This window comes from Rathayibacter sp. AY1A3 (assembly GCF_002930975.1).
Lineage (GTDB): Bacteria > Actinomycetota > Actinomycetes > Actinomycetales > Microbacteriaceae > Rathayibacter.
Genome location: NZ_PSTO01000017.1, coordinates 1 through 55,778, shown reverse-complemented (window position 1 = coordinate 55,778; position 55,778 = coordinate 1). Strand labels below are relative to the sequence as shown.

The following is a 55,778-nucleotide window of genomic DNA, read 5'->3' as shown; positions in this document are numbered from 1 at the left end:
GCTGGCCCGGGCGCAGGTTGCCGGTCGTCGTGCGCTCGATCCGCTCGCGGTTCACGGTGATGAGCCGCTTCGCGAGCGCGATGGTGCGCACGAGGTCGCCGCTCCCGCCGACCGGGCGCGTGGGCAGCACGCCGCGCAGGAAGCACAGCTCGGCGCGGTAGACGTTGCCGAGTCCGGCCATGATCCGCTGGTCGAGCAGCGCGAGCCCGATCGGCCGCTCCGGATCGGCGGACAGGCGTCGCAGCGCCTCGTCCGCGTCCCAGTCGGCGCCGAGCAGATCGGGGCCGAGATAGCCGACCACGTCCTCCTCGGCCGAGCGCGGGACGATCTCGAGGAGCCCGAGCTCGAAGCCGACCGCCTGCCAGTCCTCGGTCTCGAGGACGATCCGGGCCTGGAACGCCGGCCGGTGCCACTTCGGCCGCTCGCCCTCGCCGCGGGCGTAGAGGTGCCAGCTCCCCTCCATCTTGAGGTGGGAGTGGATCAGCGCGTCGCCGACCCGCATCAGCAGGTGCTTGCCGCGGGGGACGACCTCGTCGATCGTCTCGCCGGTGAGGTCGACCGTCGCGTACTTCGGCACGCGGACGTCGCACCGGGTCAGGACCTCGCCGTCCAGCGCCTCGGCGAGGTTGTGGGCGGATCGGTAGACGGTGTCACCCTCGGGCACGCGGGCTCCCTCCGGCGCTCACGAGCGCATCCTCAGGCCGCGCGGATTCGCGACGAAGCCGGCGGCGACGAGGGCGTCGCCGAAGGGCGTGCCGAGCGCGAAGACGCCGTCGATCTTCTCGACGGTCAGCTTCTCGACCCCGCGGGAGCGGACGAGCTGCGAGAGGGCGCCGGCCGCGTCGGCGAGGGCCGCCTCGTCGGCGGTGAAGGTGAGGGCGGTCTTGCCGCCGCGCTCCAGGTAGACCGCGAGCGCTCCGTCGACGACGGCGACCAGCGCGCCGGCCTTCCGACCGGGGCGGTGCCCCTCGCCCTGCGGCCACGGCAGAGCGGCGCCGAACGGATTGGCGGGGTCGGTCGCCGCCAGCGCGAGCACCGGTCGTGAGCGCTCCTGCGCCTCGTCCTGCGGGGCGAACGTGCGGAGCCGGTCGACGCTGCCGGCTGTGCCGAACTGCGCTGCTCCCAGCTTCTCGATGAAGTAGCCCCTCCGGGCGCGGCCCTGCTGCTCGAAGCCGCTCAGCACCTTGTAGGCGAGGGCGAAGCCGCCCAGGACGCCCTCGGCCTGCACGGAGCCGCGGGTGACGATCCCGTACCGCTCGAGCAGCGTCTCGCCGAGCGCGTGCCCGCGGATCGTCGCGTCCGACTCCGCGAGCGGCACGATCGACCAGCGGCCGCCGGCGGTCGGCGGCCCCACGCGGGTGGCCATCGTGGGGCGGGCGGTCATCCGGCCCCGGGGCGCGCGGGCGCGGGCGGGGGCGCGCGGCTGGCGGTGGGCGCCGCCGGTCGAGCCGACGAGGGTGCGCAGCGGCGCCAGGGTGTCGTTCGTGACGAGCCCGGCCCAGACCAGCTCCCACAGGGCCTCGACGAGGCCCGCGTCGTCGGTGGAGCCGACCGCGTCGGAGAGCTGGCGGAAGAAGTAGCCGCCGCCCGATCCGAGCACGCCGACGATCTCCTGCTGGAGCTCGGTCAGGGTCACGGACTCGGCGGCGGGGACGGGGAGGGTCAGCCCTGCCGTGTCGGCGAGATGGAGGCTCACCCAACCGTCGTTGCCGGGGAGGGTGCCCGCGCCGGCCCAGAGGACCTCGCCGGTCGCGGTGAGCTCGTCGAGCATCGCGGGGGAGTAGTCGCGCACCCGGGCGGGCAGGATCAGCGACTCCCACGCGGACGCGGGGATGGGCGCGCCGGCCAGCTGGTCGATCACGGAGGCCACGCCGTCGATACCGCGGAGCGAGCCGCCGACGTGCTGCCAGGCGGGGAGGAAGCGGGCGTACGCGGCCGCGTCCACCGGCTCCACCTCCTTGCGGAGCGCGGCGAGAGAGCGGCTGCGCAGGCGGCGCAGCACCTCGGCATCGCACCACTCGGTGCCGGTGCCGGTGGGGCGGAACTCGCCCTCCGAGACGCGGCGCTCGCCCGCGAGGCGGCGCAGGGTGTCGGTGACGACCGCGACTCCGAGGCCCAGGCGGGTGGCGACGGCGGCGGCGGTGAAGGGGCCGTGGGTGCGCGCGTAGCGGGCGACGAGGTCGCCGAGCGGATCGCGGACCGGGTCGATGAAGGCGACGGGGACGCCGATCGGCAGGGGCACGCCGAGAGCGTCGCGGAGCCGGGAGGCGTCCTCCATCGCGGCGTACCGCTGCTCATCGCCGAGGCCCACGGGCAGGACGCGCTTGGCCTTCACGAGCGCGGCCACGTCGGCCTCGAGCACCGCGCGCTCGATCGCGGGCGCCTTCGCGACGTCCGCCGAGGCGACCGATTCGTCGACCAGGCGCTCCCCGAGCTCGTCGAGCGTCAGCGGGCCGAGCAGCCGGAGCAGGTCGGCGGCGCCCTCGAGCCCGCGGAGGCGGCGCTCGGGCTCGACGCGCTGCAGCTCGCGCTCGATCTGCGCGAGGACGGCCGGGTCGAGCAGCTCGCGCAGCTCCGCCCGGCCGAGCAGCTCGCCGAGGAGCGTCGCGTCGACCGAGAGCGCCGCGGCACGGCGCTCGGCGAGCGGGCTGTCGCCCTCGTACATGAAGGCCGCGACGTAGCCGAAGAGCATGGACCGCGCGAACGGACTGGCGGTCGGCGTCTCGACCTCGAGGATCCGCAGCTCGCGCCCGTCCAGCCGCGCGGCGAGCCGGAGCAGCGCGGGCAGGTCGTAGACGTCCTGGAGGCACTCGCGGACGGTCTCGAGGATGATCGGGAAGGTCGGGTAGGTGCGGGCGACGTCGAGCAGCTGCGCCGCCCGCTGCCGCTGCTGCCAGAGCGGGGAGCGCTTGCCCGGGTTGTACCTCGGGAGCAGGAGCGCCCGCGCCGCGCACTCGCGGAACCGGGCGGCGAAGAGGGCGGAGCCGCCGACCTCGCTCGTGACCAGCTGCTCCAGCTCCTCGCGCTCGAACAGGAACAGCTCGGAGCCCGGCGGCTCCGACTCCGTGTCGGGGATCCGCACGACGATGCCGTCGTCCCCGGCCATGGCCGCTCCGTCGACGCCGTGCCGCTCGCGGACGCGGGCGCCGATGGCGAGCGCCCACGGCGAGTGCACCTGCATCCCGTACGGGGAGTGCAGCACCAGCCGCCAGTCGCCCAGCTCGTCGCGGAAGCGCTCGAGCACGAGGGTGCGGTCGTCCGGGATCTGCCCGGTGGCCAGGCGCTGCTCGTCGAGGAAGGAGAGGAGGTTGTTGGTCGCGTACTCGTCGAGCCCGGCCGCCGTGCAGCGCTCGCGGGCCGTCTCGGGGGCGGCGGCGCCCACCTCGCGGGTGAACGCCCCGATCGCCTCGCCGAGCTCGGCGGGGCGCCCCTGCGAGTCGCCCTTCCAGAACGGGAGGCGCCCGGGCTCACCGAACGCCGGCGTCACGATCACGCGGTCGTAGGTGATCTCCTGGATGCGCCAGCTGGTGGCTCCGAGCGCGAAGACGTCGCCGACGCGGGACTCGTAGACCATCTCCTCGTCGAGCTCGCCGACGCGGTTGCCGGTCGAGCCCGGCTCGCCGACCATGAACACGCCGAAGAGCCCGCGGTCGGGGATGGTGCCGCCGCTGGTGACGGCGAGGCGCTGGGCGCCGGGCCGGCCGGTGAGCGTGTTCGCGTCGCGGTCCCAGACGAGGCGCGGCCGCAGCTCCGCGAACTGGTCGGAGGGGTAGCGGCCCGAGAGCAGGTCGAGGGTCGCCTCGTAGGCGGAGCGGGGCAGGGACACGAACGGGGCGCTGCGGCGGACGGTGTCGAACCAGTCGTCCACGTCGAGGCTCTCGAGGGCGGTCGCGGCGACGGTCTGCTGCGCGAGGATGTCGAGCGGGTTCGCGGGGACGGCGATCGCCTCGATCAGGCCCGAGCGCATCCGCTCCGTCGTCACGGCGGAGTGGAGAAGGTCGGCCCGGTGCTTGGGGTAGAAGGACCCGCGCGAGACCTCGCCGACCTGGTGGCCGGCTCGACCCACGCGCTGCAGGGCGCTCGCGACCGAGGGCGGCGTCTCGACCTGGACGACGAGGTCGACCGCGCCCATGTCGATCCCCAGCTCGAGGCTCGAGGTCGCGACCACGCAGCGCAGGCGGCCGGACTTCAGGTCGTCCTCGATGATCGCGCGCTGCTCCTTGCTCACCGAGCCGTGGTGGGCGCGGGCGAGCAGCGGCTCCTCGTCGGGCGCGGACTGCCCGATGCCGCTCGTGCCCCCGGCCGCTCCCATCGCCTCGGCCGGAGAGCGGCGGATGGAGGAGGAGGCCGCCTCGGCGAGCAGGGCCCCGACGGCGACGGGCTCGCCCGCCTCGCGCGCCCGCTCCGCGGCGAGCTCGCGGCGCTCGGCGTAGATCTCGTTGAGCCGGGCGGTCAGCCGCTCGGCGAGGCGGCGGGAGTTCGCGAAGACGATGGAGGAGGTGTGCGCGAGGACCCGATCGACGATCGACTCCTCGACGTGCGGCCAGATCGACCCGCTCTGCGGACCGGTGGCCCCCATCGTCGATCCGTCCTGCGGAGCCGCCGTCCCCAGCTCGGACATGTCCTCGACCGGGACGACGACGCTGAGGTCCCACTGCTTCTCGGACGCCGGAGCCACGATCGCGACCGGGGAGCGGCCGGCGAGGAACCGGGCCACCTCCTCGCGCGGACGCACCGTCGCCGAGAGGCCGATGCGCTGCACCGGCTTCGGGAGCAGGGCGTCGAGCCGCTCGAGGGAGACGGCGAGGTGCGCCCCGCGCTTGGTCGACGCGACCGCGTGGACCTCGTCGACGATGACCGTCTCGACGCCGCGGAGCGACTCGCGCGCCGCCGAGGTGAGCATGAGGTAGAGCGACTCGGGGGTCGTGATCAGGATGTCCGGCGGCGTCTTCTGCAGCACGCGCCGCTCGGCGGCGGGCGTGTCTCCCGACCGCACCCCGACGGTGACCGTGGCCGGCGCGCTGCCGATGCCCTCGGCGCTCAGCCGCAGCGCCGTCTGGGTGACGCCGACGAGCGGCGAGCGGAGGTTGCGCTCGACGTCGACGCCGAGAGCCTTCAGCGGCGAGACGTAGAGCACGCGCGTGCGGTGCTGCGGATCCTCCGGCGGCGGGCCCTGCACGAGCCGGTCGATCGCCCAGAGGAAGGCCGAGAGCGTCTTGCCGGAGCCGGTGGGAGCGACCACGAGGGCGTGCGCTCCACTCGAGATGGCCGACCAGGCGCCCTCCTGGGCGGCGGTCGGCGCCGGGAACGCGCCCTCGAACCACGCGCGCGTGGCGGGGGAGAAGCGCTCGAGGACGTCCGGCATGCACCCATCCTCCCTGCCACCTCCGACATTGCCGGGGCCGCGGCCCGGGGGCGAGCCCTTGACGCGGGGGAGTCCGCCCGTCAGGCGAAGCCGAGACGCACGAACGTGCCGATGTCGGCGAGCTCGGCCTGCCCGACTCCGTGGGCGACGCCCTCGTAGACCCGGGCGTCGAGCGCCGTGTGCTCCGGGAACCAGGCCGCCGCGTCCCGCACGAGCTCCTCCGGGATCACCGTGTCGAGCGTCCCGCGGCCCCAGAACACCGGCGGACGCTCGCGGGCGAGCCGCTCGTCCGCGTCGTCGCCCTCGGCGAGCGGGACCACGAACCCGGACAGGGCGACCGCGAAGGCGAAGCGGCCAGGCGCGCGCCGCAGCAGCTGCACCGCCAGCGCGGCGCCCTGGGAGAAGCCCAGCAGCCCCACCGGGCCCGGGTGCTCCAGACCGTCGAGCCACTCGATCACACCGGCCGCCGCCGCCTCGACGGCCTCGGGATCGGCCCGCGGCTCGTCCGGCACCAGCGGGACACGGAGGGGCCACCACGCGTTCGCCCCGCCGCCCAGGGCGAGAGGCGCCCGGAGGGACGCGAGGACCGGCTCCAGCGGCAGGTAGGCGCCGAGCGAGAACAGGTCCCCCTCGTGCGAGCCGTAGCCGTGCAGCAGCACCAGGAGGGGCCTGCCGACGCGGTCGCGCTCGGAGGAGGACCACAGCACCGCGTTCGCGTCGATTCCCATCGCACCATCATCCCCCTGAGTACGGGATCGCCGCCGCCGGTCGGAACACCAGCCGCGAAGGGTGAGAATGGCTGCATGAGCGTGCGCACCCCTGACCCGAACTCCGGGTGGCTGTCCGACGACGAACTCGCCGAGATCCGCCGGCGGCTCCCGCTGCTGTACGTGGAGGCCGTGCCCGTCCGGGTCGACGGGCTCGGGCAGGTCACCGAGGTCGGCGTGCTCCTGCGCGCGACCCCCTCCGGCCAGATCACCCGCACGATCGTCTCGGGCCGCGTGATGTACGGCGAGACGCTGCGCGACGCGCTGTTCCGCCACCTCGAGAAGGATCTCGGTCCCATGGCCTTCCCCCTCCTCCCGGCGAGCCCGCTCCCCTTCCACGTCGCCGAGTACTTCCCGATGCCCGGCATGGGACCGTTCACCGACGACCGCCAGCACGCGGTCTCCCTCGCCTACGTCGTCCCCGTCACCGGCACCTGCGACCCCCGCCAGGACGCCCTCGAGCTCACCTGGATGACCCCCGACGAGGCCTGCTCCGACGCGATCTCCGCCGAGATGGAGGGCGGGCGGGGCGCGCTGATCCGCGCCGCGCTCGCTTCCGTGGGCCGCCTGTCCTAGGGGCGCGGATCGGCCGCGGTGCTCCCTTCTGCGCACCGATAGCGGCGCGCCGCGGTCGGCTTGCAAGGATGGCGGGCAGGCTGGAGCGTCGGGCGTCCGCCTGGACCGATCCGCCGGCACGCGACCCGGCCGTTCGGCTCGTGGATCCGGCGTCCACGGGACCTCTGTGACCGGGCGAGGAGAGGCGGCGCCCCTGCCCGACGACGGCGCCGCAGGGAATCGCCTGATCAGGACGCGGTGAGGACTTCCGGAACTCCCCGCGCGGGACTCCGCTCGAAGAGGTGAGGCGTGAACGACGAAGGGCCGGGGCCCGCGACCAGTAGTCGCGGGCCCCGGCCCTTCGTGATGTCGGCGTCCTGATCAGGACGAGCGTTGACGTGCGATCACCGATCACCCAGCCCCCGGACCAGCCGCTCCCCGCGAGGCGAACGGTCGATCCGCGTGCGAGCGGACCGGCCTAGCCGGTCGCGACACGCTCTGCGCATCGCAACCGTGCTTGAAGCCGACCGCGGTGCGCCGCTCCGCGGCTGCCCGTGAGGCGAACGGTCGATCCGCGTGTGAGCGGATCGGACCTAGCCGGTCGCGACACGCTCTGCGTACCGCAACCGTGCTTGAAGCCGACCGCGGTGCGCCGCTCCGCGGCTGCCCGCGAGGCGAACGGTCGATCCGCGTGTGAGCGGATCGGACCTAGCCGGTCGCGACACGCTCTGCGCGCCGCGACCGTCCTTGAAGTCGACCGCGGTGCGCCGCTACGCGGCGCACAAAACGGTTCAGCCCTGCGCGCGCCGGCCGCCGCGGCGGGCGCCGCCGCCGGCGGACTCGCGGGCGGGAGCGGCCGAGGCTGCTCCGCCGGTCGCGGTGCTGTAGAACGAGCGCGATCCGCCCGAGGTCGAGGGGGCGCCGGCGGCCGAGCGGCTGCGGCCTCCGCGGGCGCCGCCGCGGGCGGGTCCCTCGGCGGCGGTGCGGTCGCGGCGGGGGCGGTCGCCTCCGCCGGTCGCGGCACCCGTCGAGCGTCCGCCGCGGGGTGCGGCGGTGCCCTCGGTGCGGGCCGCGCGCTTGCGCTGCGCGTTGGCGCCCTGCGAGCGTCCGCCCTGCGACTGGCCGCGGACGGGCTCGACGACGGCGCTGGGTGTGACGTACGGAGCGACGTCGCCGACGAGCTTCGCGACGGCGGCCGAGTCGGCCGTCACCTGCTGGGGCGCGACCTGGATCGCGGCCTTGCGGAGGAGGGTCTTCACGTCGCTGCGCTGCGTGGGCAGGACGACGGTGACGACGTCTCCCTCGCTGCCGGCGCGGGCGGTGCGGCCCGAGCGGTGCAGGTACGCCTTGTGCTCCATCGGCGGGTCGACGTGGATGACGAGCTCGACGTCGTCGACGTGCACACCGCGGGCGGCGACGTCGGTGGCGACGAGGACCTTGACGGTGCCGGCGCCGAACGCGGCGAGGTTGCGGTCGCGGGCGACCTGCGAGAGGTTGCCGTGCAGGTCGACCGCGGGGATGCCCTGGCCGGTGAGCTGCTTGGCGAGCTTCTTCGCGTGGTGCTTGGTGCGCATGAAGAGGATGCGGCGGCCGGTGCCGGACGCGAGGGTCTTCACGAGCGCGTTCTTGGCGTCGAGGCCGTCGACCTCGAACACGTGGTGGGTCATCAGCGCGACGGGAGAGTTGGCCTCGTCGACCGAGTGGAGCACCTCGTTCTGGAGGTACTTCTTGACCAGCTTGTCCACGCCGTTGTCGAGCGTCGCGGAGAACAGCAGGCGCTGCCCGCCGCGGGGGGTCTTGTCGAGGATGCGCGTGACGACCGGCAGGAAGCCGAGGTCGGCCATGTGGTCGGCCTCATCGAGGACGGTGATCTCGACGGCGTCGAGGTTCACGAAGCCCTGCTTCATCAGGTCCTCGAGGCGGCCCGGGCAGGCCACGACGATGTCGACGCCCTGCTTGAGCGCGGCGACCTGGCGCTGCTGCGAGACGCCTCCGAAGATCGTGGTGGTGACGATGCCGTAGGCGTCGGCGAGGGGCTGCATCGCGGCGGTGATCTGCGTGGCGAGCTCGCGGGTCGGCGCGAGGACGAGTCCGAGCGGGCGGCCGGGGCGGCGGCGTCCGCCGGCGAGCGAGCCGCCGAGGCGGGCGATCATCGGGATGGAGAAGGCGAGGGTCTTGCCGGAGCCGGTCTTGCCGCGGCCGAGGACGTCGCGTCCGCCGAGGGTGTCGGGCAGCGTGTCGACCTGGATCGGGAAGGGCTCGGTGATGCCGCTCGCGGTGAGCGCGGCCACGAGGGGGGCCGGCACGCCGAGGGCGCTGAAGGAGAGGGGGGTGTTCGACATGGAGTGGTGCCTTTCGGGGGCATCATGCCGATCGAGGACGCGCAGGCGGTGGCCGGGGGCGCGGGTGATCGGCGTTCGGGCGAAGGTGACGGTGGTCACATCCGTTCGCCGTACGATTCGGTGCGCGCGGCCGGGGGCCTCATGCACGTGCGCCAGATGGTCGGGACGGATCCTCGACGGTCAGAGTCCTAGGGGACAAGGGGCGTTCTACGACGCGGGGGAGCGCAGTCGCTGCGCTCGCACCACCCCACTCTAGTGGATGCCGATCCATCCGCGCATCGCGGCCTGCACGCGGGAGCCGTCGCGGTCGCTCAGCTTGGTGCCGACGAAGTCGCCCGCCCAGTCCGAGGTCTGCACGCGGAAGGCCGGCTCCGGGTCGCGCAGGGTCTTCAGGATGACGGCGGCGACGTCGGACGGGTCCTGCGCGTGGGTCGAGGAGAAGGACGACGCGGCGCGGTCGAGGTAGGCGCCGAGCGCCGGCGCGTAGGGGCCGGCCTGCGCGAGCATCGCCGCCGCGTCGATGCCGACGTTCTCGACGAAGCTGCTGCGGACCGCTCCCGGCTCGATCAGCGACACGTGGACGCCGACGGAGGCGGCGACCGGGGCGAGCGCCTCGAAGAACCCCTCGACCGCGAACTTCGCCGCGCAGTAGTCCTCGTTGAACGGCTGCCCGATCGCGCCGCCGACGCTCGAGACGGTGACGATGCGGCCGCGGGACGAGCGCAGCATCGGCATCGCGGCGCGGGTGACCGCGACGGTGCCGAAGAAGTTGACCTCCATCACGCGGCGCAGCTCCTCCGGATCCTCCAGCTCGAGGGTGCCGAGGTGGCCGGCTCCGGCGTTGTTCACGAGGGCGTCGAGACCGCCGAGCTCCTCCTCCACGGCGCGGAGGCAGCCGGCGACGGAGTCCGCGTCGGTCACGTCGAGCGCCCGCAGGTCGAGCTCGACGCGGGCTTCGGCGGCGGCGGTGCGCAGGCCCTCCGCCCGCTCCGGATCCCGCACGGTGGCGACCACCCGCCAGCCCGCGCGCGCGGCCTCGATCGCGGTGGCGCGGCCGATGCCGGTGGAGGTTCCGGTGACGAGGAGGACGGGACGGGGCATGCGGCTTTCCTGCTTTCCGGCGCACGACGGCGCCGCCCGGAGGCTATCGGCCGCCCCTCCGAGAACGTCCAGGGTCGGTATCAGCCCCGGTAGCGCTCGCCGACCGGCACCTCTACCGGCAGCCGGTTGCCCGCCTGGGCGAGCGGGCAGGCCCAGGCCGGGTCGTAGGCGCAGGAGGGGTTGTAGGCGAAGTTGAAGTCGAGCACCAGTGTCCCCGGGGCGGAGCCCGGGCCGAGGTCGGCGCCCTTCACGGTGTCCAGGAGGTAGCGGCCGCCGCCGTAGGTGCCGCCGGGTGTCCCCGCGAGGGCGTCCTTGACCGGCAGGAACAGGCCTCCGCCGTAGGACGCGAGGCGCCAGACGTCGAGGCTGCCGGCGTCCGGCACCTCGACCGTGCCGATCAGCTCGAAGGGGACGGTGCCGTCGGTGCCGGTCTCCACGTCCATCCGCCGCGCCTCCTCGGCGGGGGCCACCTCGAGCTCGAAGCGCCAGGCCGCGTCGTAGGGCGCGATCGGCAGCGAGCGGAAGTGCGCACGGTCGGCCGGGAGGAGGGGGGTGGAGGGGTGCTGCGCGAAGAGCGCGTTGCGCCCGCGGATCCAGGACGCGTGCGCGGCGAGCAGGTCCACGTTCGAGAGCCGGCGCACCTCCGCGTAGAGGGCCTGGACGTGGCGGCGCCAGTCCGACACCTCGACCGCGTTCGTGAGGCGGCGGCGGGGCGAGACGCCGTCGTCGTCCTGCTCCTCCTCGTCGGCGGAGGGCCACTGGAGGCGCAGGAGCTCCGAGCGCGACAGCTCGGTCTCCTCCTCGGCGACACCGTCGGGGCTCATGCGGCGGACTCCCCGCGCGGGCGGGTGTCGGCACCGACATCGTGGCGCCAGGTCGGGGCGAGGGAGCGGATGCGGATGCCGCGCCACTGCCAGAACGCCCACATCGACGGCCAGAGCGCGGCCGAGGCGAGGCCCGCCGAGAACTCGAGGCGGTCGCGGAAGAGCGTGCGCCCGTCGGGGAGCGGGGCGACGGCCATGCGGTGGTCCCACGCGGTGATCAGGCGGAGGGAGCCGGTGAGGGGCCCGCCGCTGTCGCGCAGGATCCGCACGTCGGGCATCGAGGGGACGCGGCGGTAGGAGAGGTCGATCTCCTGCGCGCCCATCGGCACGATCCCGAGGGCGTCCATCGCGACCTCGTGGGAGCCGAGCCCCCAGGTCGGGCGGAAGCCGCCCTCGTCCAGCGACGCGGCGGTCAGGAGCGGGGACATCACCTCCCGGAACACGGCCGGACTCTGCAGGGCGCGCCAGGCGGAGTCGGCGTCGGTGTCGAGCACGTGCTTGAGCATCACCTTCACGAGGGACATCCTCCTCCGCCCGCCCCCGCGCGGGAACCGGGTGCGCGCGGAGCCCCGGACGTGTATGCGCCTCCGGTGCTCGCTACCGTGTCAGGGTGACCGCTCCCGCCGCCTCCGTCGACCAGTCGACCTACCAGATCCGCTTCGAGTGGGGGGCCCGCGCCCTCCGCGTGCTCGCCCCCGCCCACGTCACGGTGCTCGTCGACGCTCTGCCCGGAGGCGAGAGCCCCGACCTCGGGGGAGTGGAGGGCCGCGTCGTCCGCGCGGGCCTGGCCGACCGCTCGGCCGTCGCCCGCTGGATCCTGGAGCGCCAGCGCGAGAACGGCGGGCGCACCAGCGTCAACGTGATCGCACTCGGCGACGTCGACGACAGCGGAGCGGCGCGGTTCGCGATGGAGGACCAGCTGGCGGCCGGCGCCGTCGTCGACGCGCTCATCGGGCTGGGCATCGACCACGTCTCGCCCGAGGCCGCGGTGGCCTGCGCGTCCTACGAGGGCCTGCGCCGGGCGTGCGCGCATCTGCTCACCGCGTCCGAGTCCGGCCGCCTGCTCGCCGCCGAGGGGCGGGCGGACGAGGTCCGCGCCGCCGCCCGGGTCGACGCCGTCGACGAGGTGTCGGTCCTCCGCTGACCCGCCGCTCCGGCGGGCGCGGCCTCCGAGCGGTGCAGGGCGTCCGCGGAGCGCACAAGCCCCTGCGGATCCGAGCCGCCGCCTCGACCAGTCGCACGCCCCCGGCGTAGCGTTCGGCGGAGGCGGTCCCTCCGCCCCCCCCGCCCCGACCGAAAGCTGGCCCGCATGAAAGCCGTCCTCAACGACGTCGTCCTCGCCGACGCCCCCGACTCCGACCTGATCTCGATCGAGGGCAACTGGTACTTCCCGCCGTCGAGCATCGCCGAGGGCGTGCTCGTCGAGAGCCCCACGCCCTACACCTGCCCGTGGAAGGGCGAGTGCCAGTACTTCTCGGTGCAGACCGGCGACGGCCTGCAGAAGGACAAGGCCTGGTCGTACCCGCACCCCTACCCGACGGCGTTCGACCGCGTCGGCAAGGACTTCTCGGGCTACGTCGCCTTCGACCGCTCGGTCCGCGTCTCCGACTGATCCGTCCCGCCGCGGCGCCGCTCCCGGTGCCGCGGCGGTGCGTCAGCCGCGCGGGGTTGCGGCGCGCGCCCGGTAGGCCCGGACCTTCGACCGGTTCCCGCAGCGCTGCATCGAGCACCAGCGGCGCGACCCGGCTCGGGACGTGTCGAGGTAGAGCATCCGGCACTCCGGATCCGGGCAGCGCCGCAGCCGTCCGGTCGCGGCCGGACCCAGCAGCCCCACGGCCTCCCGGGCGATGGACGCGAGCGCCTGCCTGCCCGCCGCGTGGAGCCGTCCGGCCTGCCGCGATCCGCCGCTCAGCACCGGCGGGATGTCGGGCATCGCCGCGACCAGGTTGACCACGTCGACGTCGCGCGGGTCGGGCGCGGTGCCGGCCTCGGCCGCGACGGCCAGCCGGGCGATCGCGCCCCGGAGCATCAGCGCGTCGTCCAGGCGCGCGTCCCGGCTCTCGGGGCCGACCGCCTCGAAGCGCTCGGCGAGCCAGGCGGCCAGGGCGGCGTCGGAGTCGAGGTGCTCGGCCGCTCCCGGAGGCAGTCCTCCCGTCGTGGCGAAGTCGAGTGCGAGGCTCCCGGAGTCGAACCACCAGCGCCGGCCGTCGGCCTCGGGGAGCCACTGCCCGGTGACCGGCGTGCGCCCGCCGTGCGGGGCCTCGTCCGGGGTCACGGCGCCGGGACCGGTCGGCGCCGCCACTGGATCGCGTTCGCGGCCTCGAACCGGCGCGCGCAGCGGCCGCAGGCCAGGGGCCGGGTGGGCCGGCGATGGCGGTAGAAGAGGTGTCCGCCCGGGCAGGTGCCGACCCACGGCGCGAGCTCGTCCGCGGTCGCGTTGCTGTGGGTGCGCGATCCCGTGTAGCCGAGCCGCGCCGCGATCCGCCGCCACTGCGGTCCGTGCCCGGCGTCGGGCCCCGCGAGCGCGTGAGCGACCTCGTGCAGGAGTGTCTGCCGGACCTCCTCGTCGCTCCAGCGGGCTGCGAGGTGGCGCGAGACCGTGATCCGGCGGCGCGTCCAGTGGCAGGCGCCGCCGCGGGTGCGCGCGTGGTCGAGCGCGAAGGACCAGGAGGGGTCGAGGTGCTCCTCGATCAGCGCGTCGGCCCAGCGGGCCACGTCCTCGAGGTCGGCCACCGGTGGCGCTGCCTAGGACTCGTCGCCGTCGGCGCGGCGGCGGCCGCGGGCGGTGCCGTCGGTGCGGGCCTCGCGGTCGGTCCCGTCCTGGAACTCGGAGGCGGCGGCGTAGCCCAGGCGCGCGACCTCGAGCTCCTCCTCGGGGACCCCGACGCGCTCGCCGAGGGCGGTCGCGGCGTCGAAGTCGCGCATCGCCCGGCCGTACTCGCCCAGCTCGAAGAAGGTGAGGCCGCGGTGCTTGAGCGCGAAGGAGTGCTCGAGGTGCCACTCGTGCGTGCGGGCCTCCTCGACGCAGAGCGCGAGCTCCGAGAGGGCCTCGTCGGTGCGGCCCCGCAGCTGCATGAGGCGGGCGCGGCGGACGCGGGCGGTGAGCAGCTCGGCGCGGTCGCCGGAGAAGCGGGTGCGGCGGACGGCCTCGTTCGCGAGGTCCCACGCCTCGTCGACGCGCCCGAGCAGGCGCAGCAGCTCCGCCTTCTCGGTGAGCGCGGCGAGGCTGCGCAGCGCGCCGATCTCCTCCAGGCGCTCCTGGGCGGCGTCGACGTCGATCTCCTCGTGGAGGGTCGCGGGGTCGTGGCGGATGATGATGCTCAGGGCGATGCTTCCTCGTGGAGTGCGGATCCGGATCGTCGCGCGCGGCGGACGAGAGGACGGTCGGGGTCGCTGACCCCGGCGTCGAGTGTACCGGCGGGTCCCCGGACGGCGCCCCGACGCGCGGCCCGGGTCAGCCCCGTCGCACCTGGAAGATGCTCCGCGCCGGCAGCGGCGACGGGGTGGCGGTCTCGTCCGTGACGACGAGGGCGCCGGCGATGAAGTTCTCGAGCTCCCGCCCCTGCACCAGCTTGGAGGGCGCGGGGTCGGAGGCGAGGCGCCGCGGCAGGCCGTCGAGCGGCAGCGGATCGGCCGAGGCGAGCATCACCACGTTCCCGAAGCGCTTGGCCTTGAGCATCTGGGTGTCGGTCATGATCGCGGTGTGCGCGAAGACGGAGGCGAGCGTCGCGGCCTGGGCGCGGGCGAAGGCGAGCGCGCCGCCGTCGGCCACGTTCACCGCGACCAGGCCGCCGGGGGCGAGCAGCGGCGCGATCGCCCCGTAGAAGTCGGCGCTGGTCACGTGCGCGGGAGTGCGCGCGCCCGAGAAGATGTCGACGACGACCACGTCGACCGTGCCGCGCAGCCCGGGCGGCAGCTTGCCGAGCACCTCGCGGGCGTCGCCCTGGCGGATGCGGATCTGCGCCCCGCGGGGGAGCGGGAGCGCCTCGCGCACCAGCTCGACCAGAGCGCCCTCGATCTCGACGACCTGCTGGCGCGAGCCCGGCCGGGTCGCGGCGACGTAGCGGGGGAGGGTCAGCGCTCCGGCGCCCAGGTGGAGCGCCGTGACGCTCTCGCCCTCGGGGGCGACGAGGTCGATCGCGTGGCCGATCCGGCGGACGTACTCGAACGAGAGGTGCGTCGGATCCGCGAGGTCGACGTGCGACTGCGGAGTGCCGTCGACGACCAGGGTCGCCGCCTCGGGCGAGTGGCGGTCGGGCTCGATCCGCGCGGTGTACCCGCTGGCGAGCACGGCGCGGGGGTGCTCGGAGTCGTCTCCGCGTCGGCGGCCGGTGCGTTCCTGCATCCGACCAGTCTGCCGCGGCGGCGGGACGGCGGGGCTCCGCGCCCGGCCCGGTCGGATCGATCCGGGAGGCCGTGGCCTCGTATACCGGACCCCGCGGGGCGGCGCAAGCATCCGCACTTGCGCGGCGTGGCGCGATGCGGCTATATTCGTACTTTGCGCTCCCGAGTACCCATGCCCTCATATCGCGGTCGGCAGGTCACCGGAACCCGGCATCAGATGGTGGATGCCGTTGCCACACTCTAGCCCCGCCCCCAAGACCGAGTCGCCTCGGTCCGCACGGCGTGCGGGCAGGGGTGGCGGCCCGTCCGGCGGGAGCCCACTCCACACATCCCACAGATTGAGACCCGCGAGGGTCTACGGAGGTTCCTTCCTTGGCTGCTGCGTCCACCGCGACCACCACCTCACCCAAGAACGGACGCGGAGCTTCGCGTCTCTCGTTCGCCAAGATCAGCGACACCCTGACCGTTCCGGATCTGCTCGCGTTGCAGACCGAGAGCTTCGACTGGCTCGTCGGCTCGGAGGCGTGGAAGACCCGCGTCGCCGAGGCGAAGGCCGCCGGCCGGGAGGACCTCCCCGCCAACTCCGGCCTCGACGAGATCTTCGAGGAGATCTCCCCGATCGAGGACCTCAGCGAGACGATGCAGCTGAGCTTCACGAACCCGTACCTCGAGCCCGAGAAGTACACGATCGAGGAGTGCAAGGAGCGCGGCAAGACCTACGCCGCTCCGCTGTACGTCGAGGCCGAGTTCATGAACCACCTCACGGGTGAGATCAAGACCCAGACGGTCTTCATGGGCGACTTCCCGCTGATGACCGAGAAGGGCACGTTCATCATCAACGGCACCGAGCGTGTCGTCGTGTCCCAGCTCGTGCGCAGCCCCGGCGTCTACTTCGAGCGCCAGCAGGAGAAGACGTCCGACAAGGACATCTACTCCGCCCGCGTCATCCCGAGCCGCGGCGCCTGGCTCGAGTTCGAGATCGACAAGCGCGACCAGGTCGGCGTGCGCATCGACCGCAAGCGCAAGCAGTCGGTCACCGTGTTCCTCAAGGCCCTCGGCCTGACGAGCGAGGAGATCCTCGAGCAGTTCGCCGGCTACGAGTCGATCGAGCTGACCCTCGAGAAGGACAACATCCTCACCAAGGAGGACGCCCTCCGCGACATCTACCGCAAGCTCCGTCCGGGCGAGCAGGTCGCCGCCGAGGCCGCCCGCGCGCTGCTGGACAACTTCTACTTCAACTCCAAGCGCTACGACCTCGCGAAGGTCGGCCGCTACAAGATCAACCGCAAGCTCGGCATCGACAAGGCGCTGTCCGACTCGGTGCTCACGGTCGAGGACATCATCGCGACCATCAAGTACCTGGTCGCCCTGCACGACGGCCGCACCGCCCTCCCCGGCGTGCGCGACGGAGAGCCGGTCGAGCTGCGTCTCGACGTCGACGACATCGACCACTTCGGCAACCGCCGCATCCGCGCGGTCGGCGAGCTGATCCAGAACCAGGTCCGCACCGGACTGTCCCGCATGGAGCGCGTCGTCCGCGAGCGCATGACCACGCAGGACATCGAGGCGATCACCCCGCAGACCCTGATCAACGTGCGCCCCGTCGTCGCCGCGATCAAGGAGTTCTTCGGGACCAGCCAGCTGTCGCAGTTCATGGACCAGAACAACCCGCTCGCGGGTCTGACCCACAAGCGCCGCCTGTCGGCGCTCGGCCCCGGCGGACTCTCCCGTGAGCGCGCCGGCGTCGAGGTCCGCGACGTCCACCCCTCGCACTACGGCCGCATGTGCCCGATCGAGACCCCGGAAGGCCCGAACATCGGCCTGATCGGATCGCTCGCGTCCTTCGCGCGCATCAACTCGTTCGGCTTCATCGAGACCCCGTACCGCAAGGTCGTCGACGGCACCGTCACCTCGCAGATCGACTACCTCACCGCGTCCGAGGAGGACGAGTACCTGGTCGCCCAGGCGAACGCCCCCCTCACGAAGGACTTCCGCTTCGCGGAGGGCAAGGTCCTGGTCCGCCCCAAGGGCGGAGAGGTCGAGCTCGTCGACGCCGAGCGCGTCCACTACATGGACGTCTCGCCGCGCCAGATGGTCTCGGTCGCGACCTCGCTGATCCCGTTCCTCGAGCACGACGACGCGAACCGCGCGCTCATGGGCGCGAACATGCAGCGTCAGGCCGTCCCGCTGCTGCGCAGCGAGTCGCCCGTCGTCGGAACCGGCATGGAGGGCTTCGCGGCCATCGACGCCGGCGACGTCATCACCGCCGACAAGGCCGGTGTCGTCCAGGAGGTCTCCGCCGACTCCGTCACCGTCCAGCTGGACGAGGGCGGCACGCAGACCTACTTCCTCCGCAAGTTCGACCGCTCCAACCAGGGCACCTCGTACAACAACCGCGTGGTCGTCTCGGCCGGCGAGCGCATCGAGGTCGGCGAGGTCGTCGCCGACGGCCCCGCCACCGAGAACGGCGAGCTCGCGCTGGGCAAGAACCTGCTCGTCGCGTTCATGCCGTGGGAGGGCCACAACTTCGAGGACGCGATCATCCTCAGCCAGAACCTGGTGAAGGACGACGTCCTCTCCTCGATCCACATCGAGGAGTACGAGGTCGACGCCCGCGACACCAAGCTCGGCAAGGAGGAGATCACCCGCGACCTCCCCAACGTCAGCCCGGAGCTCCTGGCCGACCTGGACGAGCGCGGCATCATCCGCATCGGCGCCGAGGTCCGCCCCGGCGACATCCTCGTCGGCAAGGTCACGCCCAAGGGCGAGACCGAGCTCTCGGCCGAGGAGCGCCTGCTCCGCGCGATCTTCAACGAGAAGAGCCGCGAGGTCCGCGACACGTCGCTGAAGGTGCCCCACGGCGAGCAGGGCACGATCATCGGTGTCAAGGTGTTCGACGCGCAGGACGGCGACGACGAGCTCGGCTCGGGCGTCAACCAGCGCGTGGTCGTCTACATCGCCCAGAAGCGCAAGATCACCGAGGGCGACAAGCTCGCCGGCCGCCACGGCAACAAGGGCGTCATCTCGAAGATCCTGCCGGTCGAGGACATGCCGTTCCTCGCCGACGGCACCCCGGTCGACATCGTCCTCAACCCGCTCGGCGTCCCCGGCCGCATGAACTTCGGCCAGGTCCTCGAGATCCACCTCGGGTGGATCGCGAAGCAGGGCTGGAAGGTCGAGGGCCAGCCGGAGTGGGCCGCGCGCCTGCCTGAGCACGCCCGCGAGGCGGCGCCCGGCACCAAGGTCGCGACCCCCGTCTTCGACGGCGCGGCGGAGGAGGAGCTCGCAGGGCTCCTCGACTCCACCACCCCGACCCGCGACGGAGAGCGCCTGATCGGCTCGTCCGGCAAGACGCAGCTGTTCGACGGCCGCTCCGGGGAGCCCTTCCCGGACCCGGTCTCGGTCGGCTACATGTACATCCTGAAGCTGCACCACCTCGTCGACGACAAGATCCACGCGCGCTCGACGGGCCCGTACTCGATGATCACCCAGCAGCCGCTCGGTGGTAAGGCGCAGTTCGGCGGACAGCGCTTCGGCGAGATGGAGGTGTGGGCCCTCGAGGCCTACGGCGCCGCCTACGCCCTCCAGGAGCTCCTCACCATCAAGTCGGACGACATCCTCGGCCGAGTGAAGGTGTACGAGGCCATCGTCAAGGGCGAGAACATCCAGGAGCCCGGCATCCCGGAGTCCTTCAAGGTCCTCATCAAGGAGATGCAGTCCCTGTGCCTGAACGTCGAGGTCCTCTCGGCCGACGGCACCGCGGTCAGCCTGCGCGACACCGATGACGAGGTCTACCGCGCCGCGGAAGAGCTCGGCATCAACATCTCCTCCCGGTTCGAGTCGTCCTCCGTCGACGACATCTGATCCGCGCCAGCATCTGACGACCTCCCGTCTCTGACGAGACACCCTGTTTTCCGACAAGGAGAAAACATTGCTCGACGTAACCACTTTCGATGAGCTGCGCATCGGCCTCGCAACGGCCGATGACATCCGTCGCTGGTCGCACGGTGAAGTGAAGAAGCCCGAGACCATCAACTACCGCACCCTGAAGCCCGAGAAGGACGGCCTGTTCGGCGAGCAGATCTTCGGACCCTCTCGCGACTGGGAGTGCTCCTGCGGCAAGTACAAGCGAGTCCGCTTCAAGGGCATCGTCTGCGAGCGCTGCGGCGTCGAGGTCACCAAGTCCTCGGTCCGCCGCGAGCGGATGGGCCACATCGAGCTCGCCGCCCCCGTCACCCACATCTGGTACTTCAAGGGCGTCCCCTCGCGCCTCGGATACCTGCTGGACATGGCGCCGAAGGACCTCGAGAAGGTCATCTACTTCGCGGCGTACATGATCATCGACGTGGACGACGACGGCCGTCACGCCGACATGCCCGGGCTCGAGAACGAGCTCCGGCTCGAGATCAAGACCCTCTCGGACCAGCGCGACTCCCGCATCGCGGACCGCCTGGCGCGCCTGGAGACCGACCTCGCCGCCCTGGAGGCGGAGGGCGCCAAGAGCGACCAGAAGCGCCGCACCAAGGACGGCGCCGAGAAGGAGATGGGCCAGATCCGCAAGTCCTTCGACGAGGACATCGCGCGGCTCGAGAGCGTGTGGGAGCAGTTCCGCACCCTCAAGGTCGGCGACCTCAAGCCCGAGGACGCGGTTTTCAACGAGCTCGTCGACCGGTACGGCGTCTACTTCGAGGCCTACATGGGCGCCGAGGCGATCAAGAAGCGCCTCGAGCAGTTCGACCTCCAGGCCGAGGCCGAGACGCTGCACCTGCAGATCGCCGAGGGCAAGGGTCAGAAGAAGATCCGTGCCATCAAGCGCCTGCGCGTCGTCAACTCGTTCCTCGCCACCGGCAACTCGCCGGCCGCGATGGTCCTCGACGTCGTCCCGGTCATCCCGCCGGAGCTGCGCCCGATGGTGCAGCTCGACGGAGGCCGGTTCGCGACCAGCGACCTGAACGACCTCTACCGTCGCGTGATCAACCGCAACAACCGACTCCGCCGCCTGCTCGACCTCGGTGCCCCCGAGATCATCGTGAACAACGAGAAGCGCATGCTCCAGGAGGCGGTCGACGCCCTCTTCGACAACGGCCGCCGCGGCCGCCCCGTCACCGGAACCGGCAACCGCGCCCTGAAGTCCCTGAGCGACATGCTCAAGGGAAAGCAGGGTCGCTTCCGCCAGAACCTGCTGGGCAAGCGCGTCGACTACTCGGGCCGCTCGGTCATCATCGTCGGCCCGCAGCTCAAGCTGCACCAGTGCGGTCTGCCCAAGCAGATGGCGCTGGAGCTGTTCAAGCCGTTCGTGATCAAGCGCCTGATCGACCTGTCGCACGCGCAGAACATCAAGGCCGCCAAGCGCATGGTGGAGCGCTCGCGCCCGCAGGTGTGGGACGTGCTCGAGGAGATCATCCGCGAGCGCCCCGTCCTGCTGAACCGCGCGCCCACGCTGCACCGTCTCGGCATCCAGGCCTTCGAGCCCCAGCTGGTCGAGGGCAAGGCGATCCAGCTGCACCCGCTCGTCTGCGCCGCGTTCAACGCGGACTTCGACGGCGACCAGATGGCCGTCCACCTGCCGCTGTCCGTCGAGGCCCAGGCCGAGGCGCGCATCCTGATGCTCGCGTCGAACAACATCCTCAAGCCCTCGGACGGCCGTCCGGTCACCCTGCCCACGCAGGACATGATCATCGGCCTCCACCACCTGACGACGATCCGCGAGGGCGCCGCCGGCGAGGGCCGCGCGTTCTCCTCCGTCTCGGAGGCGATCCTCGCGAAGGACCAGGGCTCGCTGCACCTGAACTCGAAGGTCAGGATCCGCATGTCGGACGTGTACTTCGCGCAGGGTCAGGCACCCGAGGGCGTCGAGATCGACGAGAACGGCAAGGTCACCGCGCCGGTCCTCCTCGAGACCACGCTCGGCCGCGCCCTCTTCAACGAGGCGCTGCCGGTCGACTACCCCTACTTCGAGCAGGTCGCCGACAAGACGACCATCTCCGGGATCGTCAACGACCTCGCGGAGCGCTACCCGAAGGTGGAGGTCGCCGCCTCCCTCGACCGGATCAAGGACGCCGGCTTCTACTGGGCCACCCGCTCGGGTGTCACCGTGGCGCTGTCCGACATCCTCACGCCTCCGTCGAAGCCCGAGATCATCGCGGGCTACGAGAAGAAGGCCGCGAAGGTCGAGTCCGAGTACGACAAGGGTCTGACCACTCAGGCCGAGCGCCGCCAGGAGCTCGTGAAGATCTGGACCGAGGCGACCGACGAGGTCGCCAAGGCCATGCGCGCGAACTTCCCGACGGACAACACCATCAACCGCATGGTCACCTCCGGTGCCCGCGGCAACTGGCTGCAGGTGCGCAACATCGCCGGCATGCGAGGCCTGGTGAACAACCCGAAGGGCGAGATCATCGCCCGACCGATCATCTCCTCGTACCGCGAGGGCCTGTCGGTCGCCGAGTACTTCATCGCCACGCACGGTGCCCGCAAGGGCCTGGCCGACACCGCGCTTCGCACCGCGGACTCGGGCTACCTGACGCGTCGACTCGTCGACGTGTCGCAGGACGTCATCATCCGCGAGGAGGACTGCGGCACCTCGAAGGGCCTCGACCTGCCGATCATGCTCCAGGACGCCACCGGCGCCTGGATCAAGGACTCCAACGTCGAGAACTCCGTCTACGCCCGTTCGCTCGCCACCCCGGCGTCGAACGAGGCCGGCGAGCTCGTCGCCGAGGCCGGCGAGGACGTGGGCGACGTGCTCATCGAGAAGCTGGTCGGAGCGGGCGTGCGCCACATCAAGGTGCGCTCCGTCCTGACCTGCGAGTCCGCCGTCGGCGTCTGCGCGGCCTGCTACGGCCGCTCGCTCGCCACCGGCAAGCTCGTCGACATCGGAGAGGCCGTCGGCATCATCGCGGCCCAGTCGATCGGCGAGCCCGGCACGCAGCTCACGATGCGCACCTTCCACACCGGTGGATCGGCCTCGGCCGACGACATCACGCAGGGTCTTCCCCGCGTGCAGGAGCTCTTCGAGGCCCGCACCCCCAAGGGCGCGTCGCCGATCGCGGAGGCCGCCGGCCGGATCACCATCGAGGACACCGACCGTGCCCGCCGCGTCATCCTCCAGCCGGACAACGGCGACGAGGCGGTCATCTACCCGGTGCTCAAGCGCTCGCAGCTCCTCATCGAGGACGGCCAGCACGTCGAGCTCGGGCAGCAGTTGCACGTCGGAACGGTCGACCCCAAGGAGGTCCTGCGCGTGCTGGGCGTCCGCGAGGTCCAGAAGCACCTGGTGGGCGGCGTCCAGGGCGTCTACCGCTCGCAGGGTGTGCCGATCCACGACAAGCACATCGAGGTCATCGTGCGTCAGATGCTCCGCAAGGTCACCGTGGTCGACCACGGCGATACGGAGCTGCTGCCGGGCGAGCTCGTCGACCGCTCGCGCTACAGCGAGGTCAACCGTGCGGCTCTGACCGAGGGCAAGCGGACCGCGTCCGCCCGCCAGGAGGTCATGGGCATCACCAAGGCCTCGCTCGCGACCGAGTCGTGGCTGTCGGCCGCGTCCTTCCAGGAGACCACCCGCGTCCTGACGCAGGCGGCCATGGAGGGCAAGCGCGACCCGCTGATGGGCCTGAAGGAGAACGTGATCATCGGAAAGCTGATCCCGGCGGGAACCGGTCTGCCCAAGTACCGGAACGTGTCGGTCGAGGCGACCGAGGAGGCGAAGGCCGAGCGGTACCCCAACCGCATCTTCGCGGACGACGCCGCGTTCAGCGACGCCGACCTCTCGTTCGTCGACTTCGACTCGTTCTCGAGCGACGGCTACGAGCCGGGCAACTACAGCTGATCCAGGTGAGCTGAACGATCGAAGGCCCCGTCGGGACACCGGCGGGGCCTTCGTCGTGCCCGGCCCGCGGTCACCCGCACGGGGGGCCGCCCGTTCGCGACGAGCGGCCTTCCCCGCAGGAGCGGGGTGATTGACTCGATGCGTGCTCGTCGGGTCGAGCCTGTACCCGTTCCCCGTCCTGGTCGCGGCACGTGAGGAAACGCGCGGATGAGACTCGTGATCGTCGTGCTGGCCGCACTGCTCGTGGTGGTCGGCGTCGTCGTGGTGCCCGCGGGGCGGGCGGAGGCGGGCGAGGCGGTCGCACCCTCGTCCTGCGGCGTCGCCGAGCTGGCTCCCGTGCTCACGGGCGACGACGTCCGGCCGCGCTCCGCCGCCGCCCTGGTCCCCATCGTGATGCTGCACGGCTGGCTGGGCACGGCGACGCACGACGCCGACCGCACAGGGGCCTTCTCCCATCTCGTCGACATGGTGTCGTCGGAGTCGGCGACCGCTCCGCTCGACGCTCCCGAGCCGTCCCTCCTCGGCCGGCTGCAGCAGATCGACGGCGCCGCGGTCTACACCTTCGACTACCGCCGGCTCGCCGCGCGCTGGGTCACCGACCCGGGGATCAGCGACGCGCTCGCCTCCTCGATCGCCTGCCTCGTCTCCGCGACCGGGCACCGCGCCGTCGTCGTCGCGCACTCGATGGGAGGGCTCGCCGCCCGCCAGGCGCTGAGCGGCTCGGTCGACGGGACCGCCGTCGCCTCGATGGTCTCGTCCGTCCTCACCTTCGGCACCCCGAACACGGGATCCGACGTCGCGGAGCGCCTCGGACGGATGGTCGACGACTCCGGTCAGGTCAGCCCCGCGGTGATCGCAGGACTGGACCCGCAGAGCCGGCTGAGCGTCTCGGCGATGCTCGCCTCCTGCGGGGACGCCGTCTCGGAGGACGCCGAGCACGCGGGGGAGTGCACGGGAGTGCCGATGATCGACGCTCTCGCCTCGGCGGCGGGCAAGGGCCTGCGGACGGGATCCACCGAGCTCGGCTCCCTGCCGCCCTGGCCCGCCGGTGTGCACGTGACGGCGCTGGTGGGTGACATCCAGGTGACCGCCGCGGTGGCGCTCGGCCTCGCCAGCGCCCCGGTCGACCTCGGCGACATCATGGTCGCGACCGGATCGGCGACGGCCGGAGTCGACGACTACGTGGTCTCGACCTGCCGCTACACCTACCTCGCCGCAGCGGACGTGCCGTCCCTCGTCGCCGAGCTCTCGCCGTTCGCGCGGCTCGGCGACGCTCTGCGCTTCGCGAAGCTCGTGGTCGACGTCGACGCGAGCCCGTGCCACCACGCGCGGCTGACCCGGAACGTCGACCTCGTCGAGCACGCCACCGGCGTCGTGTCGGACGTCGTCGCGGGCGAGCTGTCCGCTCCGCACGCCTCTCGAGCGCAGACCGCGGCGAGGCCGCTCCCGGCGGCGGAGGAGTCCCGGAGGCGGTTCTCGTGATCGGTCGGCGGACGCCGCCGAGGAGACATCATGTCGCGTCATTTGACGGACGTCTGTCGGGAAGCATACGGTCGAACCGGCCCATGGGGAGGCCGCCTGGGGGACAGGCAGCGCGGCCCGCGCGGCACCCGAGCCGCATGCGCGGGCCGCGCCCGTCCCCGATCTCCTCTCACGTTCCGCCCTCCCTCCGGGTACGCTCGGCTGGACAGCAGATGTCGGAGACTCCCTCCGTGCATCCCGGCGCCGGAGGCCTGATGAGCGACGACCCCCTCGATGCGGAGGAGTCGGCGCGTCCTCCCCGCCTGACCCGCGAGCAGGTCCGCACCCGCCTGCTGGACGCCGCTCTCGCGGTCGTCCGCGCCGAGGGCCTGCGCGTCGGAGTCGCCCACCTGCCCCTCGAGGACGTCATCCGCTCGGCGGGTGTTCCGCGCAGCACCGTGTACCGGATCTGGCCCACTCGCCAGTCGTTCTACGATGAGCTGATCGCCGCGATCCCGGAGCGGGTCCTCGCCACCCGCCTCGACCAGCCGTCCCTGCGGGCCGGGAACTCCCACCTCCACCGCAGCCTCGACCCCGAGCCGACCCCGGCGCAGCGCCGGGAGGCCCTGATCGCCTCCGTCCGGGTCGCCGTCGACGCGAACGTCGACAACGTCTTCTCGTCGCAGCACTGGCGCAACTTCATCGCTCTCGCCGGCGCGGTGGGCTCGCACGAGGAGCCGGCGCGGACCGCCATCGGATCCGCTCTGCGCGCCCGCCAGCTGCACTTCATCGACAACATGGCGAAGTACTACGAGCACACCCTCGCCGAGGCTGGGCTCCGGCTGCGCCCGGACCGCGGCTCCGCCGCTCTCGCCTCCGCCGTCTCGGCACTGATCGAGGGGCTGTGCATCGCGCGGATCGCGGCACCGGAGCTGGTGACCGGCCCGCTCGACCCGGCCGATCCCGAGGGGCCGTCACTGGCGGTGGTGTCGGTGCTGCTGCTGATCGACGGGTTCACCGAACCGGACGAGTGATCCGGGTCGCGGGGTCCGCTCAGTCCTCCGCGACCGGCTCCAGCATCCCGTCGACGATCGAGCGGATCGTCCAGGCCGCCAGAGTCCACTCGACCGGCTCGCCGTCGAGGCCGGGGGCGGTCACCGGAGCGTCGAGGTCGTCGTCGAGGAGCCGGCCGCGGTGCGCGAGCCCGTCGATCACGATCGCGGTGAGGTGGGCGAGCTGGAGCGTCGTGAATCCCGGGCGCATCGTCCCGCCGAAGACCTGCAGCGTCTCCTCGTAGAAGTCGCGCATCCGGCGCGTGAGCATGCCCTCGATCCGCTTCGCCGTGGCGCGCACGGCGTCGCGTGCAGGCCCCTCCTCCATCGAGAAGGTGCAGGCGAGCAGTGCGTTGTACGACGACCAGTCGGCGGAGCGGCGGAGCGACTCGGCATTGGCCCGCGCCCCGATGCGGATGGTCTCCCAGGCGACCCGGCGGCGGCCGGCGGCCGTGGAGAGCAGATCGGTGGAGCGCTCGTAGACCTCGCGCATCTCCTGCTGGGCCTCGGGATCGGCGCCCTCCGCGTACCGGTCCCGCACGAAGACCTCGCCGACCAGGTCGGCCACGAACTCCTCGCGCGTGCTCCAGATCCGGTAGACGGAGCTGCGCGGCACGCCGGCCAGGCGGATGTACTCCTCCATGGGCAGGTGCGCGAAGCTCACCGTGAGGCCGTGGTCGGAGACGACGTCGCGCGCCGTGGCGATCATGCGGCTGCGGACCTGCTCCGCGGGGATCCTCCGGGCCCGCCGGGAGCCCTCTGCGCTGTCGTCCATGGAGAGGGACACTAGCCGGACACGGTGCCGCGGGTGGTCCTCCACGCGCTCCGTGAGCCGATCCGGAGCGCTCTGGGGGCGTCCTCCCACTGAGACGGAATGTCCCATCACGTGCACGACGACGTCGCGGACCGCTACGGTGCAGCCGGGGCGGACCCGAACCTGCCCCTGCTAGGGGACCCCCGTGACCGGATTCGATCGGTTCACGCTGGCCGTCGTCGACGGACCAGCGATCGAGCGCGCCGCGCTGCAGGCGCTGCTCGCGCAGCTGCTGCCGCAGTTCTCGCACGACGAGGAGGGCGTCGACCGCATCGCGGTCCTCGACCTGGACGGTGTGCCCGGCGAGGAGGTGGCCGACACCCTCGAGCGTGCGGCGGCCCGGACCGTCGGCCTCGTCGTGCTCTCCTCCTCCGACTCGCTGGAGCCGGTGCGGGCCGTGCTGCGACGGGAGAGAGCGGCCTACGTCTGGAAGGGCGACGACCCCAGCGAGCTCGCCGCGGCGGTCGTCTCGGTCGCCTCCGGCCGGACCTGGATCTCGGACACCGCCCGCCACCGGCTCGTGCACGGGCGCGAGGAGCGCCGCCCGGTGCTGAGCCCCCAGGAGAGCCGTGTGATGCGCGCCTACGGAGCGGGTGCCGCGGTCCGCACCGTCGCGGTCGACCTCAGCGTCGCCGAGCACACCGTCCGCACCTACATCAAGCGGATCCGCGCCAAGTACCTCGAGACCGGGGTCACTCTCGACTCACGGGTCGACTTCTACCGCCACCTCGGCGACCACGACGTCGCCATCCGCCGCGGCGGAGACCGGGTGCGGGCCGGCGTGCAGCAGGCGGCCGGCGACGTGGTCGGCGAGCGCCGAGCCTGAGGCGAGCAGGATCGCGTTCCCGCCGGTGCGCCCCTCGACGAAGGCGGTCGATCCGACCGCTGCGGTGACCGGGAGCAGCCCGCGGACGACCCCGCGCAGGCGGTCCAGCCTCCGGTGGTCGGCGTCGTCGGCGACGTTGACCGCGAGGAGCCCGTCGGCGCCGACCCGGGCGGCGAGCGGGGCGAGGACGGACGTGCGGTAGAACGCCTCGGGGATCTCGTCCCCGTCGTAGACGTCGAGCACGACGAGGTCGGCACTCCAGGGCGGCAGGGGACCAGCGGCGTCGGCCGTGAGACGCCGGACGCGCGCGCCGCGGGGGAGCGGCGCGTGCTCGAGCACGAACTCCACGAGTCCCGCCGCGCTCTCCACCGCGAGCTGCTCGGAGCCCGGCCGGGTCGCGGCGATGTACCGGGCCAGGGCCAGGGCTCCGGCTCCGAGGTGCAGCACGCGCAGCGGCTCGCCGGGCGGGGCGGCGGCGTCGACCACCGCGCCGAGGCGCGCGAGGTACTCGAGGTGCAGAGCACGGGGATCGCCCGGATCGATCAGCGACTGCTCCGCGCCGTCGACCGTGAGCAGCAGCGCCTCCGGCCGCACGGGATCCGGCCCCAGCACAGCTGTGCGGCCTCCCGGCAGCAGGAGGGACGGAGGCATCCCGTCACGCTAGCGCTCCTCGCGCGATCCGCCCCGCCGCCGCTACGGTGACAGGCATGGCCGCCCTGATCCTGCTCGACGTCGACGGCGTCCTGAACCCCTCCGTCCGCAGCGATCGCGCCTCGGGCTCGCACCGCCTGGAGCTCGAGCCCGAGCGGGCGGCGCTCGTCGCCCGCCTGGCCGCGGTCGGCACGATCGTGTGGGCCACGACCTGGCCGCCGAGATTGACGCGGGTCCTCGCCCAGGACCTCGGGCTGCCGGCGGGCACGGAGGCGATCGTCTTCGACGGCGGCCTCCCGCGCGACCCGCGGTTCCCCGGCCGGACGGGCAAGCTCCAGCCCGTCGCGGTGTGGCTGGAGGCGGCCGCCGAGCGCGGCGCGATCGACGCCGTGGTGTGGATCGACGACAACCTCCACGAGGACGCGTACGACTGGGCCCGCGAGCAGAGCACCCCCTTCCACCTGGTGCGTCCGGAGTCGGCGACGGGCCTCACGAGCGACGAGGTCGCCGGTGCCGAGCACTTCCTGGCCGGACTCCCGGCGTCACACGGCGACATCCGGGAATAGGGCCGCCCCCTCCACTGGTTATCGTCACTCCGGGCGGTTCCGCCGAGCAGCGGTCCGCCCCGGGACGACCCGTCCCCTCGTCGATCCCCGCGCCGCATCCGGCGCAGCGGGACCGCCACGACTCCGTGATGCACCGAAGGACAACACCGTGACCCTCTCCGCCCGCACCTCCCTGCGCGTCCTGCTCGGCACGACCGCCGCCGCCGCCGCCCTGGTCCTCGCCGGCTGCGCGCCCGCCTCGACCGACGACGTGGTCTCCGGCTCGAGCCGCGAGGGCACCGCCTCCGCGAGCTCCGGCCTGACCCTGGCCGAGGTCGAGGACTCGGGGAAGCTCACCATCGGCACCGAGGGCACCTACCCGCCCTTCTCCTTCCACGCCGACGGCGGGACGGGAGCCCTCACCGGCTACGACGTCGACGTGATCACCGCCGTGGCCGAGAAGCTGGGCGTCGAGCCCGACTTCCAGGAGACGCAGTGGGACGCGATGTTCGCGGGCCTGGACGGAGCGCGCTTCGACGTGATCGCGAACCAGGTCTCGATCAACGACGAGCGCGAGGCGAAGTACGACTTCTCGGAGCCGTACTCGGTCAGCCCCGGCGTCGTGATCGTCCCCTCGAGCGACACCTCGATCACCGACCTCGCCGGCCTCTCCGGCAAGACCACCGCGCAGTCGCTCTCGAGCAACTGGTACACCGTCGCGCAGGAGAACGGCGCCGAGGTCGAGGGCGTCGAGGGCTGGGCGCAGGCCATCGCCCTCGTCGAGCAGGGCCGCGTGGACGCGACCGTGAACGACCGCCTCACCTGGCTCGACTGGTCCACGACCTACCCCGACCAGGCCGCGGGCCTCAAGGTCGCCGTCACCACCGACGACACCTCCGAGAGCGCCTTCACCTTCCCGAAGGGCTCGGACGACCTCGTCGAGGCCGTCGACTCCGCCCTCGACGAGCTGCGCGAGGACGGCACCCTCGCCTCCATCTCCGAGCGCTACTTCGGAGCCGACGTCTCCCAGTAGCCCCACCCCGAGGCGGCTCCTCCCCTTCCGGGAGGGGCCGTCTCGTGCGTGAGCGGCCCCGACGCGGGGGAGCGGCGGAGCGGCTCAGGCAGCGGGTCCGCCCGCAAGGGCGCCCGCCCCGGCGCGAAGCGTGCCAGCATTCCCCAGGAGGCGGAGACGATCCGCCCCCGACGCCACCACCCGATCGAGCCGACCGCGGATCCTCCCGCGAAGGCGGGAGAACACAATGGACCTCGTCCTCCGGTCGTTCTGGCCGATCCTCTCCGGGGGCATCGTCGGGACGATCCCGCTCGCGCTGGCGAGCTTCGCCATCGGGCTCGTGCTCGCGCTGGCGGTCGCCCTGATGCGGCTCTCGCGGGTGCGGATCCTCTCCTGGATCGCGCGCGCCTACATCTCCGTCATCCGGGGCACGCCGCTCCTGGTGCAGCTGTTCGTGATCTTCTACGGGCTGCCGAGCCTCGGACTGAAGATCGACCCCTGGCCCAGCGCCACCATCGCGTTCGCCCTCAACGTGGGCGGCTACGCGGCGGAGGTGATCCGCGCGGCGATCCTCAGCGTCCCGAAGGGGCAGTGGGAGGCGGCGCACACGATCGGCATGAGCCGCTCGCTCTCGCTGCGGCGCATCATCCTCCCGCAGGCCGCGCGCGTCTCCGTCCCGCCGCTGTCGAACACCTTCATCTCGCTGGTGAAGGACACCTCGCTGGCCTCCCTCATCCTGGTGACCGAGCTCTTCCGGCAGGCGCAGAAGATCGCCACCGCGTCGAGCGAGTTCATGCTCCTCTACCTCGAGGCCGCTCTGATCTACTGGCTCATCTGCCTGGTGCTCTCCAGCGGGCAGGGCCTGCTCGAGAAGCGATTGGACCGCTATGTCGCCCGCTGACACTCCGACCGACGCGCGGCCCGTGCTCACGGCCCGCGGCCTCCGCAAGTCGTTCGGCGGGGTGGAGGTGCTGCGCGGCATCGACCTGGAGATCCGCCGCGGCGAGGTCGTCGCCCTGATCGGGCCCTCGGGCTCGGGCAAGACCACCGTCCTGCGCTCGCTGAACAGCCTCGAGGTGCCGGACGGCGGGGTGGTCGAGCTCGCCGACGGCAGCGTCCTCGACTTCGACCGCGGCGTCGGACGGAAGGCGCTGACCGGGCTGCGCGACCACTCCGCGATGGTCTTCCAGCACTTCAACCTCTTCCCGCACCTGACCGTCCTCCAGAACGTGACGGAGGGGCCGCTGCGAGTGCAGCGCCGTCCCGCGTCCGAGGTGGTCCCGGAGGCGGAGCGCCTGCTCGAGCGCGTCGGCCTCGGCGGCCGGGGGAGCGCCTACCCCTTCGAGCTCTCCGGCGGTCAGCAGCAGCGCGTGGGCATCGTCCGGGCGCTCGCGCTGCGGCCCGATCTGCTCCTCTTCGACGAGCCCACCTCGGCGCTGGACCCGGAGCTGGTCGGCGACGTGCTCTCGCTGATGCGGGAGCTGGCGGGGGAGGGCTGGACCATGCTCGTCGTGACGCACGAGCTCGAGTTCGCCCGGCGGGTGGCCTCGGAGGTCGTCTTCATGGCCGACGGCGTGGTCGTCGAGCGGGGCGCCCCTGCGCAGATCCTCCGGGAGCCGCGCGAGCCGCGCACCCGGCAGTTCCTGCACCGCCTCCTCCACCCGCTCGAGTAGACGGTCGGCGCTGTCCCCCGTCGACGGGGAGCCGCGCGGCGCACCGGGCGCGGCGGAAGGCGTGCCTATGCTGTCCGGGTGACCTGGAGCAGCGACGCCGAGACCACGCGGATCCCCTCCGCGACCGAGACGTCCGGCGGAACCGGACCCCAGCCGACCCGGGAGTACGTCTGGCCCGAGCCCGTGACGGGTCGGCAGCCGACCGTCGAGCCCGCCGCCCCGGCCGCCGCGGCGTCCGCCCCCAGCGCCCTCGGGCCGGTCGAGGCCGAGCCCGAGCCGGTCCGGCGCTCCGGCAACCGCCTCGCGGGCCTCGCGCTCGCCCTCCTGACGACCGCGGTCTTCGCCGTCCTGTACCTCGTCGCCCTGACGGCGATCCGCCTCCTCGTGGACCGCGTCGGCGGCGACCCGGTCGCCCTCGCGCTCGACGCTGCGCCGACCGCGCTCTTCCTCGCCCCGGTGGCCGCGTTCCTGGTCGGCCTGGCGCTGATCGTGCTGGTCGTGAACCGCGCGGGCTGGTGGGCCTACGTCCTCGGCGGCTTCCTCGTCGCCCTCCTCACGGCCGCGGCCGCGCTGGTCGGCGGCTGGAGCGCCGTCGGACCGCTCGCCCTGCCGATCGACCGCTCCCTCGCGCTCGACTACGTCAGCGATCCCGCCGTCCTCGCGGCGGTCCTCGCCGCCGGCGTCCTCGGCCGGGAGGCGAGCGTCTGGGGCGGCGCCGCGATCGCCGGCCGCGCCCGGGGCGTCAAGCGCCGCAACGCCGAGCGCGAAGCGGCCGCGCAGTCGTGACTCCGGAGGGGCAGGGGCAGGGCCGCGGAGCCGGCCTGGGCTACGGCCTCGCGCTGGCCGGCTTCGCCGCGTTCCTCTACCTCGCCCTGGTCGTCTGCGCGTTCGGGGTCCTCAGCCTCCTGCTGGACCAGGACGTCGTGCCCGAGCGCGACGCCGGCCCGCTGCTGGGGCCGGTGTCGGTGGCTGTCTGCGTCGTCGCCGTGCTGGTCGCGATGGTGACCCTCGCCGCCCGTCCCGCCGTCCACCGCGTCCTCGGCCCGTCGCTGCTGACCGGGGTCGTCGTCTACCTGCTCTTCCTCGTCACGGGCGGAGCGCTCTACGGGCTCGGCCGCCAGGAGCCGGGGGAGATCCTCAGCTGGATCCTCGACCACGCCCCCACTGTCTTCGCGATCGCGACCGGCGTGCTCGCGGCCGCCGTCCAGCTCGTGTTCCTCCTGCTCCTGGCCCGTCGCGACGCCGGCGGCCGCAGCCCCCACTGGGGCTGGGAGGGCGACGAGCGGGAGTGACGGCGGAGTCCCGGCGCGGCTCGTCGCGGCGCTGCGGCATCTCCCAGGGCGAACGCCGCTCGGTTGACCGGCCCCGTCACTCCCCGTAATATTCTTCGGGTGTGCGCTTTGCCGTGCGCTTGTGTCGTGCCTCCGGGTCGATGCGGTCGCCGCACTTCGCTCTACCGGGTCCGCGAGGATCCGCGGGTTCGTCCGATCGGGCGGCCCCCACGGCATACCCCTCACCCTCCCGGTCCCGCTCGCGGGGCCGCGGGGTGCGTCGGGTCCAGATGAACTCGGCCGTTCCCGGAGACGGGAGGGCCGAATGTCGACCATCGATCCGCTGTCACCGTGCAGCATTCAAGGAGCAAAACCAGTGCCAACGATTCAGCAGTTGGTCCGCAAGGGACGCACGCCGAAGGTCACCAAGACCAAGGCGCCCGCCCTGAAGGCCAACCCCCAGCAGCGCGGCGTGTGCACGCGCGTCTACACGACCACGCCCAAGAAGCCGAACTCGGCCCTCCGCAAGGTGGCCCGCGTGAAGCTCTCCAACGGCACCGAGGTCACCGCCTACATCCCCGGCGAGGGCCACAACCTGCAGGAGCACTCGATGGTGCTCGTGCGCGGCGGTCGCGTCAAGGACCTCCCCGGTGTCCGCTACAAGATCGTTCGCGGCGCCCTGGACACCCAGGCCGTCAAGAACCGCAAGCAGGCTCGCAGCCGGTACGGCGCGAAGATGGAGAAGAAGTAATGCCTCGTAAGGGCCCCGCTCCCAAGCGCCCCGTCGTCGCAGACCCCGTCTACGGCGCCCCCATCGTCAGCCAGCTCGTCAACAAGATCCTCCTGGACGGCAAGAAGGGCCTCGCCGAGCGCATCGTCTACGGTGCCCTCGAGGGCGTCGCCGGCAAGAACGGCCAGGACGCGGTCGTCACCCTCAAGAAGGCGCTCGACAACGTCCGCCCGACCCTCGAGGTCCGCAGCCGCCGCGTCGGCGGCTCGACCTACCAGGTCCCGGTCGAGGTCAAGCCCCACCGCGCCAACACCCTCGCGCTCCGCTGGCTCACCAGCTACGCGAAGGCCCGTCGCGAGAAGACGATGACCGAGCGTCTCATGAACGAGATCCTCGACGCGTCGAACGGTCTGGGCGCCGCTGTCAAGCGTCGCGAGGACACCCACAAGATGGCCGAGTCGAACAAGGCCTTCGCGCACTACCGCTGGTAGCGCACCCCGCGGCCGCCCCCGGGCGACCGCGACCACCGGGCCCGCGGCGTCACCGCTGCGGGCCCGGTCCCGGCGGCGGATCGCCCGATCCCCGCGACCGGGCGACCGCCACCACCAGAATCCCAGCCATTCGGCCATGAACCCGGTGCGCTGGCTCCATCACCTATCGGAGGAACTCCGTGGCACAAGATGTGCTCACCGACCTGAACAAGGTCCGCAACATCGGCATCATGGCCCACATCGATGCCGGCAAGACCACCACCACCGAGCGCATCCTGTTCTACACGGGTATCACGCACAAGATCGGCGAGGTCCACGACGGCGCCGCGACGATGGACTGGATGGCGCAGGAGCAGGAGCGCGGCATCACGATCACGTCCGCCGCGACGACCTGCTTCTGGAACAAGAACCAGATCAACATCATCGACACCCCCGGTCACGTCGACTTCACGGTCGAGGTCGAGCGCTCGCTCCGCGTCCTCGACGGCGCCGTCGCCGTCTTCGACGGCAAGGAGGGCGTCGAGCCCCAGTCCGAGACCGTCTGGCGTCAGGCCGACAAGTACGACGTCCCGCGCATCTGCTTCGTCAACAAGATGGACAAGCTCGGCGCCGACTTCTACTACACGGTCGACACGATCATCAAGCGCCTCGGCGCGAAGCCGCTGGTCATCCAGCTGCCCATCGGCGCGGAGTCCTCCTTCGAGGGCGTCGTCGACCTGGTCGAGATGCGCGCGCTCACGTGGCGCGGCGACTCGAAGGGCGACGTCGCGCTCGGCGCGAAGTACGAGATCGAGGAGATCCCGGCCGACCTCGCCGACAAGGCGGCGGAGTACCGCGAGAAGCTCCTCGAGACCGTCGCGGAGACCTCCGACGAGCTGCTCGAGAAGTACTTCGGCGGCGAGGAGCTCACCGTCGCGGAGATCAAGGGCGCCATCCGCAAGATGACCGTCAACTCCGAGATCTACCCGGTGCTCTGCGGCTCGGCGTTCAAGAACCGCGGCGTCCAGCCGATGCTCGACGCTGTCGTGGACTACCTCCCCTCCCCGCTCGACGTCCCCGCCATCGAGGCGCACGACGTCCGCGACGAGGAGAAGGTCATCATGCGCCACGCGGACTCGACCGAGCCCTTCTCGGCGCTCGCGTTCAAGGTCGCCGTGCACCCGTTCTTCGGCCGCCTGACCTACGTCCGCGTCTACTCGGGCAAGCTCGACTCCGGCGCCCAGGTCATCAACTCGACCAAGGGCAAGAAGGAGCGCATCGGCAAGATCTTCCAGATGCACTCCAACAAGGAGAACCCGGTCGACTCGGTCACCGCCGGCCACATCTACGCCGTCATCGGCCTCAAGGACACCACCACCGGTGACACCCTGAGCGACCCGGCCGCGCAGGTCGTGCTCGAGTCGATGACCTTCCCGGAGCCCGTCATCGAGGTCGCCATCGAGCCCAAGACGAAGGCGGACCAGGAGAAGCTCGGCACCGCGATCCAGAAGCTCGCGGAGGAGGACCCCACCTTCCGCACCGAGCAGAACCAGGAGACCGGTCAGACGGTCATCAAGGGAATGGGCGAGCTGCACCTCGACATCCTGGTCGACCGCATGAAGCGCGAGTTCAACGTCGAGGCCAACGTGGGCAAGCCCCAGGTCGCGTACCGCGAGACGATCCGCCGCACGGTCGAGAAGTACGACTACACCCACAAGAAGCAGACGGGTGGCTCCGGCCAGTTCGCGAAGGTCCAGATCACCATCGAGCCGATGGAGGTCGAGGCCGACAAGACCTACGAGTTCGTCAACGGCGTCACCGGTGGCCGCGTCCCGCGCGAGTACATCCCCTCCGTCGACGCGGGCATCCGCGACGCCATGCAGGTCGGCGTGCTCGCCGGCTACCCCATGGTCGGCGTGAAGGCGACCCTGGTCGACGGAGCGGCGCACGACGTCGACTCCTCCGAGATGGCGTTCAAGATCGCCGGCTCGATCGCGTTCAAGGAGGCCTCGCGCAAGGCGCAGCCGGTCCTCCTCGAGCCGCTCATGGCCGTCGAGGTCCGTACTCCCGAGGAGTACATGGGCGACGTCATCGGCGACATCAACTCGCGTCGCGGGATGATCCAGTCGATGGAGGACGCCACCGGCATCAAGGTCATCCGGGCCAACGTCCCGCTGTCCGAGATGTTCGGCTACATCGGAGACCTGCGCTCGAAGACCTCGGGCCGCGCCGTCTACTCGATGACGTTCGAGACCTACGCCGAGGTCCCCAAGGCCGTGGCCGAGGAGATCGTTCAGAAGAACAAGGGCGAGTAGCTCCGCCCCCTGGGCCGTCGTCGTTCCCCGGAACGGCGACGGCCTGGTAGTGTCGTGCGGGTTTGCTGCCGAGTGCAGCGCGCCCCCTGTCGCAGCGGGACGGCCGCACGACCACTGCCGGTAACATACGTACACAAAACCCCCGCAAGTCCTCCTGTCCTCGTGCCGCCTCGTGCGGCCGCCCGGATGCGGATGCTTGCACCTAAGTCCTGAGGAGGACCCACAGTGGCTAAGGCCAAGTTCGAGCGGACCAAGCCGCACGTCAACATCGGAACCATCGGTCACGTCGACCACGGAAAGACCACGCTCACCGCGGCGATCTCGAAGGTTCTGGCGGACAAGTTCCCGTCCGCGACCAACGTCCAGCGTGACTTCGCGTCGATCGACTCCGCTCCCGAGGAGCGCCAGCGCGGCATCACGATCAACATCTCGCACGTCGAGTACGAGACGCCGAAGCGCCACTACGCGCACGTCGACGCCCCGGGTCACGCCGACTACATCAAGAACATGATCACCGGCGCGGCCCAGATGGACGGCGCGATCCTCGTGGTCGCCGCCACCGACGGCCCGATGGCTCAGACCCGTGAGCACGTCCTCCTCGCCAAGCAGGTCGGCGTCCCCTACCTCCTCGTCGCGCTGAACAAGGCCGACATGGTGGACGACGAGGAGATCCTGGAGCTCGTCGAGCTCGAGGTCCGCGAGCTCCTCTCGTCGCAGGGCTTCCCCGGCGACGACGCCCCCGTCGTGCGCGTCTCCGGCCTCAAGGCCCTCGAGGGCGACGACACCTGGACCCAGTCGATCCTCGACCTGATGGACGCGGTCGACGAGTCCATCCCGGACCCGGTGCGCGACAAGGACAAGCCGTTCCTCATGCCGATCGAGGACGTCTTCACGATCACCGGTCGTGGAACCGTCGTCACCGGCCGTGCGGAGCGTGGAACCCTCGCTCTGAACTCCGAGGTCGAGATCGTCGGCATCCGCCCGACGCAGAAGACCACGGTCACCGGAATCGAGATGTTCCACAAGCAGCTCGACGAGGCCTGGGCCGGCGAGAACTGCGGTCTGCTCCTCCGCGGCACCAAGCGCGAGGACGTCGAGCGCGGCCAGGTCGTCGTCAAGCCGGGTTCGGTCACGCCGCACACGGACTTCGAGGGCACCGCGTACATCCTGTCCAAGGATGAGGGTGGGCGTCACAACCCGTTCTACGCGAACTACCGTCCGCAGTTCTACTTCCGCACCACCGACGTCACCGGCGTCATCACGCTGCCCGAGGGCACCGAGATGGTCATGCCCGGCGACACCACCGACATGACGGTCGCGCTGATCCAGCCGATCGCCATGGAGGAGGGCCTCGGCTTCGCCATCCGTGAGGGTGGACGCACCGTGGGTGCCGGTACGGTCACCAAGATCATCAAGTAGGTCCGTCCTACCGATCTCTCGAGAGGGGTCGTCCGCTTCGGCGGGCGGCCCCTCTCGTCGTTCCCGGGGACGCCCGGCTAGCGTGGCGGCATGCCCTTCGTGAAGAGCGACCCCCGTGCCCTCCCGCAGTTCTTCGAGTGGGAGGCGGCCGGCCTGGACTGGCTGCGCGAGGCGGACGGCGGTGCACGCTGTGTCGGGGTGGAGAGGGTGTCGCCTGGGCGCATCGAGCTGGAGGAGATCCGCTCCGCGCGACCCTCCGCCGAGTCGGCTCGGGCCTTCGGCGCCGCGCTCGCCCGGACGCACGACGCCGGAGCCGCGGCGTTCGGAGCGCCGCCCCCGGGATGGACCGGCCCCGCCTACATCGGCCGCCGCGAGATGCCGTGCCGCCCGGACGACTCGTGGGGGCGCTTCTACGCGGAGCAGCGGGTGCGGCCGTTCCTCGGCCCCGCCGTGGAGGCGGGCAACCTCACGGCAGCCGAGTCGCGGCTCGTCGAGCAGGCTCTGGACCGGGTGGCGGCCGGAGCCTTCGACGACGGTGCGGAACCCGCCAGGATCCACGGGGACCTCTGGACCGGCAACGTGCTCTGGTCGGCGGACGGCGCCGTCCTGATCGACCCCGCCGCTCACGGGGGCCACCGCGAGACCGATCTCGCGATGCTGGCCCTCTTCGGCGCTCCGCACCTCGACGCCGTCCTCGAGGGCTACCGCGAGCAGCATCCGCTGGGGGCCGGCTACGAGGAGCGGGTGCCGCTCCACCAGCTGCACCCGCTCGCCGTCCACGCCGCCGGTCACGGTCCGTCCTACGGCCGCGCCCTGGCCGACGCGGCGGAGCAGGTGATCGCACTGGCCGGCTGACCGGCGCGCCCGCACCGTTCCCCCAGCCGGGACCGCCACACTGAGGCACGCGCCGCCCTGTGCGCGTCGACAAGGAGGCATCATCGTGGATCTCGGGAAGCTCGGACGCCAGGCCGGCGAACTGCTCAACAGCCGGAAGGCCCAGGACGCGCTGCGGAGCGAGAAGGCCGAGCAGGTCTCCGACCAGACCCTCGAGAAGGCGGGCGAGATCGCCAGCCGCCTCACCAACGGCAAGTACGACGACCGCATCGAGGACCTGAAGCGCCAGGCCGACAAGCGGATCGGCAACGAGTAGCGGCTGCCGTCCGACTGCTCCTCCCCGCCGTCAAGCGGGTGCGGGCCTCGGATCCACCGTCCTATCGTCGGAGCGATGGCTGACACTCGCGCGCAACGACTCCGCAGGACCGATTCGAGCGGGCGCGGCTACACCCGGGTGCGCGCGGGCTCCGGCTTCAGCTACCGCGACCCGAAGGGCGCGACCGTCGCCGACAAGGAGCTGCGCGCGCGGTTCGATCATCTCGGCATCCCGCCGGCCTGGACGGACGTCTGGATCGCCCCGTACCCCAACGGGCACATCCAGGCCACCGGCGTCGACTCGGCCGGCCGCCGCCAGTACATCTACCATCCGACCTGGCGCGAGCAGAAGGACCGGATCAAGTTCGACCGGGCGCTGCGGCTCGCGGAGGCCCTGCCCGGGGCGCGCCGGGCCGTGACCATCGCCCTCCGCTCGGACGGACCCAGCCGCGAGCGCGCGCTGGCCACCGCCTTCCGGATGCTCGACACCGGGTCGCTCCGCGTCGGCAGCGAGAGGTACGCGAAGGAGCACGGCAGCATCGGCCTCTCGACGCTCCTGTGCGCGCACGCCACGACCCACGGGGACCGGGTCGCCCTCGCCTTCCCCGGGAAGAGCCACCAGGCGTGGACGAGCGAGATCCTCGACCACGACCTCTCGCGCGTCGTCCGTGCTCTCAAGCGTCGCGGGCCGAACGCTCGCCTGCTCGCCTGGAAGGACGGGCGGGAGTGGCGGCCGGTCTCGGCACCCGAGATCAACGACTACGTGCGCGAGCGCGCCGGCGACGACTTCACGGCGAAGGACTTCCGCACTCTGCACGGCACGGTCGCGGCCGCGCTGAGCCTGGCGAAGTCGGGCCCGCAGGCCACGCAGCGCGCTCGGAACTCCGCGATCGCCCAGGCGATGCGCGACGCCTCCGACGTGCTCGGTAACACGCCGACGGTCGCCCGCGCCAGCTACGTCGACCCGCGGCTGCTGGACCACTTCCGCGCTGGCGAGACCATCGACGCGTCGCGCCCCGCGTCGGCCGAGACCGCCGTCCGGGCGCTGCTCTTCGAGTAGCGGGGGAGGCCCTCCGGCCCGCGCTGCTGCTCGGAGCGACCGGCTCCCAGGGGCCGTCACGACGTGCTCGCGAAGGAGCCCTCCGGCGCGACACGCCCGGGTTGCAGGGGTGGGGCATCTGTGGGAGACTCTTCTAGTTCAAAATTTCCTCTCGGGCGGCGTGCTGCTCGGAGGGGGACACTGCCAGGCAGTGCCGAGACGGCATCGCGGAGGCTCGACCCGAGAGGGCGGCCGCGCGGGTGCGACGTCGAGGCGGCGGGTAGCAGAACGACAACAACCGACAACTCAACGGGTCCTCCGTGCGTCGTGCGTTCTGCACGCCGATCGGAGCGCCCCGAGGGTGCGGTGCTTTTGACAGAAGAACACTGGTTGCACTTTTCCGGGTCACCGGAGTTCCTTCGCGAGCGCGTCCAATGCGAGACGAGTCCGGCTCCGGCCGGGGGAGTCGCGTACGACGCAATAACAAGAGAGTGAGAGATCACACATGGCGGGACAGAAGATCCGCATCCGACTGAAGTCGTACGACCACGAGGTCATCGACACGTCGGCGCGCAAGATCGTCGACACGGTCACCCGTGCCGGTGCAACGGTGGTCGGCCCCGTGCCGCTGCCGACCGAGAAGAACGTGGTCTGCGTGATCCGTTCTCCTCACAAGTACAAGGACAGCCGCGAGCACTTCGAGATGCGCACCCACAAGCGCCTCATCGACATCATCGACCCGACGCCCAAGGCCGTCGACTCGCTCATGCGCCTCGACCTGCCGGCCGACGTCAACATCGAGATCAAGCTCTAAGGAGGAGTGCCACCATGTCTGTCACTGTTTCCCCCACGCTGAAGACCAGCAAGGGCCTCCTCGGCACCAAGCTCGGAATGACCCAGGTCTGGGACGAGAACAACAAGCTCGTGCCGGTCACCGTCATCGAGATCAGCCCCAACGTCGTGACCCAGGTCCGCACGGAGGAGAAGGACGGCTACACCGCCGTCCAGCTCGCCGCCGGTGCGATCGACCCGCGCAAGGTGAACAAGCCCGCCGCCGGTCACTTCGACGCCGCGGGCGTCACCCCCCGCCGCCACCTCACCGAGGTCCGCACCTCCGACGCCGCCGACTACTCGGCCGGCCAGGAGCTGACCGTGGACGCCGTCTTCGAGGCCGGCACCAAGGTCGACGTCGTCGGCACCAGCAAGGGCAAGGGCTTCGCCGGTGTCATGAAGCGTCACAACTTCAAGGGCGTCTCGGCTTCGCACGGTTCGCACCGCAACCACCGCAAGCCCGGCTCCATCGGCGCCTCCTCGACCCCCAGCCGTGTCTTCAAGGGCATGCGCATGGCCGGTCGCATGGGTGGCGAGCGCGTCACCGTGCTCAACCTCAAGGTGCACTCCGTGGACGCCGAGAAGGGCCTGCTGCTCGTCAAGGGCGCCGTCCCCGGTGCCCGCGGTCGCCTCGTGTTCGTTCGCAACGCCGTGAAGGGAGCGTAGTTCCATGGCTACCTCTGTCGACATCATCGACGTCAAGGGCCAGAAGGCGGGCTCGGTCGAGCTCCCCGCCGCGCTCTTCGACGTCCAGACCAACATCCCCCTCATCCACCAGGTCGTCGTAGCCCAGCTCGCCGCGGCGCGCCAGGGAACCCACAAGACGAAGAACCGCGGTGAGGTCTCCGGAGCCGGTCGCAAGCCGTTCAAGCAGAAGGGAACCGGTCGCGCTCGTCAGGGCTCGATCCGCGCCCCGCACATGACCGGTGGTGGCGTGGTCCACGGACCGACCCCCCGCAGCTACGCGCAGCGCACCCCCAAGAAGATGATCGCCGCTGCTCTGCTCGGCGCTCTCTCGGACCGCGCCCGCGGTGCCCGCATCCACGTGGTCGAGTCCCTCGCCCTCGGCGACACCCCCCGGACCAAGGACGTCCTCGTCCTGCTCGACGCCCTCTCGGTGTCGCGCAACGTCCTCGTGGTGCTCGAGCGCGACGACTACATCGCCGAGCTCTCGCTCCGCAACGTGCCGTTCGTGCACATCCTGCCGGCCGACCAGCTCAACGCGTACGACGTGCTCGTCTCCGACGACATCGTGTTCTCGAAGGGCGCGCTCGACGCGTTCATCGCGGCCAAGTCGGGCGTCGAGTCCAACAAGGAAGAGGTGAACGCATGAGCCAGTCCGCCGCGTTCAACAAGGACCCCCGCGACGTCATCATCTCCCCGGTGGTCTCGGAGAAGTCCTACGGCCTGATCGACGAGGGCAAGTACACCTTCGTGGTCGACCCGCGTTCGAACAAGACCGAGATCAAGCTCGCCATCGAGAAGATCTTCGGCGTCGAGGTCGCGTCGATCAACACGCTGAACCGCCAGGGCAAGACCCGCCGCACGAAGTTCGGCACCGGCAAGCGCAAGGACACCAAGCGCGCGATCGTCACGCTGAAGTCCGGGTCCATCGACATCTTCACGAGCGTCGGCTGAGCCGAAGAAGCGTAGAGGAAACAGACAATGGCTATTCGTAAGTACAAGCCCACGACCCCCGGTCGCCGCGGCTCCAGCGTTGCCGACTTCGCCGAGATCACCCGCTCGACGCCCGAGAAGTCGCTCCTGCGCCCGCTGTCCAAGACCGGTGGCCGCAACAACTCCGGCCGCATCACGACGCGTCACATCGGTGGTGGCCACAAGCGCCAGTACCGTCTGATCGACTTCCGTCGCAACGACAAGGACGGCGTCAACGCCAAGGTCGCTCACATCGAGTACGACCCCAACCGCACGGCGCGCATCGCGCTGCTCCACTTCGTGGACGGCACCAAGCGCTACATCCTGGCCCCGAACAAGCTCTCGCAGGGCGACGTCGTGGAGTCGGGCGCCGGCGCCGACATCAAGCCCGGCAACAACCTGCCGCTGCGCAACATCCCGACCGGTACGGTCATCCACGCCATCGAGATCAAGCCGGGAGGCGGCGCCAAGCTCGCCCGCTCGGCCGGCACCTCGGTCCGCCTCGTCGCCAAGGACGGCCCCTACGCGCAGCTCCGCCTGCCGTCGGGCGAGATCCGCAACGTCGACGCGCGCTGCCGCGCCACGATCGGCGAGGTCGGCAACGCCGAGCAGTCGAACATCAACTGGGGCAAGGCCGGCCGCATGCGCTGGAAGGGCGTCCGCCCGACCGTCCGCGGTGTCGCGATGAACCCGGTCGACCACCCGCACGGTGGTGGAGAGGGCAAGACCTCCGGTGGACGCCACCCGGTCAGCCCGTGGGGTCAGTCCGAGGGACGCACCCGTCGCCCCAACAAGGAGAGCGACAAGCTCATCGTTCGCCGCCGCACCGCCGGTAAGAAGCGCAAGTAGGAGTTGTAGAAGATGCCTCGCAGTCTCAAGAAGGGCCCCTTCGTTGACGACCACCTGCTCCGCAAGGTGTTCACGGCCAACGAAGCCGGCAACAAGAACGTCATCAAGACCTGGTCGCGCCGTTCGATGATCATCCCGGCGATGCTGGGTCACACCATCGCGGTCCACGACGGTCGCAAGCACATCCCCGTGTTCGTGACCGAGACCATGGTCGGCCACAAGCTCGGCGAGTTCGCCCCCACTCGGACCTTCCGCGGTCACGAGAAGGACGACAAGAAGGGCCGTCGCCGCTGACGCGGCGACGAGAAGGAGGAGAGAAATGGTGGAGTCGATCGCACGCGTGCGACACATCCGCGTCACCCCCCAGAAGGCTCGCCGTGTCGTGAACCTGATCCGCGGGAAGCAGGCTCAGGAGGCACTGGCCATCCTGAAGTTCGCGCCGCAGGGTGCGTCCGAGCCCGTCTACAAGCTCGTCGCCTCGGCGATGGCCAACGCTCGCGTCAAGGCCGATGCCTCGAACGAGTACCTCGACGACCAGGACCTGATCGTGTCCCGCGCCTTCGTCGATGAGGGAACCACCCTCAAGCGATTCCAGCCCCGTGCTCAGGGTCGTGCCTTCCGCATCAACAAGCGCACCAGCCACATCACCGTCGTGCTGGCCACTCCTGAGGAGGGGACCAAGTAATGGGTCAGAAAGTAAACCCCTACGGTTTCCGTCTGGGAATCACCACCGACCACGTGTCGCGCTGGTTCTCCGACAGCACCAAGAAGGGCCAGCGGTACAGCGACTACCTCGCCGAGGACGTCAAGATCCGCCGACTCCTCGCCACGCAGCTCGACCGTGCGGGCGTCGCCCGCATCGAGATCGAGCGCACCCGTGACCGCGTCCGCGTCGACATCCACACCGCCCGCCCGGGCATCGTGATCGGCCGCCGCGGCGCCGAGGCCGAGCGCATCCGCGCCGACCTCGAGAAGCTGACGGGCAAGCAGATCCAGCTGAACATCCTCGAGGTCAAGAACCCCGAGGCCGAGGCGCAGCTGGTCGCCCAGGGCATCGCCGAGCAGCTCTCCGCCCGCGTGGCCTTCCGCCGCGCGATGCGCAAGGGCCTGCAGGGTGCTCAGCGCGCCGGCGCCAAGGGCGTCCGCATCCAGGTCTCCGGCCGCCTCGGCGGCGCCGAGATGAGCCGCTCGGAGTTCTACCGCGAGGGACGCGTGCCGCTGCACACCCTCCGCGCGAACATCGACTACGGCTTCTACGAGGCGAAGACCACCTTCGGCCGCATCGGCGTGAAGGTCTGGATCTACAAGGGCGACATCACCAACAAGGAGCTCGCCCGCGAGCAGGCGAACAGCAAGTCGTCGCGCCCCGAGCGCAGCGACCGTCCGCGCCGTGCACCCCGCCAGCAGAGCGAGGCGCCCGTCGCAGCAGGAGTTGAGGCATAACCATGTTGATTCCGCGTCGAGTCAAGCACCGCAAGCAGCACCACCCGGGCCGGTCCGGCCAGGCCACCGGTGGCACCAAGGTGTCGTTCGGTGAGTTCGGCATCCAGGCCCTCACCCCCGCCTACGTGACCAACCGTCAGATCGAGTCCGCTCGTATCGCGATGACGCGTCACATCAAGCGCGGCGGAAAGGTGTGGATCAACATCTACCCCGACCGTCCGCTCACCAAGAAGCCTGCCGAGACCCGCATGGGTTCCGGTAAGGGCTCGCCGGAGTGGTGGGTCGCGAACGTCAAGCCGGGTCGCGTCCTCTTCGAGGTCGCCGGCGTCGACGAGCAGCTCGCTCGTGAGGCCATGACCCGTGCCATCCACAAGCTGCCCCTCAAGGCACGCATCATCAAGCGCGAGGAGGGAGACGCGTAATGGCGATCGGATCCAAGGAGCTCGCCCCCGCCGAGCTCGACACCTACGAGGACGAGCGTCTCGTCACCGAGCTGAAGAAGGCCAAGGAGGAGCTGTTCAACCTCCGCTTCCAGTCGGCCACCGGTCAGCTGGACACCAACGGCCGCCTGCGTGCCGTCAAGCGCGACATCGCCCGCATCTACACGGTCATCCGTGAGCGCGAGCTGGGCATCCGCGCCACCCCCGCACCCGTCGAGGCCCCGGCCAAGGCGGAGAAGAAGCCCAAGACCAAGAAGGCCGCCAAGGCCGAGGTCGAGGCGACCGAGTCGAACGAGGAGGCCAAGTAATGGCAACCGTCAATGACAGCGCCGGCCACGAGTCGGCCGCCCACGACGTGAAGGAGGCGGGCGCTCGCGGATACCGCAAGACCCGTCGCGGCTACGTCACCAGCGACAAGATGGACAAGACCATCGTCGTCGAGGTCGAGGACCGGGTGAAGCACCCGCTGTACGGCAAGGTCATCCGCCGTACGTCCAAGGTCAAGGTCCACGACGAGCTGAACTCCGCCGGCATCGGCGACTCCGTCGTCATCAGCGAGACCCGTCCCCTCAGCGCCACCAAGCGCTGGCGCCTGGTCGAGATCCTCGAGAAGGCCAAGTAGGCCGCGGCCTACTTGAGTTAGCAGGAGAGACACATGCTTCAGCAAGAATCCCGAGTCAAGGTCGCCGACAACACCGGCGCCAAGATGCTCCTCACCATCCGCGTCCTCGGAGGCTCCGGCCGCCGCTACGCGGGCCTCGGTGACATCATCGTCGCCACCGTCAAGGACGCGATCCCCGGTGGCAACGTGAAGAAGGGCGACGTGGTCAAGGCCGTCATCGTCCGCACCATCAAGCAGACCCGTCGCGCCGACGGTTCGTACATCAAGTTCGACGAGAACGCCGCCGTCATCCTCAAGAACGACGGGGACCCCCGTGGCACCCGCATCTTCGGACCGGTCGGTCGCGAGCTCCGCGACAAGAAGTTCATGAAGATCGTCTCGCTGGCACCGGAGGTTATCTAGTCATGGCCAAGATCAAGAAGGGTGACCTCGTCCAGGTCATCTCGGGCGCTACCCAGGCCCGCGGTGGAGACCGCGGCAAGCAGGGCAAGGTCCTCGAGGTGCTGGTCGAGCGCAACCGCGTCGTCGTCGAGGGCGTGAACTTCGTCAAGAAGCACGTCCGCGTCGGCCAGACGCAGCGCGGCTCGAAGGAGGGCGGCATCGAGACCGTCGAGGCCTCGATCCACATCTCCAACGTCGCGCTCGTCGACCCGAAGACCAAGAAGCCGACCCGGGTCGGCCACCGCAACGTGGCCGTCACCAAGGACGGCGTGACCAAGACCGTTCGCGTGCGCTACGCGAAGGCGTCGGGTGAGGAACTGTAATGACTGACACCACCGCAGTGGCTGCGAAGGTTCAGCCGCGGCTCAAGGCCAAGTACCAGGCCGACATCATCCCCGCTCTCAAGGAGCAGTTCGGCTTCGGCAACGTCCACCAGGTCCCCGGCCTGGTCAAGGTCGTCGTCAACACCGGTGTCGGTGAGGCCGCCCGCGACGGCAAGATCATCGACGGCGCGGTCAAGGACCTCACCGCCATCACCGGTCAGAAGCCGCAGGTCACCAAGGCCCGCAAGTCCATCGCGCAGTTCAAGCTGCGCGAGGGCCAGGCCATCGGCGCTCACGTCACCCTCCGGGGCGACCGCGCCTGGGAGTTCCTGGACCGCCTGCTCTCGGTGGCGCTGCCCCGCATCCGCGACTTCCGCGGGCTGTCGGACCGCCAGTTCGACGGCAACGGCAACTACACCTTCGGCATCACGGAGCAGTCGATCTTCCACGAGATCGACCAGGACCGCATCGACCGCGTCCGCGGCTTCGACGTGACCGTCGTGACCACCGCCAAGACCGACGACGAGGGTCGCGCGCTGCTCAAGCAGCTCGGCTTCCCGTTCAAGTCGTCGGACAACGCGTAAGCAGCAAGCCTCGAGGCCGGGGGACGGTGAGAACCGCCCTCCGGCCTCGTCGTGCGTCCGCCGCCGGACCGGTCCGTCCGGAGCCGGCGGCGGGCGCCACGCGGGATCCCCGGATCCCGTGCACGATCGGCCCTCGACCGCAGGACCTCGGCCATGTAGCATGGCTCGTTGGCCTGCGTTCGCGCGGCCGCATGGGCGTCGACGTCGTCGGCGCCGTCCCACACCACAGGTCGTCACTCTTGTAAAGGGTGCCGAAACCAGGCGAGAAAGGCACCATCAGCCATGACCATGACTGATCCGGTCGCAGATCTGCTGACCAGAATCCGTAACGCGAACTCCGCGCACCACGACTCCATCACCCTCCCGGGCTCGAAGCTCAAGGCGAACATCGCCGAGATCCTCAAGACCGAGGGCTACATCGCCGACTGGAAGGTCGAGGAGGCGCGCGTCGGCACGACGCTCTCCATCTCCCTCAAGTACGGCCCGAACCGCGAGCGCTCGATCGCCGGCATCAAGCGGGTCTCGAAGCCCGGACTCCGCGTGTACGCGAAGTCGGCCGAGATCCCGACCGTGCTCGGCGGCCTCGGCGTCGCCATCCTGTCCACCTCGAGCGGTCTCCTGACCGACCGCCAGGCCGAGAAGAAGGGCGTGGGTGGGGAAGTCCTCGCCTACGTGTGGTAACCCCTCATGTCGCGTATTGGAAGACTCCCCATCGAGATCCCGGCGGGCGTCGACGTCTCCGTCGCCGGATCCGCTGTGACCGTCAAGGGCCCCAAGGGCGAGCTGACCGTCTCGGTCGCCAGCCCCATCCAGGTGTCCGTCGAGAACGGCCAGGTGCTGGTCTCGCGTCCCGATGACGAGCGCGAGTCGCGCTCGCTCCACGGCCTCACCCGCACGCTCATCGCGAACGACATCATCGGTGTCACGCAGGGCTACTCCAAGGGCCTCGAGGTCGTCGGAACCGGTTACCGCGTGCTGGCGAAGGGCTCGGACATCGAGTTCGCGCTCGGCTTCTCGCACCCGGTCGTCGTCACCCCGCCCGCGGGCATCTCGTTCACGGTCGAGGGCAACAACAAGCTCACCGTGCACGGCATCTCGAAGCAGGCCGTCGGTGAGGTGGCCGCCAACATTCGTAAGATCCGCAAGCCCGAGCCCTACAAGGGCAAGGGCGTGCGCTACGCCGGCGAGGTCGTTCGCCGCAAGGCCGGAAAGAGCGGTAAGTGATCATGGGACTCGGAACCAGAGGAAAGAGCAAGTCCGCTGCGCGCGGTCGTCGTCACGACCGTCTGCGCAAGAAGGTCGTCGGATCCGCCGAGCGCCCCCGCCTCGTCGTCAACCGCTCGGCCCGCCACGTCTTCGTGCAGGTCGTCGACGACGCTCAGGGCCGCACCCTCGCGTCGGCGTCGACCCTCGAGGCCGACCTGCGCGTGTTCGACGGCGACAAGACCGCCAAGGCCCGCAAGGTCGGCGAGCTCGTCGCCGAGCGCGCCAAGAACGCCGGTGTCGAGGCGGTCGTCTTCGACCGCGGAGGCAACAAGTACGCCGGTCGCGTCGCCGCGATCGCCGATGGAGCACGAGAGGCAGGGCTCAACCTGTGAGCGCCGCAGAGAACAAGGAACCCGAGGTCGCCGCTGTGTCGGAGGCCCCCGTCGAGACCGCTGCGTCCACGCAGCCGCAGCAGGAGGCTCGTGAGCCCCGCCGCGGCGGCCGCGACCGCAACCAGGGTGGCCGCGACCGCGGTGGCCGTGACGCCGAGAAGAGCCAGTTCCTCGAGCGCGTCGTGACCATCAACCGCGTGTCGAAGGTCGTCAAGGGCGGCCGTCGCTTCAGCTTCACCGCGCTCGTGGTCGTCGGAGACGGCAACGGACTGGTGGGCGTCGGCTACGGCAAGGCCCGCGAGGTCCCGACCGCCATCTCCAAGGGCGTCGAGGAGGCGAAGAAGAACTTCTTCCGCGTCCCCCGCGTCGCCTCGACCATCCCGCACCCCGTCCAGGGTGAGGCCGCCGCCGGTGTGGTGCTCCTGCGCCCCGCCGCCGCGGGTACCGGTGTCATCGCCGGCGGTCCCGTCCGCGCCGTCCTCGAGTGCGCCGGCATCCACGACGTCCTGAGCAAGTCGCTCGGCTCGTCGAACACCATCAACATCGTCCACGCGACCGTCGAGGCTCTGAAGCAGCTCGAGGAGCCGCGCGCCGTCGCCGCTCGTCGTGGTCTCGACTTCGACCAGGTCGCGCCGGCACGTCTCGTCCGTGCCGAGGCCGACGCCCTCGCCGCCGCGTCCAACGCGAAGGCAGGTGCCTGATGGCCCAGCTCAAGGTGACCCAGATCAAGTCGAAGGTCAGCGAGAAGCAGTACCAGCGCGACACGCTGCGCTCGCTCGGCCTCAGGAAGATCGGTCAGAGCGTCGTCCGCGAGGACAACGCCCAGAACCGCGGATACGTGAAGACCGTCGCCCACCTGGTGAAGGTCGAGGAGATTGACTAATGGCTGAGACGAAGAAGGCCGCCGCCGCGGAGTCCACGACTCCCGCGCAGGCGACCACCACGAAGGGCGCGGCGGCGCCGGCGACCAAGGAGCACGTGCTCAAGGTCCACCACCTCCGCCCCGCTGCCGGAGCCAAGAAGGCCAAGACCCGCGTGGGTCGCGGTGAGGGCTCCAAGGGAAAGACCGCCGGTCGCGGCACCAAGGGCACCAAGGCCCGCTACCAGGTGCGAGTCGGCTTCGAGGGTGGGCAGATGCCGCTGCACATGCGCACCCCGAAGCTGCGCGGCTTCAAGAACCCGTTCCGGGTCGAGTACCAGGTCGTGAACCTGTCCGCTCTCGCGGAGCTCTACCCCCAAGGCGGCGACGTCACCATCGGCGACCTGGTCGCCAAGGGTGCTGTCCGCAAGAACGAGAAGGTCAAAGTCCTCGGGGACGGCGACATTGCGGTTAAGCTGAACGTCGCGGTCGACAAGGTCTCCAGCTCTGCCGAGCAGAAGATCGTCGCTGCGGGCGGATCCATCAAGTAGCACCAGCAGCTTGTCGGTCGAGCTTGCCACGCCGACTCCCTCCGGGAGCGCGTGGCAAGCTCGACCTGTATCCCGCACCACAGAATTGAGCAGGAGACCTTAGGTAGTGTTTGGCGCCGTTGCGCGGATCTTCCGCACCCCCGACCTCCGCCGCAAGATCGGCTTCACCCTCGCGATCGTGGCGATCTTCCGGCTGGGATCCTTCATCCCTGCTCCGTTCGTCGACTTCAGCGCCGTGCAGGCCTGTCTCGCCGGCAACCAGGGCACCTCGGGTCTCTACGAGCTCGTGAACCTCTTCAGCGGTGGAGCACTGCTCCAGCTGTCGATCTTCGCGCTCGGGATCATGCCGTACATCACGGCGTCGATCATCGTGCAGCTGCTGCGCGTGGTCATCCCTCACTTCGAGACCCTGTACAAGGAGGGGCAGTCCGGTCAGGGCAAGCTCACCCAGTACACGCGGTACCTCACCATCGCGCTCGGCGTCCTCCAGTCGACGACGCTGATCACCGTCGCCCGCTCGGGCGCCCTCTTCGGCAACTCCGGCGTCCCGGAGTGCTCGGCGCTCATCATCACCGACGAGTGGTACTCCATCCTCCTCATGGTCATCACCATGACCGCGGGCACCGGGATCATCATGTGGATGGGCGAGCTCATCACCGAGCGCGGCATCGGCAACGGCATGTCGCTGCTGATCTTCACCTCGATCGCCGCCCAGTTCCCCACCTCCCTGTGGTCGATCGCGCAGTCGCGCGGCTTCGAGACCTTCCTCCTCGTCCTCGGCGTGGGCCTCGTGCTCGTGGTCGCCGTGGTCTTCGTGGAGCAGTCTCAGCGGCGGATCCCCGTGCAGTACGCCAAGCGGATGGTCGGCCGCCGCACCTACGGCGGCAACAACACCTACATCCCGATCAAGGTCAACATGGCCGGCGTCGTGCCCGTCATCTTCGCCTCGTCGCTGCTGTACCTGCCCGCGCTCATCGCGCAGTTCAACCAGCCCGCCGCTGGCCAGGAGGCCCCGGTCTGGGTCACCTGGATCACGAACTACCTCACCAAGGGCGATCACCCGCTCTACATGGCGCTGTACTTCCTCCTGATCGTGGGCTTCACCTACTTCTACGTCGCGATCACCTTCAACCCGGACGAGGTCGCCGACAACATGAAGCGCTACGGCGGCTTCATCCCCGGCATCCGCGCCGGCCGCCCGACCGCCGAGTACCTCAACTACGTGCTCACCCGGGTGACGCTGCCCGGATCGGTCTACCTCGGCCTCATCGCGCTCGTGCCCCTCGTGGCCCTCGCGCTGGTCGGTGCGAACCAGAACTTCCCCTTCGGCGGCACGTCCATCCTGATCATCGTCGGAGTCGGCCTGGAGACGGTGAAGCAGATCGACTCCCAGCTGCAGCAGCGCCACTACGAAGGACTCCTCCGATGACGTCGCACCCGATCGGCTTCCGTCTCCTGCTGATCGGCCCTCCCGGCGCAGGCAAGGGGACCCAGGCCGCTCGGCTGAGCGACATCCTCCGGGTGCCCGCCATCTCGACCGGGGACATCTTCCGCGCGAACGTCGCCAACGAGACCGACCTCGGTCTCCAGGCGAAGGCCTACCTCGACAACGGGCGCTACGTGCCGGACGAGCTGACCAACGCGATCGTGCACGACCGCCTCCAGGAGGCGGACGCGTCGACCGGGTTCCTGCTCGACGGCTACCCGCGCACCACGGAGCAGGTCGACGAGCTCGACCGCATCCTCGCAGCGGACGACAACCGGCTCGATGCGGTCGTCCAGCTGACGGCCGATCCCGACGAGGTCGTCGGCCGCCTTCTCAAGCGCTCGCTCGAGCAGGGGCGCAGCGACGACACCGAGGACGTCATCCGGCGCCGACTCGCGCTCTACGAGGAGCAGACCGCTCCGCTCATCGACGTCTACGCGGCCCGCGGGCTCGTGGTCGTGGTCGACGGCCTCGGGCCGGTCGACGAGGTGACCGAGCGGATCGTCGTCGCCCTCGAGGGCCACCGCGTGGGCCGCCTCGACACGCCGGCCGCCTGAGCCGTGGCGTTCCGCTCCTCGCTCTACAAGACGCCCGCGCAGCTGCGGTCGATGCTCGCTCCGGGCCTCGCCACGGCCGCCTCGCTCGATGCGGTCCGCGCGGCGATCCGCCCGGGCGTCACCACGCTCGAGCTCGACGCGATCGCCGAGTCGGCGATCGTCGCACTCGGCGGCCACTCGAACTTCCAGCTCGTCCCGGGCTACCGGCACACGATCTGCGCCTCGGTCAACGACGAGGTGGTCCACGGCATCCCCGGCGGGCGCGTGCTCGAGCCGGGCGACCTGGTCTCCATCGACAGCGGCGCCGAGATCGACGGCTGGAACGGCGACTCCGCGATGACGGTGGTCCTGCCCGATCCCTCCCGCCCGGAGGAGGTCGCGGCACGAGCCGAGCTCTCGCGGGTGACCGAGGGATCCCTGTGGCGGGGGATCGCCGCCCTCGCCTCCGCCCGCCATCTCAACGAGGTCGGCGCGGCGATCGAGGAGTACATCGAGGACGAGGCCGAGCGCTCGGGCCGCGTCTACGGCATCCTCACCGACTACATCGGCCACGGCATCGGGCGCACCATGCACGAGGCTCCGCCGGTCTTCAACTACCGGGTGCGTCAGCGCGGCCCCGAGGTGAAGCCGGGACTCGTCGTCGCGATCGAGCCGATGGTCACCGCGGGCAGCGCCGAGACCTTCGTCCGCGAGGACGAGTGGACGGTCGCGACCGAGGACAGCAGCATGGCCGCCCACTGGGAGCACTCCGTCGCCGTGCACCACGACGGCATCTGGGTCACCACGCTCGCCGACGGCGGCGCGGCCGGCCTCGCCCCCTACGGGATCGTGCCGACGCCCTTCGCCTGACTCGACGACGCGCAGGGGTGGGGCCGGTCCGATGCGGAGGGAGGGTGCTGTCGTCCTCTCGCGACTGGCTCGGGTCTGGCGGGCGCCCGCAGGGCGCGGGATGGCGCGAGAGGACGACAGCACCCTCTCGATCCCTGTCTGAGCGGACAGTCAGCTGTCGATCACCCGCACCAGCTCCTCGATGAAGCCGCCGAAGTCCGTGGAGCGCCGGATGAGGCGCTGCACCTCCGCCCGGTCGGCGAACACCTCGACGAACTGGTCGAACACCGACTGGAAGGTGCTGCGGCCGGCCGAGGCGAACGCGATCATCGCGATCACGTTCACCCGCTGCTCGCCCCACTCCATCGCGGTGTCGTTCACGACGATCGCGATGGAGGTGCGGCGGGCGCTCATCGCCATCGCGTGCGGGACCGCGAGGTTGTCGGTGAACGCCGTGGAGCTCATCCGCTCGCGCTCGATGGCGCCGTCGACGTAGTCCTCGTCGATGATGCCGCCGGCGATCATCCGCTCGCCCAGCATCCGGATCATCGCCGCCTCGTCGCGCGCGTGCACGTTGCGGAAGAACAGCTCCTCGTCGAAGAACTGCAGCAGCTCGTCCTTGATCTGCGCGCGGCGGCGGTGCCGGCGGACGCGGGCGATGGCGCGGCGCACCGTCTCGACGTCGTGGTCGGTGAGGAACGGCTGCACCACCACGACGTCGTCGGACGCGGGACGCTCGTCGATCGTGGTGATCACGAGGTCGGCGGTGAGACGGTCCCAGTCGACGTCGCTCCGCGTGATCAGCGAGCGCACCTCCACCTCCGTGCCGAGCGAGCGCTCGACGCGCAGGCGCAGCATGTGCGCGAGGTCGTAGTAGTTGGGGCAGACGATCACGCAGGACAGACGCTCCTCCCGCCGGGACACCCGCTCGAGGAACGAGCCGACGTGGAGGGCGATGTAGGCGATCTCGTCCTCGTTGACCACGATGCCCCGCCGGCGCTGCAGCCCGCTCGCCAGGAACACCGCGATCTCGTAGGTCATCGGGTAGCTGGTCTTGATCGAGCGGGTGAGCGGGTTGCGAGAGTAACCGCCTTCGGCGGCCCGGGCGATCAGGTTCCGCACGTGCAGGGCGAGGCGGACGATGAAGCCCTCGTCGTCGAGGTCGACCAGGTACTCGCGGTTGACGTCGGCGACGAGCTCGCGGACGACGGCGAGGTCCTCCGGGTCGAGGTAGTTCTCGACCACGGCGGCGACCGGCTCGTTCTGCCCGGGCGTCGCCACCCGCGTCGTCATCAGGATCGCGAGCTGGGCGAGCTCGGCGTCGGTCAGGCGCGTCGCGAAGTGCCGCTCCACCAGCTCCGCCAGCAGGGCCGCGAGCTCGCCGTGGATCGCGGGGGAGGGGCGGGAGCCGGAGGGGTCCCCGATGCCCCGGGCGACGCGGTCGACGGCGATCGCGATGTGGAGGAGGACGCTGTTCACGCCGTAGTCGTTGATGTAGTAGCCGCGGGTCTCGAGCTCGGCCAGCAGCTCGGTCTTGAAGGCGCCGAGGCCGGGGGAGGCGAACTCGCGCTGGACGTCGTCGAGCGTGAAGACGCCCTGCGCGCTCTCGTCGCGGAACATCCGCGAGATCAGGCGGCGGCGGGCCTCCTCGCTGCCCTCGAGGCGCACCGACGGGCCGCGCCGGACCAGCCCGAGGCCGGCCTCGTCGGCGAGGGCCTTCACCCGGCGCAGATCGGCGTCGACGGTCGACTCGCTCACCGACAGCGCGTCGGCGAGGGCGAAGACGTCCAGGCCCTCGTCGGAGTCGACCAGGCGGCGGACGATGCTGTACAGCCGGTCACGCGGGGTGTCGGGCTCGATGTCGCGGCTGCGCTGCGCCTCCAGGTAGGCCGCGTACGCCTCGCGCGCGAGCCGGTAGCCGTTCGCGGAGGACTCGACCGGCTCCAGCGGGGCGGCCTGCGCCTTCACCGCGGTGACGTAGCTCCGGACGCTGCGGGTGGTGACTCCGAGCCTGTCGGCGAGCTCGTGCGCCGTCACCCAGCCGTCGGCGCGGGAGAGGTACTCCAGCAGGCGTTCGCGGTTGTCAGGCATCAGGCTCCAGGCGTGCGGTCGGGGCGGGCGCCGGGAGCGCCACGACCCTGCCGCGGGCCCGCAGGACGCGGGCGGCGAGTCGTACGTCCCGTCAGTCAATCACCCCGGCGACGCGCCCGGGAGCCCCCGCGCCGCGGGTGGAAGGGGCCGTCTTCCGCCCCCGCGGAAGATTGTCTGCTGGAGGATGCCGCCCCTCCGAGGGGATGCTTGGATGAATCACGACCCGGACGCGAGGAGGCGAACGAGGTGCGGAAGATCCTGATCGTCTGCGGTGCAGGCGCGTCGAGCACGTTCCTGGCCCACCGGCTGCGAGCGGGCGCGAAGGAGCGCGGCATGGATGCCGTGTTCCGCTCCGAGACCCTCACCGGTCTCGACCACTCCCTCCCCGAGGCCGACGTCCTCCTCGTGGGGCCGCACCTCGAGTCGCAGTTCGACGGACTCCGCCACCGTGCGGAGCTCGTGGGAGCCGCGGCCGCCCTCCTCCCGCCCGATGTCTTCGGAGCGCACGGTGCCGATGCCGTGCTCGAGACCCTGCCCGTCCTCTTCGCCGCTCGCGCGGTCGTCGCAGGCGCGGACGGGGACTCCTCCACCCGCCCGGTCCGTCCGGGCGAGCCCGACTCCGGGCACCACTGATGCAGTCGCGACTGCAGGATCAAGGAGAAACGTTCATGGTCGAGCGCACCGTGCAGGTTGCATCGTCGAAGGGCCTCCACGCCCGCCCCGCCTCGCTCTTCAGCCAGGCCGCGGCGAAGTCGGGTCAGAAGGTCCTCGTCGCCAAGGGCGACGCGACCCCGGTCAACGCCGCCTCGATCCTCGGGATCATCTCGCTCGGCATCGAGCACGGCGACGAGCTCACCGTCAGCGTCGAGGGCGACAACGAGCAGGCCGTGCTCGAGGAGCTCGCGACCTTCCTCACCACCGACCACGACGCGTGACGCGGAGCGTCACGCAAGGCGGCCGGCCCCGGCGCCCACGGCGCCGGTAGCCGCGGCAGCCCCTGGAGCGTGACGGCGACTCTCACCGGTCGCATCAGGCGCCTGCGAGACCCGGCCCCGCCCTCTGC

General features: G+C 71.1%; 59 protein-coding genes (1 of these 59 running past the window's edge). 46 read left to right on the top strand and 13 right to left on the bottom strand.

The genetic code is table 11. The features are described 5' to 3' along the window. From C5C10_RS09870 to C5C10_RS09860, 3 genes are all read right to left on the bottom strand, one after another. Positions 1-664, bottom strand: partial view of a DNA-formamidopyrimidine glycosylase family protein gene (locus C5C10_RS09870; protein WP_104226773.1) — the 5' portion only. The gene continues 128 nt to the left of window position 1, outside the view; the window shows 664 of its 792 coding nt (coding positions 1-664); its start codon is at positions 662-664; its stop codon lies off the left edge, out of view. Between the two features lie 18 nt (positions 665-682). Next, positions 683-5,365: an ATP-dependent helicase gene (locus C5C10_RS09865; RefSeq protein ID WP_104329137.1), complete on the bottom strand. Its 4,683-nt coding sequence runs from the start codon at positions 5,363-5,365 to the stop codon at positions 683-685. Between the two features lie 80 nt (positions 5,366-5,445). Further along, positions 5,446-6,093: an alpha/beta hydrolase gene (locus C5C10_RS09860; protein ID WP_104260904.1), complete on the bottom strand. Its 648-nt coding sequence runs from the start codon at positions 6,091-6,093 to the stop codon at positions 5,446-5,448. A 75-nt stretch (positions 6,094-6,168) separates the two neighbouring features. Here C5C10_RS09860 and C5C10_RS09855 point away from each other — a divergent pair, with 75 nt between their 5' ends. After that, entirely contained in the window at positions 6,169-6,708 is a 540-nt protein-coding gene (locus C5C10_RS09855) for an NUDIX hydrolase family protein (RefSeq protein WP_104225113.1), read from the top strand. A gap of 770 nt (positions 6,709-7,478) precedes the next feature. Here C5C10_RS09855 and C5C10_RS09850 read toward each other — a convergent pair. The 4 genes from C5C10_RS09850 to C5C10_RS09830 form a co-directional block, all read right to left on the bottom strand. Next, positions 7,479-9,029, bottom strand: coding sequence for a DEAD/DEAH box helicase (locus C5C10_RS09850; RefSeq protein WP_104225114.1), 1,551 nt, complete (start codon positions 9,027-9,029; stop codon positions 7,479-7,481). A gap of 252 nt (positions 9,030-9,281) precedes the next feature. Beyond that, complete coding sequence (locus C5C10_RS09840) at positions 9,282-10,130, bottom strand: SDR family oxidoreductase (RefSeq protein ID WP_104329136.1); 849 nt, start codon at positions 10,128-10,130, stop codon at positions 9,282-9,284. Positions 10,131-10,210: 80 nt separating this feature from the next. After that, positions 10,211-10,954, bottom strand: a complete 744-nt coding sequence (locus C5C10_RS09835) for a DUF1684 domain-containing protein (RefSeq protein WP_104233931.1) — start codon at positions 10,952-10,954, stop codon at positions 10,211-10,213. Beyond that, on the bottom strand, positions 10,951-11,478 hold the full coding sequence (locus C5C10_RS09830) for a hypothetical protein (protein ID WP_258060523.1): 528 nt from the start codon (positions 11,476-11,478) through the stop codon (positions 10,951-10,953). The genes C5C10_RS09835 and C5C10_RS09830 overlap by 4 nt, the downstream gene beginning before the upstream one ends. Before the next feature lie 86 nt (positions 11,479-11,564). On the opposite strand from C5C10_RS09830, the gene C5C10_RS09825 reads away from it, so the two are divergent. Both C5C10_RS09825 and C5C10_RS09820 read left to right on the top strand, forming a co-directional pair. After that, positions 11,565-12,098 (top strand): 2-phosphosulfolactate phosphatase, encoded by a 534-nt coding sequence (locus tag C5C10_RS09825; protein WP_104329135.1) that lies wholly within the window; start codon positions 11,565-11,567, stop codon positions 12,096-12,098. Between the two features lie 165 nt (positions 12,099-12,263). Next, a complete protein-coding gene (locus C5C10_RS09820) occupies positions 12,264-12,566 on the top strand; it encodes a DUF427 domain-containing protein (protein ID WP_104224584.1) in 303 nt (100 codons plus the stop codon). 42 nt (positions 12,567-12,608) lie between these two features. Here the strand turns inward: C5C10_RS09820 and C5C10_RS09815 are convergent, their stop codons facing one another. The 4 genes from C5C10_RS09815 to C5C10_RS09800 form a co-directional block, all read right to left on the bottom strand. After that, positions 12,609-13,256 carry a CGNR zinc finger domain-containing protein gene (locus tag C5C10_RS09815; protein WP_258060522.1) on the bottom strand — a complete coding sequence of 216 codons (648 nt, stop codon included), beginning with the start codon at positions 13,254-13,256 and terminating at the stop codon, positions 12,609-12,611. After that, positions 13,226-13,687, bottom strand: coding sequence for a SprT-like domain-containing protein (locus tag C5C10_RS09810; protein ID WP_104329134.1), 462 nt, complete (start codon positions 13,685-13,687; stop codon positions 13,226-13,228). Before C5C10_RS09810 ends, C5C10_RS09815 begins: the two co-directional genes overlap by 31 nt. Positions 13,688-13,699: 12 nt before the next feature. Next, a complete protein-coding gene (locus C5C10_RS17830; RefSeq protein ID WP_181027192.1) occupies positions 13,700-14,029 on the bottom strand; it encodes a hypothetical protein in 330 nt (109 codons plus the stop codon). Positions 14,030-14,408: 379 nt separating this feature from the next. Next, the gene (locus tag C5C10_RS09800) at positions 14,409-15,299 is read right to left on the bottom strand and encodes a spermidine synthase (protein ID WP_104329133.1); all 891 of its coding nucleotides are present in this window, start codon (positions 15,297-15,299) and stop codon (positions 14,409-14,411) included. A 371-nt stretch (positions 15,300-15,670) separates the two neighbouring features. Here C5C10_RS09800 and rpoB point away from each other — a divergent pair, with 371 nt between their 5' ends. From rpoB to C5C10_RS09780, 4 genes are all read left to right on the top strand, one after another. Then, positions 15,671-19,162: a DNA-directed RNA polymerase subunit beta gene (gene rpoB / locus C5C10_RS09795; protein ID WP_104224581.1), complete on the top strand. Its 3,492-nt coding sequence runs from the start codon at positions 15,671-15,673 to the stop codon at positions 19,160-19,162. A gap of 67 nt (positions 19,163-19,229) precedes the next feature. Next, complete coding sequence (locus C5C10_RS09790) at positions 19,230-23,129, top strand: DNA-directed RNA polymerase subunit beta' (RefSeq protein WP_104224580.1); 3,900 nt, start codon at positions 19,230-19,232, stop codon at positions 23,127-23,129. 207 nt (positions 23,130-23,336) lie between these two features. Beyond that, positions 23,337-24,611, top strand: coding sequence for a triacylglycerol lipase (locus tag C5C10_RS09785; protein ID WP_104329132.1), 1,275 nt, complete (start codon positions 23,337-23,339; stop codon positions 24,609-24,611). 254 nt (positions 24,612-24,865) lie between these two features. After that, a complete protein-coding gene (locus tag C5C10_RS09780; RefSeq protein ID WP_146082149.1) occupies positions 24,866-25,624 on the top strand; it encodes a TetR/AcrR family transcriptional regulator in 759 nt (252 codons plus the stop codon). A gap of 19 nt (positions 25,625-25,643) precedes the next feature. On the opposite strand, the gene C5C10_RS09775 is transcribed toward C5C10_RS09780, so the two are convergent. Next, positions 25,644-26,417, bottom strand: coding sequence for a TetR/AcrR family transcriptional regulator (locus C5C10_RS09775; RefSeq protein ID WP_146082148.1), 774 nt, complete (start codon positions 26,415-26,417; stop codon positions 25,644-25,646). Between the two features lie 184 nt (positions 26,418-26,601). On the opposite strand from C5C10_RS09775, the gene C5C10_RS09770 reads away from it, so the two are divergent. The 37 genes from C5C10_RS09770 (at position 26,602) to map (ending at position 52,645) form a co-directional block, all read left to right on the top strand. Further along, positions 26,602-27,282 (top strand): LuxR C-terminal-related transcriptional regulator, encoded by a 681-nt coding sequence (locus C5C10_RS09770; protein WP_104329130.1) that lies wholly within the window; start codon positions 26,602-26,604, stop codon positions 27,280-27,282. Between the two features lie 707 nt (positions 27,283-27,989). Further along, a complete protein-coding gene (locus C5C10_RS09765) occupies positions 27,990-28,499 on the top strand; it encodes an HAD domain-containing protein (RefSeq protein WP_104224575.1) in 510 nt (169 codons plus the stop codon). A gap of 148 nt (positions 28,500-28,647) precedes the next feature. Further along, the gene (locus C5C10_RS09760) at positions 28,648-29,511 is read left to right on the top strand and encodes an amino acid ABC transporter substrate-binding protein (protein ID WP_104329129.1); all 864 of its coding nucleotides are present in this window, start codon (positions 28,648-28,650) and stop codon (positions 29,509-29,511) included. Positions 29,512-29,737: 226 nt separating this feature from the next. Continuing rightward, complete coding sequence (locus C5C10_RS09755) at positions 29,738-30,391, top strand: amino acid ABC transporter permease (RefSeq protein ID WP_104224574.1); 654 nt, start codon at positions 29,738-29,740, stop codon at positions 30,389-30,391. Beyond that, on the top strand, positions 30,378-31,163 hold the full coding sequence (locus C5C10_RS09750; RefSeq protein WP_104329128.1) for an amino acid ABC transporter ATP-binding protein: 786 nt from the start codon (positions 30,378-30,380) through the stop codon (positions 31,161-31,163). Before C5C10_RS09755 ends, C5C10_RS09750 begins: the two co-directional genes overlap by 14 nt. Before the next feature lie 78 nt (positions 31,164-31,241). After that, positions 31,242-31,949 (top strand): hypothetical protein, encoded by a 708-nt coding sequence (locus tag C5C10_RS09745; RefSeq protein ID WP_104329127.1) that lies wholly within the window; start codon positions 31,242-31,244, stop codon positions 31,947-31,949. Next, positions 31,946-32,455 (top strand): DUF6121 family protein, encoded by a 510-nt coding sequence (locus C5C10_RS09740; RefSeq protein ID WP_104329126.1) that lies wholly within the window; start codon positions 31,946-31,948, stop codon positions 32,453-32,455. Before C5C10_RS09745 ends, C5C10_RS09740 begins: the two co-directional genes overlap by 4 nt. 355 nt (positions 32,456-32,810) lie before the next feature. Beyond that, positions 32,811-33,185, top strand: a complete 375-nt coding sequence (gene rpsL, locus C5C10_RS09735; RefSeq protein WP_011186743.1) for a 30S ribosomal protein S12 — start codon at positions 32,811-32,813, stop codon at positions 33,183-33,185. Beyond that, positions 33,185-33,655, top strand: coding sequence for a 30S ribosomal protein S7 (gene rpsG / locus C5C10_RS09730; protein WP_068251443.1), 471 nt, complete (start codon positions 33,185-33,187; stop codon positions 33,653-33,655). The genes rpsL and rpsG overlap by 1 nt, the downstream gene beginning before the upstream one ends. A gap of 179 nt (positions 33,656-33,834) precedes the next feature. Then, on the top strand, positions 33,835-35,949 hold the full coding sequence (gene fusA / locus C5C10_RS09725; protein WP_104224571.1) for an elongation factor G: 2,115 nt from the start codon (positions 33,835-33,837) through the stop codon (positions 35,947-35,949). Between the two features lie 225 nt (positions 35,950-36,174). Further along, positions 36,175-37,368 (top strand): elongation factor Tu, encoded by a 1,194-nt coding sequence (tuf, locus tag C5C10_RS09720; protein ID WP_104224570.1) that lies wholly within the window; start codon positions 36,175-36,177, stop codon positions 37,366-37,368. A gap of 90 nt (positions 37,369-37,458) precedes the next feature. Further along, complete coding sequence (locus C5C10_RS09715; RefSeq protein ID WP_104329125.1) at positions 37,459-38,223, top strand: fructosamine kinase family protein; 765 nt, start codon at positions 37,459-37,461, stop codon at positions 38,221-38,223. An 85-nt stretch (positions 38,224-38,308) separates the two neighbouring features. Beyond that, positions 38,309-38,518 carry an antitoxin gene (locus C5C10_RS09710; protein WP_159939075.1) on the top strand — a complete coding sequence of 70 codons (210 nt, stop codon included), beginning with the start codon at positions 38,309-38,311 and terminating at the stop codon, positions 38,516-38,518. A gap of 75 nt (positions 38,519-38,593) precedes the next feature. Next, positions 38,594-39,577, top strand: coding sequence for a DNA topoisomerase IB (locus C5C10_RS09705; protein ID WP_104329124.1), 984 nt, complete (start codon positions 38,594-38,596; stop codon positions 39,575-39,577). Positions 39,578-40,061: 484 nt separating this feature from the next. Beyond that, positions 40,062-40,370: a 30S ribosomal protein S10 gene (gene rpsJ, locus C5C10_RS09700; RefSeq protein ID WP_005050520.1), complete on the top strand. Its 309-nt coding sequence runs from the start codon at positions 40,062-40,064 to the stop codon at positions 40,368-40,370. Positions 40,371-40,384: 14 nt separating this feature from the next. Further along, positions 40,385-41,053 (top strand): 50S ribosomal protein L3, encoded by a 669-nt coding sequence (gene rplC, locus C5C10_RS09695; RefSeq protein ID WP_104224566.1) that lies wholly within the window; start codon positions 40,385-40,387, stop codon positions 41,051-41,053. Between the two features lie 4 nt (positions 41,054-41,057). Then, complete coding sequence (gene rplD / locus C5C10_RS09690) at positions 41,058-41,720, top strand: 50S ribosomal protein L4 (RefSeq protein ID WP_104224565.1); 663 nt, start codon at positions 41,058-41,060, stop codon at positions 41,718-41,720. Beyond that, positions 41,717-42,025 (top strand): 50S ribosomal protein L23, encoded by a 309-nt coding sequence (rplW, locus tag C5C10_RS09685; protein WP_068209445.1) that lies wholly within the window; start codon positions 41,717-41,719, stop codon positions 42,023-42,025. Before rplD ends, rplW begins: the two co-directional genes overlap by 4 nt. A 27-nt stretch (positions 42,026-42,052) precedes the next feature. Continuing rightward, on the top strand, positions 42,053-42,892 hold the full coding sequence (gene rplB, locus C5C10_RS09680; protein WP_068251462.1) for a 50S ribosomal protein L2: 840 nt from the start codon (positions 42,053-42,055) through the stop codon (positions 42,890-42,892). A 12-nt stretch (positions 42,893-42,904) separates the two neighbouring features. Further along, positions 42,905-43,186, top strand: coding sequence for a 30S ribosomal protein S19 (rpsS, locus tag C5C10_RS09675; protein ID WP_055787078.1), 282 nt, complete (start codon positions 42,905-42,907; stop codon positions 43,184-43,186). Positions 43,187-43,211: 25 nt separating this feature from the next. After that, positions 43,212-43,577 carry a 50S ribosomal protein L22 gene (gene rplV / locus C5C10_RS09670; protein WP_077221988.1) on the top strand — a complete coding sequence of 122 codons (366 nt, stop codon included), beginning with the start codon at positions 43,212-43,214 and terminating at the stop codon, positions 43,575-43,577. Next, the gene (gene rpsC, locus C5C10_RS09665; protein WP_068209439.1) at positions 43,577-44,335 is read left to right on the top strand and encodes a 30S ribosomal protein S3; all 759 of its coding nucleotides are present in this window, start codon (positions 43,577-43,579) and stop codon (positions 44,333-44,335) included. Before rplV ends, rpsC begins: the two co-directional genes overlap by 1 nt. 2 nt (positions 44,336-44,337) lie before the next feature. Next, a complete protein-coding gene (gene rplP, locus C5C10_RS09660; RefSeq protein ID WP_068209436.1) occupies positions 44,338-44,757 on the top strand; it encodes a 50S ribosomal protein L16 in 420 nt (139 codons plus the stop codon). Then, complete coding sequence (rpmC, locus tag C5C10_RS09655) at positions 44,757-45,083, top strand: 50S ribosomal protein L29 (protein ID WP_104224564.1); 327 nt, start codon at positions 44,757-44,759, stop codon at positions 45,081-45,083. Before rplP ends, rpmC begins: the two co-directional genes overlap by 1 nt. Beyond that, on the top strand, positions 45,083-45,397 hold the full coding sequence (rpsQ, locus tag C5C10_RS09650) for a 30S ribosomal protein S17 (RefSeq protein ID WP_104224563.1): 315 nt from the start codon (positions 45,083-45,085) through the stop codon (positions 45,395-45,397). Before rpmC ends, rpsQ begins: the two co-directional genes overlap by 1 nt. Positions 45,398-45,430: 33 nt before the next feature. Next, positions 45,431-45,799 carry a 50S ribosomal protein L14 gene (gene rplN / locus C5C10_RS09645; protein WP_104224562.1) on the top strand — a complete coding sequence of 123 codons (369 nt, stop codon included), beginning with the start codon at positions 45,431-45,433 and terminating at the stop codon, positions 45,797-45,799. Positions 45,800-45,801: 2 nt separating this feature from the next. Next, positions 45,802-46,161 carry a 50S ribosomal protein L24 gene (gene rplX / locus C5C10_RS09640; protein WP_104224561.1) on the top strand — a complete coding sequence of 120 codons (360 nt, stop codon included), beginning with the start codon at positions 45,802-45,804 and terminating at the stop codon, positions 46,159-46,161. Further along, complete coding sequence (gene rplE / locus C5C10_RS09635) at positions 46,161-46,745, top strand: 50S ribosomal protein L5 (RefSeq protein WP_068209425.1); 585 nt, start codon at positions 46,161-46,163, stop codon at positions 46,743-46,745. Before rplX ends, rplE begins: the two co-directional genes overlap by 1 nt. 282 nt (positions 46,746-47,027) lie before the next feature. After that, on the top strand, positions 47,028-47,426 hold the full coding sequence (rpsH, locus tag C5C10_RS09630) for a 30S ribosomal protein S8 (protein WP_068209423.1): 399 nt from the start codon (positions 47,028-47,030) through the stop codon (positions 47,424-47,426). Positions 47,427-47,432: 6 nt separating this feature from the next. Then, positions 47,433-47,969, top strand: coding sequence for a 50S ribosomal protein L6 (gene rplF, locus C5C10_RS09625; protein WP_104224560.1), 537 nt, complete (start codon positions 47,433-47,435; stop codon positions 47,967-47,969). Between the two features lie 2 nt (positions 47,970-47,971). Beyond that, the gene (gene rplR, locus C5C10_RS09620; RefSeq protein ID WP_056037296.1) at positions 47,972-48,343 is read left to right on the top strand and encodes a 50S ribosomal protein L18; all 372 of its coding nucleotides are present in this window, start codon (positions 47,972-47,974) and stop codon (positions 48,341-48,343) included. Beyond that, a complete protein-coding gene (rpsE, locus tag C5C10_RS09615; protein WP_104224559.1) occupies positions 48,340-49,044 on the top strand; it encodes a 30S ribosomal protein S5 in 705 nt (234 codons plus the stop codon). Before rplR ends, rpsE begins: the two co-directional genes overlap by 4 nt. After that, positions 49,044-49,226: a 50S ribosomal protein L30 gene (gene rpmD, locus C5C10_RS09610; RefSeq protein ID WP_181024623.1), complete on the top strand. Its 183-nt coding sequence runs from the start codon at positions 49,044-49,046 to the stop codon at positions 49,224-49,226. The genes rpsE and rpmD overlap by 1 nt, the downstream gene beginning before the upstream one ends. Beyond that, positions 49,226-49,753: a 50S ribosomal protein L15 gene (rplO, locus tag C5C10_RS09605; protein ID WP_104226755.1), complete on the top strand. Its 528-nt coding sequence runs from the start codon at positions 49,226-49,228 to the stop codon at positions 49,751-49,753. The genes rpmD and rplO overlap by 1 nt, the downstream gene beginning before the upstream one ends. A 106-nt stretch (positions 49,754-49,859) precedes the next feature. Next, positions 49,860-51,182 carry a preprotein translocase subunit SecY gene (gene secY, locus C5C10_RS09600; protein ID WP_104224557.1) on the top strand — a complete coding sequence of 441 codons (1,323 nt, stop codon included), beginning with the start codon at positions 49,860-49,862 and terminating at the stop codon, positions 51,180-51,182. Further along, entirely contained in the window at positions 51,179-51,796 is a 618-nt protein-coding gene (locus C5C10_RS09595) for an adenylate kinase (RefSeq protein WP_181065530.1), read from the top strand. The genes secY and C5C10_RS09595 overlap by 4 nt, the downstream gene beginning before the upstream one ends. A gap of 3 nt (positions 51,797-51,799) precedes the next feature. Beyond that, positions 51,800-52,645, top strand: a complete 846-nt coding sequence (gene map, locus C5C10_RS09590) for a type I methionyl aminopeptidase (protein ID WP_104255704.1) — start codon at positions 51,800-51,802, stop codon at positions 52,643-52,645. A gap of 150 nt (positions 52,646-52,795) precedes the next feature. Here map and C5C10_RS09585 read toward each other — a convergent pair whose 3' ends face one another. Further along, positions 52,796-54,715: a BglG family transcription antiterminator gene (locus C5C10_RS09585; RefSeq protein WP_104274340.1), complete on the bottom strand. Its 1,920-nt coding sequence runs from the start codon at positions 54,713-54,715 to the stop codon at positions 52,796-52,798. 207 nt (positions 54,716-54,922) lie between these two features. Between C5C10_RS09585 and C5C10_RS09580 the strand changes: the two genes are divergently transcribed. Beyond that, positions 54,923-55,348, top strand: a complete 426-nt coding sequence (locus C5C10_RS09580) for a PTS sugar transporter subunit IIB (protein WP_181065531.1) — start codon at positions 54,923-54,925, stop codon at positions 55,346-55,348. Between the two features lie 35 nt (positions 55,349-55,383). Next, positions 55,384-55,650, top strand: a complete 267-nt coding sequence (locus C5C10_RS09575) for an HPr family phosphocarrier protein (RefSeq protein ID WP_104224553.1) — start codon at positions 55,384-55,386, stop codon at positions 55,648-55,650. Positions 55,651-55,778: the final 128 nt, after the last annotated feature.

Bases quoted from the DNA above. Each gene is read 5' to 3' on its own strand.
- C5C10_RS09865 (WP_104329137.1), bottom strand. From the start codon at position 5,365: ATGCCGGACGTCCTCGAGCGCTTCTCCCCCGCCACGCGCGCGTGGTTC.
- C5C10_RS09860 (WP_104260904.1), bottom strand. From the start codon at position 6,093: ATGGGAATCGACGCGAACGCGGTGCTGTGGTCCTCCTCCGAGCGCGAC.
- C5C10_RS09855 (WP_104225113.1), top strand. From the start codon at position 6,169: ATGAGCGTGCGCACCCCTGACCCGAACTCCGGGTGGCTGTCCGACGAC.
- C5C10_RS09850 (WP_104225114.1), bottom strand. From the start codon at position 9,029: ATGTCGAACACCCCCCTCTCCTTCAGCGCCCTCGGCGTGCCGGCCCCC.
- C5C10_RS09840 (WP_104329136.1), bottom strand. From the start codon at position 10,130: ATGCCCCGTCCCGTCCTCCTCGTCACCGGAACCTCCACCGGCATCGGC.
- C5C10_RS09835 (WP_104233931.1), bottom strand. From the start codon at position 10,954: ATGAGCCCCGACGGTGTCGCCGAGGAGGAGACCGAGCTGTCGCGCTCG.
- C5C10_RS09830 (WP_258060523.1), bottom strand. From the start codon at position 11,478: ATGTCCCTCGTGAAGGTGATGCTCAAGCACGTGCTCGACACCGACGCC.
- C5C10_RS09820 (WP_104224584.1), top strand. From the start codon at position 12,264: ATGAAAGCCGTCCTCAACGACGTCGTCCTCGCCGACGCCCCCGACTCC.
- C5C10_RS17830 (WP_181027192.1), bottom strand. From the start codon at position 14,029: ATGCAGCTGCGGGGCCGCACCGACGAGGCCCTCTCGGAGCTCGCGCTC.
- C5C10_RS09800 (WP_104329133.1), bottom strand. From the start codon at position 15,299: ATGCAGGAACGCACCGGCCGCCGACGCGGAGACGACTCCGAGCACCCC.
- C5C10_RS09785 (WP_104329132.1), top strand. From the start codon at position 23,337: ATGAGACTCGTGATCGTCGTGCTGGCCGCACTGCTCGTGGTGGTCGGC.
- C5C10_RS09780 (WP_146082149.1), top strand. From the start codon at position 24,866: ATGAGCGACGACCCCCTCGATGCGGAGGAGTCGGCGCGTCCTCCCCGC.
- C5C10_RS09775 (WP_146082148.1), bottom strand. From the start codon at position 26,417: ATGGACGACAGCGCAGAGGGCTCCCGGCGGGCCCGGAGGATCCCCGCG.
- C5C10_RS09765 (WP_104224575.1), top strand. From the start codon at position 27,990: ATGGCCGCCCTGATCCTGCTCGACGTCGACGGCGTCCTGAACCCCTCC.
- C5C10_RS09755 (WP_104224574.1), top strand. From the start codon at position 29,738: ATGGACCTCGTCCTCCGGTCGTTCTGGCCGATCCTCTCCGGGGGCATC.
- C5C10_RS09750 (WP_104329128.1), top strand. From the start codon at position 30,378: ATGTCGCCCGCTGACACTCCGACCGACGCGCGGCCCGTGCTCACGGCC.
- rpsG (WP_068251443.1), top strand. From the start codon at position 33,185: ATGCCTCGTAAGGGCCCCGCTCCCAAGCGCCCCGTCGTCGCAGACCCC.
- C5C10_RS09715 (WP_104329125.1), top strand. From the start codon at position 37,459: ATGCCCTTCGTGAAGAGCGACCCCCGTGCCCTCCCGCAGTTCTTCGAG.
- C5C10_RS09705 (WP_104329124.1), top strand. From the start codon at position 38,594: ATGGCTGACACTCGCGCGCAACGACTCCGCAGGACCGATTCGAGCGGG.
- rpsJ (WP_005050520.1), top strand. From the start codon at position 40,062: ATGGCGGGACAGAAGATCCGCATCCGACTGAAGTCGTACGACCACGAG.
- rplC (WP_104224566.1), top strand. From the start codon at position 40,385: ATGTCTGTCACTGTTTCCCCCACGCTGAAGACCAGCAAGGGCCTCCTC.
- rplD (WP_104224565.1), top strand. From the start codon at position 41,058: ATGGCTACCTCTGTCGACATCATCGACGTCAAGGGCCAGAAGGCGGGC.
- rplW (WP_068209445.1), top strand. From the start codon at position 41,717: ATGAGCCAGTCCGCCGCGTTCAACAAGGACCCCCGCGACGTCATCATC.
- rplB (WP_068251462.1), top strand. From the start codon at position 42,053: ATGGCTATTCGTAAGTACAAGCCCACGACCCCCGGTCGCCGCGGCTCC.
- rpsS (WP_055787078.1), top strand. From the start codon at position 42,905: ATGCCTCGCAGTCTCAAGAAGGGCCCCTTCGTTGACGACCACCTGCTC.
- rplV (WP_077221988.1), top strand. From the start codon at position 43,212: ATGGTGGAGTCGATCGCACGCGTGCGACACATCCGCGTCACCCCCCAG.
- rpsC (WP_068209439.1), top strand. From the start codon at position 43,577: ATGGGTCAGAAAGTAAACCCCTACGGTTTCCGTCTGGGAATCACCACC.
- rplP (WP_068209436.1), top strand. From the start codon at position 44,338: ATGTTGATTCCGCGTCGAGTCAAGCACCGCAAGCAGCACCACCCGGGC.
- rpmC (WP_104224564.1), top strand. From the start codon at position 44,757: ATGGCGATCGGATCCAAGGAGCTCGCCCCCGCCGAGCTCGACACCTAC.
- rpsQ (WP_104224563.1), top strand. From the start codon at position 45,083: ATGGCAACCGTCAATGACAGCGCCGGCCACGAGTCGGCCGCCCACGAC.
- rplN (WP_104224562.1), top strand. From the start codon at position 45,431: ATGCTTCAGCAAGAATCCCGAGTCAAGGTCGCCGACAACACCGGCGCC.
- rplX (WP_104224561.1), top strand. From the start codon at position 45,802: ATGGCCAAGATCAAGAAGGGTGACCTCGTCCAGGTCATCTCGGGCGCT.
- rplE (WP_068209425.1), top strand. From the start codon at position 46,161: ATGACTGACACCACCGCAGTGGCTGCGAAGGTTCAGCCGCGGCTCAAG.
- rpsH (WP_068209423.1), top strand. From the start codon at position 47,028: ATGACCATGACTGATCCGGTCGCAGATCTGCTGACCAGAATCCGTAAC.
- rplF (WP_104224560.1), top strand. From the start codon at position 47,433: ATGTCGCGTATTGGAAGACTCCCCATCGAGATCCCGGCGGGCGTCGAC.
- rplR (WP_056037296.1), top strand. From the start codon at position 47,972: ATGGGACTCGGAACCAGAGGAAAGAGCAAGTCCGCTGCGCGCGGTCGT.
- rpmD (WP_181024623.1), top strand. From the start codon at position 49,044: ATGGCCCAGCTCAAGGTGACCCAGATCAAGTCGAAGGTCAGCGAGAAG.
- rplO (WP_104226755.1), top strand. From the start codon at position 49,226: ATGGCTGAGACGAAGAAGGCCGCCGCCGCGGAGTCCACGACTCCCGCG.
- C5C10_RS09595 (WP_181065530.1), top strand. From the start codon at position 51,179: ATGACGTCGCACCCGATCGGCTTCCGTCTCCTGCTGATCGGCCCTCCC.
- C5C10_RS09585 (WP_104274340.1), bottom strand. From the start codon at position 54,715: ATGCCTGACAACCGCGAACGCCTGCTGGAGTACCTCTCCCGCGCCGAC.
- C5C10_RS09575 (WP_104224553.1), top strand. From the start codon at position 55,384: ATGGTCGAGCGCACCGTGCAGGTTGCATCGTCGAAGGGCCTCCACGCC.